Source organism: Halopenitus salinus, from assembly GCF_042662125.1.
Lineage (GTDB): Archaea > Halobacteriota > Halobacteria > Halobacteriales > Haloferacaceae > Halopenitus > Halopenitus salinus.
The window spans coordinates 54,574-108,729 of the sequence record NZ_JBHSXL010000004.1; the positions used below are offsets into that span (position 1 = coordinate 54,574).

Here is a 54,156-nt window from a genome sequence, read left to right on the forward strand (position 1 = left end):
ACGGTCCGGATCGACATCCGATCGCTGCCGCATTCGTGGGGTTGATTTATGTTCACCTCCGTACGAACCGATCCCGAACGAGGATGAAGCGTATCGACCTCCGGATCGTCCACACCGAGGAGACGATCCATCCGGTCCACGACTTCGAGGCGCGCCACGAGGACTTCCACGGCTCGGCGCTCGTCGAATGGAACCCCGGGCGCGGGGACGTCGCCACCTTCGTTCTTCGGGTCGCCGGCGATCCGGACGTCTATCGGGAGGTCCTCGAAGAACGCGAGGCGACGCGGTCGTTCACCGTCGCGCCGGTCGAGGAGGGACTGTTCTCCTGTCTGCTCACCGAGCGTCCCCCCGAACGCGACCGGACGTATCTGAACGCCTTCGGCGTCGAGGGGGTCGTCGTGCGCCTCCCGGTTCGGTACAACACCGACCGGAGCGTCGATCTCACCTTTCTCGGCGCCGGTCCGGCGATCGAGGATTCACTCGCGGCCGTCCCCGACGCGGTTTCCACCGAGGTCCGAGCAGTCACCGAATACGACGGCCGGGCCGGCGCATCCGCCGAGGGGCTCACCGAACGTCAGCGGGAGGCGGTCGAGGCCGCCCTCGCGGTGGGCTACTACGATTCGCCGCGCGGCGGCACCGTCGGCGAGGTCGCGACGCGCCTCGACGTCGCGACGAGCACCGCGGCTGAGCACCTCCGGAAGGCCGAACGGCGGACGATGCGAAAAGCGACCGACGTCCCGTGGCGTCCGATCGACGAGTGATGCCGGAACTCGGCATCGATCGACGCACGCTACCGCACCTCTCGATGACGGATCGCACGCGTTCCCGCGTTCGAGGATAATTTTAACCACCCGCCGGACGCATCGGGGATCGATGGGCGATCTCTCGGAACCGACGAAGGATCTGTCCGGCCTCTTCGATCCCTCGCGCGTGGCCGTGATCGGCGCGACGGAACGCGACGGCTCGGTCGGGCGGGCGGTGATGACCAACCTGCTCGCGGACTTCGAGGGGACGGTCGTGCCCGTCAACCCGAGTCGCGAGTCGGTGTGTGGCGAGCCGTGCGCGTCCTCGATCGGCGAGGCGGGGGACGTCGATCTGGCCGTCGTGGTCGTGCCGGCAGGTGCCGCGGTCGAGGCGGTCCGCGAGGCCGGCGAGGCGGGCGTCGAGAACGTCGTGGTCATCACGGCGGGCTTCGGCGAGGCAGGCAGCGAGGGCGCCGCCCGCGAGCGCGAGCTGGAGCGGGTCGCGAACGAGCACGGATTGAACCTCGTCGGTCCGAACTGTCTCGGGATCATAAGCACGCCCGCGGGCCTGAACGCGACGTTCGCACCCGGCAACGCACTCCCCGGATCGATCGCGTTCGCCAGCCAGTCGGGCGCCATCGTCACCGCCGTCCTCGACTGGGCGGCCCAACAGGGGATCGGCTTTTCGGACGTCGTCTCGCTCGGCAACAAGACCGTCCTCGACGAGACCGACTTCTTCGAGACGTGGGGAAACGACCCCGATACGGACGTGATCATCGGCTACCTCGAGAGCATCGACGACGGGCGCCGCTTCCTCGATCGGGTCGACGAGGTGACCCGGGAGACCCCGGTGGTCCTGCTCAAATCCGGACGCACTGAGGCGGGCGCGAAGGCGGCCTCCTCACACACCGGCGCGATCGCCGGCAGCGAGCGCGCCTACGAGGCCGGGCTCGCCCAGGCGGGCGTCCTCCGGGTCGGGTCCCTCGAGGAGCTGTTCGACGCCGCGCGCGTCCTCGCCGACCAGCCGCTGCCGGATTCCGACGGCGTCGCCGTCGTCACGAACGCCGGCGGCGCGGGCGTGCTCGCGACCGACGCCATCGGCGACACGCGGCTCTCGCGGGCGACCTTCGAGGAGGAGACCGTCGAGGCACTCGAGGAGGCGCTGCCGGCGGGCGCGAACCGGTACAACCCCGTCGACGTCATCGGCGACGCGGACGCCGAGCGGTTCGACCGGGCGCTCGAGATCGTTCTCGACGATCCGAACGTCGGTGCCGCGGCCGTCCTCTCGGCGCCGACCGCCACGGTCTCCTACGACGCGCTCGCGCGGGTGATCGCGGACCGAAGGGCCGAACACGACGAGCCGATCGTCGCCTCCCTGATGGGCGGCGATCGCGTCGCGAACGCCGAGGCGATCCTCGGGGAGGCCGGCGTCCCGAACTACTTCGACCCGGATCGGGCCGTCCGCAGCCTCGAGACGCTCGCGGACCATCGCGACGTCACGACGCGCGAGCGCTCGACCCCCACGAGCTTCGAGGTGGACCGCGAGCGGGCCGAATCGATCGTCTCGGATGCCCGCGAGCGCGGCGGCGCGACCCTCGGCGTCGAGGCGATGGACCTGCTCGAGGCCTACGGGATCGAGACGCCCGACTCGGAGATCGTCTCCGACCCCGAGGCGGCCGTCGAGGCGGTCGACCGGATCGGCGGGCCGGTCGTGATGAAGATCGTCAGCCCGGACATCCTCCACAAGACGGACATCGGCGGAGTCAAGGTCGGCGTCGAGCGCTCCGACGTCGCCGACGCCTACGAGGATCTCGTCTCGCGGGCCTACGCCTACCGGTCTGACGCGACCGTCGAGGGCGTCCAGATCCAGGAGCTGGTCGACCTCGAGGACGACGTCGAGACGATCGTCGGCGTGAATCGCGACCCGCAGTTCGGCCCGCTCGTGTTGTTCGGACTCGGCGGCGTCTTCGTGGAGGTGTTCGAGGACACCGCGGTCCGGGTCGCGCCGGTCGCCGATCGCGACGCGCGCGAGATGGTCGAGGGGATAGACGCGTATCCGCTCCTCTCGGGCGCCCGGGGAGGCGAGCCGGTGGCGATCGACGCGATCGTCGAGACGATCCAGCGGCTCTCACAGCTCGTCACCGACCACCCGGAGATCCTCGAGCTCGACGTGAACCCGCTCGTTGCGAGCCCCGACGGCGTCATCGCCCTCGACCTCCGCGCCACGCTCGAGGCGGCGGACGCGGAGTCGGATGCGGCGGGGACCGAGGCGACCACGGAGGCGGACGCAACCACGGGGACGGAAACGACCGTCGAGGGCGACGCCCGCGAGCGGGACCAGGAGACACCACAATGACATCGATACTCGTCACCGCGACCGCAGAGAGCACCGGAAAGACCGCCATCGCCCTCGGGCTCGCCGCGATCGCGCGCGACCGCGGGCTCTCGGTCGGGTACATGAAGCCGAAGGGGACCCGCCTCGAGAGCGTGGTCGGCAAGACACTCGACACCGACCCGATGTTGGCCCGCGAGATCCTCGATCTCGAGGCCGGGGTCGCCGACCTCGAGCCGATCGTCTACTCGCCCACGTTCGTCGAGGGCGCGATGCGCGGCCGCGAGGACCCCGACCGGCTCGCGGAGACGGTCCGGGATCGGTTCGATGAACTGTCGGCGGACCGGGATCTCATGGTGATCGAGGGCGGGGGACGGCTCTCGACCGGCGGCGTCATCGACCTCACCGACCCGGAGGTCGCGGACCTGCTCGACGCGCGGCTCCTGCTCGTGAGCGACCACGATCGTCCCGGCGACGTCGACGACGTGCTCGCCGCGGCGAACACGATCGGCGACCGGCTCGCCGGCGTCCTCTTCAACCGGATCGACGAGGGGACCCACGACGACGTCGAGTCGGACGTCGCGCCGTTCCTCGAGGGGCGGGGAATCCCCGTTCCCGGCGTCCTCCCACGGGTGACGGAGCTCGCGGGCACCACGGTCGGCGACTTCGCGGAGGAGCTCGGCGCCGAGGTGTTGACAGACGCGCCAACCGATGCCTACCTGGAGCGCCTCCTCGTCGGCGCGATGGGGGCCGAGGCCTCCCTGCGGTACTTCCGGCGTACGCGCAACGCGGTCGTCATCACGGGCGGGGACCGATCGGACGTCCACACGACGGCCCTCGAGGCCTCCGGCGTGCGGTGTCTCTGTCTCACCGGCGGCACGCGCCCCTCGGAGGCGGTGATCGGGCTCGCGGAGGACCGCGGGGTTCCGATCCTGCTCGTCGACGGCGACACCCGCTCTACGATCGAGCGTGCGGACGACGTGATCCGGAGCGGTCGAACCCGCGACGAGCGGACGGTCGAACGCATGCGGGAGCTGCTCGAGACGCACGCCGACGTCGACGCGCTGTTGGACGATGCCGACGACCCGCCGGAGTGACCTCCTCGGACACCTCTCGGTGACCCGCGAAACCCGAAGGCCTTTCGCGGCGTCCCGCCGCTCGAGAGCGTGACGTACCTATATATACCCCGACTGTCAAATATCGGATATGGCATCCAACGAGGTGACTCTCCGGAGCACGGTCGGCGGCTTCACGGCCGAGGGACAGCTTCACACCCTGAGCGTGTGGTTCATCCTCGCGCTCCGGCTGATGATGGGTATCGCGTTCTTCCAGAGCGGGTTCGACAAGGTCCTCTCGGGCGGGTTCAGCGCCGGCGGCTACCTGACTCAGGGAGTCCCGAGCAACGGTAGCCCGGCGGCGGACCTGTTCGTGGCCATGGGGAACACGCCGTGGTTCGTCGAGTTCGTCAACGTCGCCGTCCCGTGGGGAGAGGTCGCGATCGGCCTCGGGCTGATCTTCGGCGTGCTCACCCGATTCGCCGCCTTCTGGGGCGCCTTCATGATGCTGTTGTTCTACCTCGGCAACTGGGACATCGGTCACGGCTACATCAACGGGGACTTCGCCTACATGCTCGTGTTCCTCTCCGTGGCCGCCTTCGGCGCGGGTCGGATCCTCGGCGTCGACGCCTACATCGAGCAGTACGACGTCGGCGGCGAGCCGCTCGTCGATCGGTATCCGATCCTTCGGTACGTCCTCGGGTGAGGTGACGCCTCCACCCGAAATTCCGTGGGAGGACCCTCGAAACCATAGATTCGGGGACGGTCGTTCGATGCGGCGTGGTTCCGCCGTCATTTCAAATTTTTGAGGAGAGTTATTATGTTACATGGCAACGTATATTGAGGGGTAACCATGGCACCAACCACGGATCTCGAGGAGATGTACGAGCACATGGTGACGGCGCGTCGCTACGAGGAACGCCTCCAGGAGGAGTATCTGGAGGGAAAACAGCCGGCCTTCGACATCTCCGCCGGCCCGATCCCCGGCGAGCTCCACCTCGCGGCGGGCCACGAGGCCGCCGGCGCGGGCGTCTGTCAGCACCTCCGCGACTCCGATACGGTGACGGCGCCCCACCGACCGCACCACGTCGCGATCGCGAAGGGCGTCGACCTGAAGCGGATGACCGCCGAGATATTCGGGAGACGGACCGGACTCTCCGGCGGCAAGGGCGGGCACATGCACCTGTTCGACCCCGAGGTCAACTTCGCGTGCAGCGGGATCATCGCGCAGGGCTGTCCTCCGGCGGTCGGCGCGGGCATGGCCGCGAGGCGGCGAAACACGGACGACGTCGCGGTCGCCTTCCTCGGCGAGGGGGCGATCGACCAGGGCGGCTTCCTCGAGTCGCTCAACCTCGCGAGCGTTCGTGATCTCCCCGTCGTCTTCGTGATCGAGGACAACGACTGGGCGATAAGCATGCCCAAAGAGCGCGTCACCGACGTCGAGAACGGGGCCGAGCGAGCGGACGGGTTCGACATGCCCGGCACCCGCGTCGACGCCGACGACGCCGTCGCCGTCTACGAGGCGGCCCGCGAGGCGGTCGGACGCGCCCGCGACCGGAACGGCCCGTCGCTGCTGGAGGTTCAAGTTCACCGCCGGATGGGTCACTTCATGGGCGATCCCCAGGAGTACCGCTCCGAGCCGGACCGGGAGGCGGCGACCCAACGCGACTCGATAGAGCGGCTCGCCGCGGACCTGCGCGGACACGGCGTCGACGACGAGGAACTCGAGGCCATCCGCGAGCGCGCCCACGACCGCGTGGAGGAGGCCATCGAGTGGGCGAAGGACCAGCCGGAGCCGGCCCCGGAGGACGCTCACATGGACGCGTTCGTGAATCCCCCTTCGGGCGTGACAGACACGGAGCCCACCTTCGCGGACACGGGAGGTGAGGAGCGATGAGCGGAACCGATCCGACTCCGAGCGCCGATGCGGTGACCGACGGCGGCGAGCGACCCCTGACGATAAGCCGCGCGATGGTCGAGGCCATCGGCGACGAGATGCGCGCGGACGAGGACGTCTTCTACATGGGCGAGGACGTCGCGGACTACGGCGGCATCTTCGACAGCACCCAGGGGCTCCTTGATGAGTTCGGCCACGACCGGATCGTCGACGTGCCGATCAGCGAGACGGCCTACCTCGGCGCGGCCGTCGGCGCCGCCCAGGCCGGGATGCGCCCCATCGCCGAGCTCATGTTCGTCGACTTCTTCGGCGTCGCGATGGACCAGATCTACAACCAGATGGCGAAGAACACCTACATGAGCGGCGGGAACGTCTCCGTTCCGATGGTGCTCACGGCGGCCGTCGGCGGCACCTACAACGACGCCGCCCAGCACTCACAGACGCTCTACGGGACCTTCGCCCACCTGCCGGGCATGAAGGTCGTCGTCCCCTCGACGGCCTACGACGCCAAGGGGCTGATGCACAACGCGATCCGCGATGAGGACCCCGTCGTCTACCTCTTCCACAAGCGATTGATGGGGATCGGGTGGATGCCCGCCCCCGACGGGCCGAAGACGCACGTCCCCGAGACGGACTACACCATTCCCTTCGGCAGCGCGGACGTCAAACGCGAGGGGTCGGACGTCACCGTCGTCACCCTCGGGTTGCACGTCCACCGGGCGCTCGAGGCGGCCGAATCGCTCGCGAACGAGGGGATCGACGCCGAGGTGATCGACCTTCGAACCCTCGTTCCCCTCGACATCGAGACGGTTCGCGAGTCGGTCTCGCGGACGGGCCGGCTGGTCGTCGTCGACGAGGACTACCGCTCGTTCGGCCTCACGGGCGAGGTGATCGCCGGCGTGGCCGAGGAGGGCCTCGAGGACCTGGCGGCGGTCGAACGCGTCGCCCTGCCCGACGTTCCGATCCCCTACGCCCGGCCGATGGAGAACGAGGTCATCCCGGACGTCGAGGACGTCGAGACGGCGATCCGGTCGGCCGCGGGCGAGCGATGAGCGGGGACGACGACCGCGTTCCCGTCGACACCGCCGACGTCTGGCCCGAGGACGCGGACGCCGAGGAGGCCGTCGTCGTCAACTGGTTCGCGAGCGAGGGAAGCCGCGTCGAGGCCGGCGCGGACCTGCTCGAGTTCCAGGTCGAGAAGGTGAGCGTCGACGTCCCCGCGCCGGTCTCGGGCACGCTCGTCGAGATCGCGTTGCCGGAGGACGCCGAGTTCGAACGCGGGGCGATCGCGGCGTGGATCCGTCCGAAGTGACCACGAGCGAACACATGCCCGTTCGTTTCGGGACCTACTCCTCGACCAGCGATCCGAACAGCTGGTCCGCGTCCGCGGGCACGTCGAAGTCGTGGTAGTGTTCGCCCTTCTCCTTGCTCAAGACGTTGAGGGCCGCCGCGGCGCCGTCGCCCGCCGAGATGACCGCCTGCCACTCCTCGGCGCGCACCATCGCGCCGGTCGCGTAGGCGTCGTCGACGGACGTCTCCATCGTCACGTCGACGTCGACGACGTCCTCGTCCGTGAACGCACAGCCGAGCGACTCCGCGAGGTCGCGGTTCGCGCCGGTCGCGAGGACGACGTAGTCGGCCTCGTGTTCCTCGCCGTCGGCAGAAACGACGAACCCGTCGTCCGCCCCGGAGACGTCGGTCACCTCGCTCCCCTGGTGACGTTCGACGCCGAAGTCGTCGACCTGGTCGCGAAGCGTGTCCAGGTAGACCGACCCGTCGATCGACCCGATCCCGGGATAGTTGAACAGGTGGGCCTTGTGCATCCAGGTGTCGTCGCCGTCGAAGACCGCCGTCTCCAGGCCGTTCTTCGCGGTGAAAAGCGCCGCGGTCAGTCCCGCCGGGCCGCCGCCGATCACGAGTACGTCAGCCATGATCCATCGATCGTCGTCCGTGGCCATAAACCTCCGTGAAGCGGAATTCGGCTGCTGCGGTACTTCCGTTCGCGAACCGCGGTGAGTGATTCGTCCACGAACTGCAGTACCATTATACTGACGTGGTGCGTTATCACGGCCGTATTAATCCATGACCGGATCATTTGACCTACAGGAGGCGACGATCGCGGACGTACACGCGGCCTACGAGGCCGACGAGCTCACCTGTGTCGAGCTCGTCGATGCGTATCTCGATCGCATCGAGGCGTACGACGAGAACGGCCCGGCGCTCAACGCGATCATCAACGTCAATCCGGACGTCGGAGAGCGCGCGGCGGAACTCGATGCGGCGTTCGAGGAGAGCGGGTTCGTCGGATCGCTACACGGGATCCCGTTCGTCGTGAAGGACCAAGTCGAGACGGCGGACGTCACCACGACGTTCGGCTCCGAGGCGTTCTCCGACTATCTGCCGGCCGAGGACGCGACGCTCATCAAGCGGCTTCGGGCGGAAGGTGCCGTCATTCTGGCGAAGACGAACCTTCCGGACTGGGCGACCTCGTGGTTCGGCTACTCCTCGGCCAACGGTCGAACGAAGAACCCCTACGACCTCGAGCGGGACCCGGGCGGATCGAGCAGCGGAACCGGAGCCGCCGTCGCCGCGAACCTCGGGACCGTGGGAATCGGCGAGGACACGGGCGGGTCGATCAGGCTCCCGGCCTCGTTCAACAACCTCTTCGGGATCCGCGTGACGCCCGGCCTGCTCAGCCGAACCGGCATGTCGCCGCTCGTCGCCTCCCAGGACACGCCGGGACCGATGGCACGCTCCGCCGAGGAGCTCGCGATCGTCCTCGATGCGACGGTCGGGTACGACCCCGACGACGAGTACACGGCGGCGACGGAGCTCACGGATGATGCGGGCTCCTACGTCGACGACCTGGACCCTGACGCGCTCGATGGTGCACGCATCGGGATCCTCAGGGATGCCTTCGGCGACCCGGACGATCCCCAAAGTGGGCCCGTTACACGGCGCGTCGAGGAAGCGATCGAGGTAATGGGAGACGCCGGCGCCGACATCGTGGACCCAGTTCGCGTTCCGGACCTCGACGAGCACCTGGAGGCGACCTCGCTGTACATCCTCCAGTCGAAACGCGACCTGAACGAGTTCTTCGCCGCTCGCGAGGATGCGCCCGTCGACTCCGTCGCCGATCTCTACGAGTCGGGACAGTACCACGAGATCCTGGACCTGTTCATCGGCATCGCCGAGGACGGTCCCGACGATCCGGAATCGGACCCGGAATACTGGGAAAGCGTGGCCGCACAGCTGTCCTTCCAGCGTGACGTCCTCAACGTCTATGCCGCGAACGACCTCGACGCCCTGCTCTGTCCGGACGTGCAGGTCGTTCCGCCGAAGGCCTCGGAGATCGAGTCCGGAGAGCTCGACACGCTGACGTTCCCGACGAACACCGTCCTCGCCTCACAGTCGGGTCTGTGTGCAGTCTCCGTGCCGGCCGGACTGACGGACGACGGTCTTCCGGTCGGCGTCGAGTTCATCGGAAAACCGTACGACGAGGCGACGATACTCTCCCTGGCTCATGCCTTCGATCAGCGCAGTGAGCCGAGGCGACCACCGGAGACGGCTCCACCCCTCGAGGAGTAGCGTCGTGTGGCCGCAAGCCGCCGTCCCGTGGTGGCTTGCGCTCGACGCCCACGACCTCGGACGGCTCAAACGATCGTCGACAGCGGGGCCAGTTCGACGTCGTACGCCTCGATACGATCGTGGATGGTCTCGAGGATCTCCACCGCGTTCGGCGTATCGCCGTGGATACAGATGCTGTCGGCCGGCACGTCTATCGTCTCGCCGTTGGCGGCCTCCACTCGTCCCTCAAGGGCGATGTTCACAAAGCGGTCCGCGACGAGTTCCGGATCGAGACCCCGCTTCTCACGTTCGACGATGAGGCTGCGGTCCGCCCGATAGGTCAGGTCCACGTATCCCTCGAATACGCATCGTAGCCCCTCGATCTCCTCCGCGACTTCGTAGATGTTCATATCGGTTGCTAAGTAGATCAGGTCCGGGTCCACCTCCAGTATACCCTCCATTACGGCTCGAGCGTGTTCCCGGCTCTCGGAGAGCATCGAGTACATCGCGCCGTGGGGTTTCACGTGTTGGATCGACGATCCGTTCGCCTCGGCGAACGCCGACAGTGCACCGAGTTGATAGACGACGTACTCCCGAAGTTCCCGCGGCGTCGCGTCCATCGTTCGACGGCCGAATCCCATCTTGTCGGGTAGTCCCGGATGGACGCCGATCCCCACGTCGTGCTCAGCCGCGAGCGCTACCGTCTCGCGCATGACGTGTGGGTCTCCGGCGTGATATCCCCCCGCGATGTTGGCCGACGTGACGTACGGCATCACCTCCTCGTCGCGCCCCATCGACCAGTTTCCGAAGCTCTCGCCCATATCACAGTTGACGTCGATCCGGACCATGCTCGACCCGTGACGACCGGTGACAATGAACCTTCCCCGGTCGCGGGGAGCCGGCGTCTCGTCGACTCGGCCCGCGGTCCGGGATTTCGATCCTCCCCACCCCAGTTTATCATCTCGGACGCGCAAGGTCCACCATGGAGATCACCGTCTACGGTCCGCTTCGCGCCGCGACCGGCGGCAAGCGGGTCGACGTCGAGTTCGACGGCGGGACGGTCGCGGAGGCGCTCGAGGCGCTGATCGAGGCGTACCCTCGGACGAAGCCGCATCTCGTCGACGACGACGGGGCGTTCGAATCGAGCGTCCGCGTCTCGATCGACGGCGAGTCCGCGGCGCTCGAGGACACCTGTTCGGCGGACGCCACGATCGGCGTTCACCCGGCGATGCGCGGCGGGTGACCCCGCTTATAGGTCGTACTGCTCGCGGACGAGGTGGCCGATCCCACGGTCCTCGAGGACGTCCATGGGCGCGAGCATCGTGAGCTGGACGACGCCCGGCAGGCGACCGATCTCGACCCCGCCGGTGAACGTACACCGGGTGCGAACCTCGCCCTCGCTCATCCCGAGCAGGTCGCCCGCGCGGTCGAAGGCGTTCTGGGTGGCGTCGTTGATCGTCGCGCCCGAGCCGATCACCTGGATCGGACCCATGTCCGTCTCGACGTCCACGCCGTACTCCGCGCCGAGCGCGCGGCCGCGCTCGCGATCCTCGTCGCTGTACGGCTTCGCGATGTGCGAGAGATCCTCCTCGTTGGGCAGAAGGAGGGGACCGTCGATGTCGAGCCCCTGGATGACCTCCACCTCGAACTCCGCGTGACCGCTCACGTCCGTGGTGTGGAGGGCGAGCTCGCCGTCGCCCTGGTTGGCGTGCATGTCGCCGACGTAGATCCCGCCACCGTCGACCTTCACCGGACAGATCAGGACCGCGCCCTCGCGGACCGCGTTGACGTCCATGTGCCCGTCCGTCCGCTGTTCGAGCTCGTCCTCGTCGGCGAGCCCCCAGTCGTGGCCGGCGCCGATCAGGAACTGCCCGAAGTCGCCGGCGTTGTGGGAGTCGGGCATCTCGATCGGCGGCGTCGTCCCGATGTTCCCCACGAACGGCCGGAGGTGGCCGAGCGTGCCGGGCATCTCCGAGGGGCCGTACAGCAGGATCGGGTGCTGTCTGGAGTGTTCCGGGAGCGCGATCGCCTCGGCCGCGTTCTCCGCCAGCTCTCCGGCGGCCTCCTCGTCGACCGTGATCCCCACCTCGTAGTCGTCGTCGAAGACGGCGGTGATGCCGTACTCGAAGGCGAACGATGAGGCGTTCGCGCCGCACTCGCTACACCGGATCGACTCCTCGCCGGTCCCCTCGACGACGCTTTCGGGCCACTCCGTGCCGCACTCGGGACACTTGTGGTCGACGAACGGGTCGTCGCCGAAGGCTCCCTCGCGTTCCTCCATCGACCCGGTGCTCGTCGCGACGCTCGTCACCTCGATGTCGCGGATCGTGATGGCGATCGCGTCGCCGACCTCGGCACCCTCGACGGCGATCGGCTTCGTCACCTCGTGGCCGCCGCGGAACTTCGGCGTGATCATCGGCCCCCAGCAGGCCGGCGGCGTGTGCGTCCGGACGATCCCGCCGTCGGCGACGGTTCCGGCCCACTCCTGGTCGGGCCCGACAAGACCGAGCGTGTACTCGTCGACCTCGAGTTCGGAAGCTACCTGTTGGGACATACTACACGATCATTGATCCGAGATCGGCTTAACCCTGTCCACCGCTATCCGAACCTTTTTCTTTTTAGGCCTCCCTAAACGAATCGATGACAACGTCTCGCAGCCGGCCGTCGGACGCCGACGCGGCGAGTGATTCGGCCGACGACTCCCGGATCGACGATGCTCCCGAGTTGAACGTCTACGAAATTCACTCCGAGCGGACCGTCCTCACCGAACCGGGCAACACCGACGGGTGGATCGCGAGCGACACGACGGTCACGCCGTCGGATTGAGCGCCCGATCCCTCCGATCGAATTCCGAACCGACTTTCGAACTGCCCTCCGATCAGCGTCGAACCAGCGTGTCGTCCGCGAGGAATCTCTCGAGCGCGTGTGCGTCCTCCTCGAGCGTTTTGAGGTGTTCGCGTAGCAGCTCGCCGGTCGTTTCGTCGCCGCGTTCCTCCACCCGTTCGACGTGCTCGCGCATCCGCACCGCGAGCGTCGCGTAGCCGTCCAGATCGCGTTCGAGCGACGACCGCACGTCGTAGTGGTGGGCCGGCTCGATGTGGATGGGCGCGTGCTGTCTGATCCCCATCGGACCGCAGACCGGCACGCCGCCGAGCGCGTGGACGCGGATCGCGAAGTCGTCGGTTATCCCGCTCAGCCGGTCGGCGGCGTCCTCGAGGAAGTCGCCGACGTCGTTCGACTCCGCCCCCTCGACGAGCCAGCCGTGTTTGCGAACCTGGTTGAACAGGAGGTAGAGCCCCGACAGCTCGGCGTTCAACGCGTCGATCGACCGTTTCGCGGTCTCCCGATCGAGTCGGAGGTCGTTCTCGCCGACCGTGTCCCACTCGCGGCGGACGCGCCCCGCCTCGGGTCTCCGAAGGTGTGGTGTACTCGCCATGGTTATCCGAGTGCGCCCTCCCGGACGAGCGTGTCGTCCTCGAGCATCTGTTCGATCTCGTCGGCGTCCGCCTCGAGCTCCCGGAGGTGATCCCGGAGGCGCTCTCCGGTCCCGGAGTCTCCCAGCTCCTCCGCGAGTCCCACGTGCTCGCGCATGCTCGCGACCAGCGTCGCGTACCCCTCGAGATCACCCTCGAGCGAGGCCCGGAGGTCGTAGAGGTCCTCGGCTTCGAGGTGGACCTCGGCGTGGTCCTGGATGGTCGGCGGGGTGTTCGGCGGGACCCCGCCGAGTTCGACGATCCGAACGGCGAGGTCGTCGTTGATCGACCGGACGCGTTCGTACGCGTCCTCGAGGAACTCGGCCACCTCGTGGAACTCGGCGCCCTCGGCGGTCCAGTAGTGCTTGCGGAGGAGGTAAAACAGGTTGAACGACCCGGCGTGGTCGACGCTGAGCGCGTCGATCACCCGTTCGGCCTCCTCGCGGTCGAGCCGGAGCTCGTTGTCGCCGACGGTTCCCCACTCCTGGCGTCGCTCGCCGACGTCGGGCTCGCGGATCAGACCGATCTGTCCGTCGGTCATCGTCCTCGCATCTCAGTGGGTCGCCTCCTCGAGGACGAGCGTGTCGTCCTCGAGGAAGTGTTCGATCTCGTGGGCGCCGTCCTCGAGGTCCTCGAGAACGTCACGGAGCAGCTCGCCGGTCGCGTAGTCCCCGAGGTCCTCGGCCAGCGAGACGTGGTCGCGCACGGACTCGATGACGTCGCCGTACATCTCGAGGTCGTGTTCCATCGACGTGCGGACGTCGTAGACGTCCTCGCCCTCGAACTCGACGGGCGCGTGCGACTCGAGCGTGCTCGGCCCGCTGATCGGAACGCCGCCGAGCGCCTGGACCCGCTCTGCGATGTCGTCGGCGTTGTCCTCCGCGTCCTCCGCGGCGTCGCCGAACCAGTCGTGGAGCTGTTCGAACTCCGCGCCCTCGACGTTCCAGTGGTGCTTGCGAAGCTGGTGGTAGAGGACGTACGTCGCCGCGAGGTCGGTGTTCAACGCGTCGATCACCTGTTCGGCCTTCTCGACGTCGATCCTGACGGCGTTTTCCTCGACGGTTCCCGCCTCGCGACGGAGCGTCTCCTTGGTGCTCATACCTCCTCCTTGGTGGCCCATCCACATAAATCTTGTCAGAATACGTATAGTTTAGGCACGCCCAAAACCATCTCAACCCGGTCAGACCCGGATTCAGCGTTCTGAGCGTCGGTATTCCGCCGTTTTGGAGGCGCGATGCGAGACTCTCGATCGACCACGAAATGATACTCAAAGGACATTCAGGCGCGTTCGATCCGGTGGCGGACCGTCGCCGGCCGCTCCGTGTTCGTTCGCCCGGGACCCCCGCGAATACCCGCCGGAAGCGAAGGATACATATGGATTTAGGTGAACCTAAAACCGATGCGTTCGATCTGGCGATCGTCCGGTCCCGCGGTTGACCGAACCCTCCCGAGAACGATGGGGCGTTCGCTCCGGTCATGAGCTCGCCGGATCGATACCTGAGGGCGATCTACGCTCTCGAGCGATCACGGGAGGGGGACACACACGTCACCACGGGCGCGGTCGCGGACGTGCTGGACGTCCACCCCTCGAGCGCGACCGAGATGTTCGCCAAGCTCGACGACCGGGATCTGCTCCGGTACGAGAAGTACGAGGGCGTGCGGCTGACCGAGCGGGGTCGCGCCCGAGGTCGATCGCTTCTCGAGAACTCGTGTATCCTCCAGCGATTCCTGCGGGACGTCCTCGACGTCGAGGGATACCGCGAGGAGGCGCAGGCGATCGAGCCGGTTCTCGACCCCGAGGTCGCGGAGCGGCTGTCGACGCTCATCGATCGTCGTTCGCAGTGTCCACGCTGTTTCGACGAGGAGTCGGGTCGGTGCGGTCACATGGGGGAGTGAGGACCTCCCGGCGCGCGCCGACCGGATGCGATCTCGCCGGCGGGACAACGACTATGTCGGTCTCGGCCGCACTCGCAGGCATGCAGCCACCGCAGACGATCGCGATCGACCCGTCCGTACGCGAGTTGTTTCCTCCCGAGGTGCTCGCCGAGCGTCTCGAGGACGTTCCCGTGAGCTTCGAGACGCTCCCCGAGGACGCGGCTCCGGGCGAGTACGACGCGCTCGTCACCTTCGAGTACCGCGAGAACCTGCTGGCCGCCGACCCGGACTGGGTCCACTGCGTCCTCGCGGGCGTCGACACGTTTCCCCTCGGAGACCTCGAGGCGCGCTCGGTCGCGTTGACCAACAGCACCGGCATTCACGGCGACGCGGTGGGCGAGACCGTCCTCGGCTACATGCTGCAGTTCGCCCGGCGGCTCCACGACCACCGCGACGCCGAGGCGACGCGCGAGTGGGAGTACCCCGACTGGAACGTCCCGTTCACGCTCCGCGGCGAGACCGTCTGCGTGGTCGGGCTTGGAACCCTCGGTCGCGGCGTGGCGACCCGCGCCGACGCGATCGGCATGGACGTCGTCGGCGTGCGGCGGACGCCCGTTCCGGTCGAACACGTGGACGAGCTGTACGCCCCGGACGCGCTCGACGCGGCCGTCTCCGACGCGCGGTTCGTCGTCCTGACGGTCCCGCTCACAGAGCGAACCCGCGGGCTCGTCGGGGCCGACGAGCTTTCGGCGATGTCCGAGGACGCCTACCTCGTCAACGTCGCGCGCGGCCGGGTCGTCGACCAGGACGCGCTCGTCGAGGAACTCCGGGCGGGCGGGCTCGCCGGCGCCGCCCTCGACGTGACCGATCCCGAGCCGCTGCCCGACGATTCTCCGCTCTGGGAGATGGACGAGGTCGTCGTCACCCCCCACGCCGCCGCCGCGACGCGCGACTACGTCGACCGGGTGGCGGCCATCGTCCGCGAGAACTGCAGGCGGCTCGAGGCGGACGAGGCGCTCGCGAACCGGGTCGTCTGAGGAGTCGGAGCGTTCGCCGGTCGCATCGATGGTGCGGCGTCCCCGACCCCGCCGGCGTGTATTTTTCACCCGGGGTCGCGTAGGTTCGCCCATGAGCGACGACGTCATCGACGGCCTGCTCGACGCGGAGACGATCGCCGTGGTCGGCTGCTCGCGCTCGCCCGAGAAGGCCGCCCATCGGGTGCCGAAGTACCTCCAGGAACACGGCTACCGGATCGTGCCGATCAACCCCAACGCCGAGTCGATCCTCGGCGAGACGGCCTACGACCGGCTCACGGACGTCCCCGCGGACGTCAAGATCGACGTCGTCGACGTGTTCCGGCCGAGCGAGGACGTCCCCGCGGTGGTCGACGGCGTCCTCGCCAGGCGCGATGCCGCCGGCGACGTCGCCGGGCTCTGGCTCCAGCTCGGCATCCGCAACGACGAGGCGGCGGCGCGCGCGGAGGCGGCCGGGATCGCGGTCGTCCAGGACCGCTGTATGAAGGTCGAACACGGCCGGCTCAGGTAGGTGCACACGGACTGCTCACAGCGGTTCACACGGAGCTAACAACACCCGATTTCGTCCGGATTCCACTCACACGCATCGCCCGTGGTGAGTTCGTTCTCGTCGATGTGGGCCGAGAGACAGGCGTAGTTGCAGAAATACCGAGGCGACCCACAGTCGTCCTCACAATCGCGGACGCAGATCGGGTCGTGATCGAAGATACGCGACCCACAGTACGCACACGTCTCGTCCGCGTCCGGTGTCGTGATCGTCGTGGACATACCCGCCTCACGGGAGGGATCACCGAAAACGTTTCGTGGAGTTGCTCACCCACACCTCCGTGCAGTACCTTGTTCACGCTCCGGGCCGTATTCGAATCCGCATGCAAACGATCGACGTCGACGACCTCGATGCCGCAGAGGGCCCGCAGAACCGCGCCAGCGTCTCGGAGCCCCTCGACGCCGAGGACTTCGCGATGAACTACTACGCGCTCGATCCGGGCGAGGCGTTCACCGGCGGCCTCCACGCGCACCTCGACCAGGAGGAGACGTTCCTCGTCCTCGAGGGCGAGGCGACCTTCGAGACGGCCCCGAGTCCGACGGCCGAGACGGAGACGGTCACCGTGAGCGCGGGACAGCTGGTCCGCTTCGAGCCCGGCGAGTACCAGCAGGGGCGCAACGAGTCGGACGAGCCCCTCCGCGCGCTCGCGATGGGCACCCCACAGGAGTCGACCGACGTTCGGGTCGCCGGCCCGTGTGAGGAGTGCGGCGAGAGCGAATATCTCCGGTTCGCGATGGTCGACGGAACCCCGACGCTCGAGTGTCCCGACTGCGGTGCGGAATCGGCGATCTGACCGCAGCAAGGAGTCGCCACCGGGAAACCGCGGTCACGACGTCCACTCCTCGAAGGACCGGTAGACGCCCTTCGAGAGGTACCGCTCGGCCGAATCGGGGAACATCGTCACCACGGCGTCGTGGGGAACGTCGAGCTCGCCGCGATCGATGCGCTCCGCGACGGTCCGTGCCGCGACGCAGTTCGCCGCCGACGAGGAGGCGACGATGTGGCCCTCCTCCGCGGCGAGCCGCGACATCTCCTCGTGGGTTTCCCGGTCCGGAACCGTCTCGATGGCGTCGACCAGGTCGGGATCGAACAGGTCGTTCGTCTCGACGTCGTGAGTCCCGATCCCCTCGGTCTTGTACGCCTCGTGTTCGACCTCCTCGCCGAGGAACTCCCGGTAGGCCGACCCCTCGGGCTCGACCGCGACGACGTGGGTGTCGGGCTCGCGCTCGAGGAAGTACTCCGCGAGCCCCATGAGCGTCCCGCCGGTGCCACAGCCGATCACGATGGCGCCGACCTCGCCCGAGAGCGCGTCGTCGATCTCCGGCGCGGTCGTCTCGCGATGCGTCTCGACGTTGAGCGGGTTCGAGAACTGCTGGGGAACGGCGGCGTTGTCGAGCTCGTCCGCGAGCTCGTGGGCGCGATCGATGGCGTAGCCCATCCCCTCCTCGCTCGGCGTGTTGATCACGTCGGCCCCGAGCGCGCGCATCAGCTGCTGTTTCTCGACGGAGAAGCGCTCGGGGACGACGAAGACGGCCTGCAGGTCGAGCTGGCCGGCCGCGACCGCGATCCCGATCCCCGTGTTCCCCGCTGTCGGCTCGATCACGGTGCCGCCGGGTTCGAGGTCGCCGCGATCGAGCATCCGCTCGAGGATGTACTTCCCGATGCGGTCCTTGACGCTCGCGCCCGGGTTGAACGACTCGAGCTTCGCGTACACCGGCACCGAATCCGGGGACGCGTGGACGCGAACGAGGGGCGTCTCGCCGATCGTCTCGTTGACCGACGAGACCGGCTCGCGGCAGGGACTCATGTCCGGAGGGTCTACCCGACCCCTTGTGTAGGTTTCCATCGTTTGGAGATGGCGGGGACGGCTTCGAGGCCGGGGAAACGGAGTCCTCCTCCGAAACGGTCGTTTCGAGACGGGGAGCGATCCCCTTCCGGTCTCCGCAACGGTTAGGGTGCCGCCGGTTCGATGCCGGGACATGGTTCACTCGGACTGGGGCGACTGGCTGCCACGCGCCGTCGCGGATGCGGACCCCGAGACGGTCGCGCTCTGGTACCTCGGCTGCAACGGCTTCGCGATCAAGGGCTCCGACGGGACGGTCCTGTGGATCGATCCGTACCTGGGGACCGGCGACCCGCCGCGGACGACCCGGATGATCCCCGTTCCATTCGATCCGGCGGACGTGACCGACGCCGACGCGCTGTTCGTCACCCACGAGCACACCGACCACGTTCACGGCCCCTCGCAGGCGCCGATCCTCGCGGGCACCGACGCGGACCTCATTGGCCCGGACGACTCGCTCGCGGTCGCACGCGAGGAGAACTGGACCGACCGGTGGGACGTCTCCGACGACCAGTTCACCGAGATCGAGGAGGGGGACACCGTTCGAGTCGGCGGGTTCGCGGTCGACGTCGTCGAGGTCCACGACCCCGACGCGACCCACCCGGTCGGGTACGTGATCCGCCACGACGACGCGGCGATCTTCCACGGCGGCGATACGAAACACTCGGCGGTGCTCGAGGCCGTCGGCGAGCGATACGACGTCGATCTCGGCATCCTCGCGTTCGGCTCGGCCGGGACGATCCCCGACAAGGAGACGCGCGAGCCCGCCTACACCAAGTGGTACGCGGACGAGAACGAGGTCGTCGACGCCGCCAGGGCGATCCGTGCCGACCGCCTCCTGCCCACCCACTGGGACATGTGGAAGGGGCTCACCGCCGACCCGACCGCGCTGCACCCGCACGTGCGGAGCTTCGAGTACCCGCGGTCGCTTCGGATCGCGGAGATCGGCGATCGCGTGGATCTGTAACCGGATCGAACCCGTCACATCCGATCGCCACCCGGATCACGTCCCCTGGCTGACCGGATCGCGCGCCGCGAACGAGGGCACCGTCGAGGCGATCGATTCTCCCGCGTGATATTCGGCCCCCACGTTTTAAGAGGCTACTCGCGAACCGATGTTCCATGAGCGATTCGCAGTCGACGACGGAGCGCGTTCTCGAGGAGGACGGGATCTCGGTCCGAAAGTCGTTTTCCACCGACGAGTTCCCCGTTCCCGCGGTCACGTTCCACTTCGAGTCCACGCGGGACGAGCCGGTTCGGATCCGAGTGACCGACACGATCCCGGAGTCGTTCCCGATGGAGCGGGTCGGCTTCCACCCGGAGTTCGAGAGCGAACACTGGACGGCCTACAGCGACCACCGGGTCGAGTTCGAGCGGCTCCTCGAGCCCGGCGAGACGGTCCAAACGGTCTACGGGATCCGCGGCGACGGGATCGATCCGGAGTCGTTCCTCTCGCTGCCGTCCGTCGATCACGTCCCGGAGGGCGAGCCCATGGAGGACGTGTTGGGCGCCGACGGGACCGCTCCGGTTCGCGAGGTCATCTCGGGCGACCGGGAGTCGCTTCCGGGCATGGACTCGACGGACGAGTCACCCTCGAGCGACGGTTCGTCGACGACCGACGATTCGTCCTCATCCGACGGTTCGTCCGTAACCGACGCCGACGCGGCGACCGCCGACGGCGAGGACGACGAGACCGTCGATGCCGCGGCGGCGGACGCCGGAGACGACGAGACGTCCCCGCGGCCCGACCCGCGTCCGGTCGATTCCGCCGGGACGAGCCCCGCGGTGACGGCCGGTTCCCGCGAATCGTCGGCGGACGACGCTGACGAATCCGAGGCCGGGACGGACGAATCCGAGACCCGAACCGATGACGAGGATCTATCCGAGTCCGGATCGGTCGCGGCCGCGTTGGCGGCCGAGATCCGGGCGGGAGAGATTGACGACGCCGATCTGGAACTCCTGCGTTCGGAACTCGATCTCGATTCGGACGACGCCGACGTAGAGGTCCCCCGAAGCGTCGACGTTCGGATCAGCCGCCTCCAGTCGCGCATGGAGGACCTGGCCGCCTACTCCGACGCCCTCGAGGAGTTCATCGACGAGCAGGGCACGGCCTCGGAGGTTCTCGAGCGGGCCCAATCGCGCGTCGAGGAAGTCTCGGACCGGATGGACGACCTCGAGGGGCGAGCCGACGAGGCCGCCGACGAGCGCGCCGGGCTCGAGGACGGTCTCGCGGATCTCGAGGACGAGATCGACTCGATCGCCGACGATCTCTCCGCCGCGACGGATCGGATGGACGACGCAGAAGCGCAGCTCGCGGAGCTCGACGGGCTCGCAGAAACGGTCGAGGACCTCGAGGGAACCGTCGACGGCCTCGATACGGAGATCGGCGACGTGCGCGAGGACCTCGCGGACCTCGACTCACGGGTCCGGGACGTGGAGGACGCCGGCGACGACGTCGCGGACCTCGAGTCGGAGATCGAGCGGATCGACCGGGAGCTCGCCGAACTCGAGGAGTTCCGCGAACGCCTCAACGACGCCTTCGGGACCTAAAGCGACCCGCACTCGCCGCCTCGGGTCGGAACGCAATCCGTTTGAACCTCCAGCCCGGAGTGGCGACGATGACCACGCCGGTACCGATCGCGGTCCCCCGAAAGGGACGGCCGCTCGAGGCCGTCCTCGACCGCTTCGCGAACGTGGCCGGCCTCGAGGTGGCGACGCTCGCCGACGACGTCACCTCGACGCTCCGTTACGAGAAGGCCGTGACGAAGGGCGAACTCGCCGCCGACCGAGGACCCTACGAGCGGCTCGCCGACTACTCGACGCCCGCGGATCCCTACGCCCCCGAGTACACCCTGCTTCGTGACGATCGCGAGGGAATGCCGCGCCGGATCGTCTTCGACGCCGTCCGGGTCGACGTGGACGGGGTTCCCGTCGAGCTGATCGGTCGCGAGGAGCCGTTCCGCTCGCTTCGGACCCACGAGTTCGCGCTCGGGTTCGACTCGGCCGACCTCGTCTTGGAGGAGGTCGTCGAGCTGCGCCCGGCCGGCGTCGAGGGGCTCGCGGACGTGAACGACCGCATCGATCCCCGCGAGTCGGACGTCCGCGTGGTCACCGGCCTCGGAGACACGGTGTATCACACGCTCATGGCCACGCCGGAACTGCTGCCGGCCGGCGCCGACCTCGACCGCTCGTTCGTGACCGACTTCGGCGGCGACTTCTGCATCTCGCCGCGCTACGAGCGGCTCGTGACCGCGGTGCTCGGCACCGACGCGACCGCCGACCTCACGTTCACCTATCCCGATCCCGACCACGGCGAGGAGGAGGCCGCCATCGCCGAGACGGGCCTCGGCGTCTACCTGACCGTGACGGGGTCGACCGCGCGCGAGCACGGACTCGTTCTCGGCGAGCACCTCTTTCCGAGCGAGACCGTCCTCATGCGCAACGCCGCCGAGACCTCGGGCGCGATCGACCGCGTGCGCGACCGGCTCGTTCGCCCCGAGTCCGCCTCCGCGCTCTCCGTGTGAGGCCGGACCGCGGGGTCGACCGCCGCTACCGTGCCACGGGCGCGATCTGTGCGAACGACCACGACCACGACAACAGTCGGAGTCGCCACAACAGTTACCGTCCCGTGGCACCATCCCACACACATGAGCGACGACGACCGGTGCCTCCGGTGCGGCAACGACTTCGAGTACGACCGCGGGAGCTGTCCGAACTGCGGTTGGGACAGCGAGGCCTTCCGGGAGCGGGGCCGGTACGGTCTGGCCCGCCCCGGAACCGGCGAGTGGGATGACGACTGAACGCCTCGCCGAACCCGATCGTTCTCGACCCGATCCGACCCCGAATCACTCGGCGAGCGCCGACTGACGCGACTCGTGGAGCGCGTCACAGACGCCGCCCTGCCCGTCCATGTTCACCCGAGCCAGTCGCGCGCGCCGGTGGACGAGTTCGGCGTCGTCGGGATCGATCGCGTCCCCGTCCGGCGTCCGGAACAGCCGTTCGCTCCGCTCGAAGCGGTCCAGCGCCGCGGCCTTCTCGAGGTACCGCTCCAGCGGCTCGGCGGGAACGGTCACCTCGAAGCCCCGGTCGGGGACGGCGACCGCGATCCTGCTGTCGGCGATCTCGCGATCCAGGTCCGACCGCTCGAGGAGCGCGATCTGTTCGAGATCGAGGCCGGCGGCGAGAAGCGCCTCCGTCGCGCGGTACTGCCGGGAGAGGACCGCCTTCTCGTCGAGGGTCTCACGGAGGTCCGCGATCCCGTCCTCGGCGTCCGGGAACGCCTCCGCGAAGTCGATCCCCTCGTTGATCCCACGATTGACCTCCCGCTCGTGCATGTGTTCTCGAAGCTCGATCCGACACCGATCGACGCCCGGCAACGACTCGACGACGTCCCGGGAGTCGCCCGCCATCATCCACGCGAACGCCGGCGAACACCACGCCGTCGGCAGCGTGAAGGCGACGCGGACGGTCCCGTCCGGCTCGAACCGGATCTCGTCTATGTACTCCAGCTCGACGATCGATCGGTCGAGTTCGGGATCGGTCACCGACGCGAGCGCCTCGCGCACGCGCTCGCGGGAGGGACGATCGCCCTCCTGAGTGGCGTCGTTCTCGGATTCGGGGCTCCCGAGTGTGCCGTCCTCGGGTGCGGAGTCGTCCTCCCGCGTGGATCGCTTCGACATGATCAATCGGCCGCCGACCCGGTCTCGGCGTAGTGGGACTCCAGGCCGAACGCCTCCGTGACGCCGTCCTCGCGGAACTGCCGTTTCCGCTCCTCGATGTCGATGTCGTAGAGGTCGGCGGCGTTCTCGCCCATGATCTTCCGCATCACGTCGAGCGAGAGATCCACGCCGTACTCGTCCCGTTGGTCGTCGGTGAGCTCCGCGTTCATCACGCACTCGACGAGCCAGTCGGGGTTCCAAAGCGCGTAGTCGCTGCCGAACAGCAGCCGGTCCTCGCCGAGCCAGTAGAGGAGCTCGCCCATGATCTCTCCGAACTTCCGCGGGCGGTTCTGTGCCATCGGCGCGGCGACGGCGAGACCGCCGTAGACGTTCGGCTCCTGGGCGGCGATCCAACAGAAGTCGTCGAGCCGCGGGAGGCCGACGTGCTCGACGACGAAGTTGAGCTCGGGGAAGGACGTCGCGGCGTCGTCGACGTCGGCCACGTCGAAGGCGTCCCGGTTCAACGGACGGATGGTCGGGCCCTTGTGCGGGTGGATGTTCTCGATGCCGAGGTCCGCACACTTCTCGAGGTAGCGGAACGCCTCCTCGCTGTCGAGACGCCACCCCTTCGAGTCGCCGCGCCACTCGGCGGTGTAGAGCTTCACGCCGTCGATGTCGTACTCCTCCTTTTGTCGCTCGAGCTCGTGCAGCCCCGCCTCACCCTCGCGGGGATCGAACCGCCCGTTCGTGATGAACCGCTCGGGGTGATCGGCGGCCAACGCGGCGTTGTCGTCGACGGTGTTGAACCCCTCGTCGTAGAACTCGTGGAGGTGCGTCGGCTGGAAGATGCCCATGTCGACGGCGCCGTTGGCGAACAGGTCACGAAGCATCCGATCGCTCGAGTACTTGCGGTACTCCTCCAGGCTCCACTCGCGATCCTCGGGCGTAAAGCCCGTGTGATAGTCGTAGAAACAGCGGATGAACTCCTCGCCGCCCTCGTGGACGATGTTCTCCTCGCTCGCGTCCCAAAAGTGCACGTGGGAGTCGATGACGAACACGTCCTCTCCCTCGTCTGTCTGGTACATCTCGACGTATCATGGGTGCTGATAACACATAAACATCATCGTTTATCATTTAGTTAGCTGGCGGATCTATAGCGAACTTTTATGTAAATTCCGGGACCACCTACGGACGTCCATGGAAGCCGCGAGACTCCACGAGTACACGGAGGAGATGTCCGAGGCGCTCTCGATCGACGAGGTCGATCGTCCCGAGGTCACACGGTCGGACGACGTCGTCGTTCGGGTGCAGGGCGCCGGCTGGTGCCAGACGGACAACCACATCATCGAGGGGATGTGGACCGACTACGTCGAACAGGACCTTCCGATGACGCTCGGCCACGAGAACGCGGGCGAGGTCGTCGCGGTCGGCGAGGAGGTGCAAACCGTCTCGGTCGGCGATCCGGTCATCTGCCACCCGGTGATGACCTGCGGCGAGTGTCGACAGTGCCGGCTCGGCGAGGACATGTACTGTGAGAACCTCGCCTTCCCCGGCCTCACGACCGACGGCGGGTTCGCGGAGTATCTGCTCACGAGCGAGCGCGCGACGATCCCGCTTCCGGGCGGGGTCGAGCCGATCGACATCGCCCCCCACGCCGACGCCGGCATCACCGCCTACCACGCCGTCAAGAAGGCGGTCGACGAGTTGAATCCCGGCGATCCGGCGGTGGTCATCGGCGTCGGCGGCCTCGGTCACATCGGCCTCCAGTGTCTCGACGCGATGAGCGCAGCCGACATCATCGCGCTCGACGTCAAGGAGAGCGCGCGCGAGCTGGCCGAGGAGCTCGGCGCCCGCCACACCGTCGATCCGACGAGCGAGGACGTTCCGAGCGTGATCGACGACCTCACGGACGGCCACGGCGCCGAACAGGTTATCGACTTCGTCGGCGCAGACGCGACCACCGGTTACGCCCCCGACATCGTCGCACCCGGCGCCGATCACCACGTGGTGGGATACGGTGGGCACGTTCACGAGCCGTCACAGGCCCTCGTGGACGGAGAGTTCTCCTACCGTGGCACCCTCGTCGGGCGCTACACGGAACTGCAGGAGCTGGTGCGGCTCGTCGAGCGCGGCGACGTCGACCTCCACACCACCCGCTACGATCTCGCGGAGATCAACACGGTGGCGGAGAAGCTCGAACACGGCGAGATCGACGGCCGCGCGGTCATCACGCCCTGACCGATTCCGTATCGCTTCCCGGTCGGTTCCTGTTCCTTCCCGAACGTTTTCCGGACGCTTTCCGATCGTTCCCCGAACGCCCCCCGATCGCTCCCGTCTCCATTCCCAGGCTCCGTCGGTAACACTCGGGTCACTACCTGACACCGGCGTCCGCGAGCGCTTATGCGTCGTCCGCCACTACCGATGGATGCACACGACCCGACCGTTTCCCCATGTCGCAAAAATCAACCTACGTAGACGAGACCGAGATCGACGCATCGCTCGACGACCTACCCGACGACGACGCCATCGACGAGACGGTGGCGAACCTCGAGGCCAACGGCTTCGAAGTCGTCGTCGTCGAGAGCGCCGAGGGGGCCCTCGAGACCATCCAGTCGCACGTTCCGGCGGGTGCCTCGGTCATGAACGGCCACTCGACGACCCTCGAGGAGATCGGGTTCGACGAATACCTGAGCGAGGGCGACCACGAGTGGGAGAGCCTCCCCGACGAGATCTGGAGCATCGACGACGACGCCGAGCGGCAGGCCGCTCGCCGCGAGTCCCAGACGGCCGACTACTTCCTCGGCGGTATCAACGCGATCGCAGGGACCGGCGAGCTGGTCGCGGCCGACCGCTCGGGGAGCCGCATCGGCGCCTACCCCTTCGCTGCCGGCAACGTGGTCATCGTCAGCGGCGTGAACAAGATCGTCGACGACCTCGACGCCGCGCTCGACCGGCTCGAATCGGTCGCCTATCCCCTGGAGAACGAACGGGCGAAGGACGCCTACGGCGTGGAGAGCGCCGTCGCCAAACAGCTGATCTTCCGCCAGGAGCTCGAGGAGGGACGAACGACCGTCGTCCTCGTTCGCGAACGGCTGGGTTACTGAGACCGCGGAGCCGCATCCACGCGGATCGGTTCTGCCACCCCGGTCGTTCCTCTCTGTCGTTCCGCTCAGTCTGCCCTCTCGATCGTGTCTCTCGATCGTCCCCCTCGGTCGTCCCGTTTCGACGACTTCCGGAGGGATCGGAACTCGAGAACACGACGGGTTTCGTGATGCTTGGATACCGGATCCGGACGTCTCGACTCCGCTCTCCGGAATACTACTTTATGCCTACGGACGGACGTGTGGTGTGTAATGTCCAAGCAAGCACGTTCCTCGAAGGACGGTCCGATTCGGGGTCTGAAGCTCACTGGCTCACCACGCGAACGGGGCCTCACTCACGGGGAGGAGTTCGCGGACGAGATCGAACGGAACCTCGAGATCTACCTCGACGTGTTCGAGCACAAGGGCTCCGACGAGGAGACCGTCTACGAGCAGGCCGAGCAGTTCGTTCCCCTGATCGAGGACGAAAACGAGGCGTATGCCGAAGAGATGCGGGGCGTCGCCGAAGGCAGCGGGCTGTCGATCGAGGACGTAACGATCCTCAACGCGCGGTACGAGGTGATGTACAGCGCGTTCAAGCAGGCCGCGGACGAGATTAACGAGGGGCTCCCGGACGCGTGTACGGCCTTCGGGGTTCGGAACTCGCTTTCGGACGACGGGCACACGTACGTCGGCCAGAACTGGGATTGGATGCCGGGGTTGGAGACGTTCGTGATGGACGTCGAACTCGAGGACGGTGCCGATCACGTTGTCATGACCGAGGCCGGGATCGTCGGCGGCAAGATCGGCGTGAACGAGGCGGGTCTCGCGATGACGCTCAACGGACTCGTCACCGAACACGACGGAGAGGAACCGTTCCGGAAGCCGTACCACGTTCGGTTCCGCGAAGTACTCGCATCCGAGCGAATGGATGCCGCCATCGAATCCCTGATCGCCAGAGATAGGGCCTGTTCAGCGAACGTCATCGTCGGCCACGAGAGCGGGGAGATGATCGACCTCGAACTCTCGCCCGAGACGGCCAATTACCTCTACCCCGACGACGGTCTTCTCGTTCACACCAACCACGTCGAAGACTCCAGCTCGATGAATAGCGAGTTCGAGAGACTCATCCCCGATACGCTGTGTCGCGCGCCCAGACTCCGACGGTTGCTGACGGAGGACGCCGATAAGATCGGCGAAGGAGACATCAAGGAGGCGCTCCGGGATCACTTCGACCATCCGAACAGCATCTGCCGTCATCCCAACGAGGACGATCCCGAACTGGATCGCCTCGAGACCGGCGGCAGCTTCGTGATGGATCTCACCGAAAAGCGCCTGCTCGGAACCAACGGTCCGCCCTGTGAACACGAGTACGTCGAGTTTCAGGTCGGTAGCTCGTCCTCTCAGCCACAGGGTGCAGTCGACGGCCGCCATCCCTGATTAGGTGTGAACGTCGCACAAACCCTAAGTCCCCCTTCCGTGAATCGGGACCATGTCCACTGCGACCGCACTTCTCGGCGCCGGCGGGAAGATGGGGCTCCGTATCGTCGATCGGCTCGAAGATCACTCCGACTACGAGATGCGCTACGTCGAGCCGGCACCGGAGGGACGCGAGCGGCTCGACGATCGGGGCGTCTCGGCAGTATCACAGGAAACCGCACTGGACGGCGCCGACGTGGTGATCCTGGCCGTCCCGGATACGGTGATCGACGACGTCTGCGACGACGTCGTTCCGGAACTCGACGCCGGGACCATGGTGATCCTGCTCGATCCCGCAGCCGCCTACGCTGGTGGGCTTCCCGCGCGCGAGGACGTCTCATACTTCATTACACACCCGTGCCACCCGCCCCTGTTCAACGACGAGACGGACCCGGAGGCAAAACGGGACCTGTTCGGCGGTCAGGACCTCGCAAAACAGAACATCGTCTGTGCGCTCCACCAGGGGCCCGAATCGGACTACGATCGCGGAGAGGAGATCGCTCGCGACATCTACGCGCCCGTGATGGACGCACACCGGGTCACCACCGAACAGATGGCGTTTATGGAACCCGCTCTCGTCGAGACGGTGACCGCGACCTGTTTGTACGCGATCCGCGAAGCGATGGACTACGTCGTCGAGGAGGCGGGCATTCCGGAGGAGGCCGCACGGGACTTCGTCCTGGGCCACGTCCGGACCGAGAGCGCGGTCATCTTCGATGAGGTGGAGTATCCCCTCTCGGACGCCGCGCTCGAGGCCGTCGAGGAAGGCCGCGAGGAATTGTTCCGGGACGGCTGGAAGGAGCGCGTCTTCACGGCCGAGAGCGTCGAGGACAGCACTCGAGAGCTAACCGAGAAATGACCGCGTCGAACCGGCGGGATCCTCCGTCGGCTAACGTCGAACGATCGCCAGCCGGCTTCCCCGGCGAACGCTCCATGACGGACGTCCTTGGCGAGATACTGAATGATTGCAGCTACCCGGCCAGCTACTGTGTCGTCGACGAGATCGTCGCCAAGATCTGCCTGCCAGGGGGGTGATTTAGTATAGCGAAATATAATTTATGAGTTCGAGATCGATCGCCTCGAGAAGTCGATCGACTCCCGAGACCCCACGAGACCGAGAGGGTGTGAGGTCGCGCACAACCGATCGTCCACCGTGTCGCCCACGATTCGACGCTCGATGGATCACACGCAGTTCGATCACCTGCTGCCCGAAGCCGAATTCGAACTACCCTGGCCACGCCGATCGCGACGGCCCGTGATTCTGAAACGCGTTCCGCGGGTTCCCAACGACAGTTTGACCTCCGAGGCGATCATGCCGACGTGGAGGCGGAGAATGGCACCTGGATCGACGGTATCGCCCGTGAAGGTATCGCCGTCACTGCTGTATCACACGCCATCAATCGGCCCATCTTCCCCGAACATCACGCCCATCGACGGTTGAGGTCTCGATCGATGCACGTCTCCCGATCGTCGAGCCGATGGTACACTCGTTTACGGACGGGACATCGGATCGGCTCCGGGCGGATCAAAACGGACCCAAATGCGTGTCGAGACTGAACGAAGCGGTCGGCATCACCTCATGAGAACGTTCCCGCCATCACCACACCCCGTAGGAAGCCTTTCTCCCCTTCGGGACGCCGGACGGGACACTGCTCCACGACGGGATATCGGACGTTTCCCCCCGTGTCCTCATCGAGTATCCTCCCTCCGGCGACGATCTCCTCGATCCACTCGAACCAGGCCCAGTTTGGGGTCCAATGATTCGACACATCGGAGAACCGATCCGCGCCTCTCCAGTCGATCGAGTCGGCCGGCGAACCCGACCCGGCCTGCGGTGGTTCGAACGTGAGATCGAACGCGAGGCCAACGAGGGTTCGAACCGAAGACGAGCGCGGAATCGGAACTTGAAATCCCACCGGAACATCTCGACGATCGACATTCATCGACTTATACGGGATCGTAACACCACACTCGACTCATTTGATTATCCGAATATATCGCACTAAATAGTGCTTATCCGAGTCCATATGCACCAATGTGCGAGGAGATATGGACCTACTATTCTGGATAAGGGCTCTTATCCGTGGAAATAGGGATAGATTGATTATCCCACGGCGAGACTCGTCGAGTGACGATGAGCGAGGATCCGAACACGGATCGGACGTCGGTGCGGACCTACGTTCCGGCGTATCAAAAGGAGGAATGGTCCGAACACGCCGACGAGCTCGGAATGTCCCAAAGCGAGTTCGTCCGCACGATGGTGCAGGCGGGACGTCGCGGGTTCGACCTCGACGGGGGCGACGATCGGACCGTCGAGGAACCCGCTGATCAGCACCCTGACCCCGGGGGTGGCGACCTCGAAGACCGGATCCAAACGATCCTCGAACGGGAAGGGGTGATCTCCTGGAACGACCTCCTCGAGGAGGTCACGGGGGAGATCGAGACGCAACTCGAGGAGACGCTGGACCGGCTCCAAGACGAGGGCGCGGTTCGCTATCGCGGCCGCGAGGGAGGCTACGTGTTGATCGATGAGTAGCCAGGAGACGGAGCCGGCTCCCAAGGACCCGATCGGGTACTTCCTCGAGGACCTGACCTATCACGGAAAGACCGAACGGACGAGGGGTTCCTACGAGCGCGTTCTGCGCCGCTTCGAGGCGTTTTTGAGCGAACGAGGGACGTCCACGTCCGAAGCGTCCCATCGTGACTGTATGGCGTTCGTACACTCCCTGCGCGGCGATCTCGCGGAAAGCACCGTTGCGACGTACGCGGCGTATCTCCACCGCTATTACGCCTACATGACCCAGATAGGCGTCTTCGAGGCGAACCCGATGACGCTCGTGATGGAGGAGATGGACGAGTCGATCGACAAGGACCCGTCCCGCCGCGAGATCGACGTCTCGAGCATGCGGACCTTCGTCGCCGGCATTCGACATCCGCTCCATCGGGCCATCGTGGTTACGCTGTTGAAGACCGGCGTTCGCGTGGGCGAGTTGTGTAACCTCGATCTGCGTGACGTCGCGCTTTCGGATCCCAACGTCGAGGCCACATACGAGGTCGGAACGCGGGCGGCCCTCGATGGACGCCCCGATTCGCTGTACGTCACCGGGGATGCACGCGTCGGCCAGTCGCTAAACGGGGAAGTTCGGACCGCCGCAAACAAGCGTAAACGGGATACGGTGATACCGATCGACGACGAGTTGGCGACCGTGTTGAAGGCGTGGCTCGCGGTCCGTCCCGACGCGGTCTCGCCGGCAGAACCCCTCCTCGTCTCCACCGCCGACGGCTGGGGCGAGCGGATCGACCCCGAGTCCGTCCGTCACGTGATCGAGCAATACGCCCGCGATCACGGGTGGTACCACACCGGCGGCGGGGCGAGCGAGAACGTCACTCCCCACTACTTCCGGCACTTCTTCACCACGCATCTACGCGAGCGGACCGGGGATCGCGGCGTCGTGAAGTACCTCCGTGGCGACGTCGCCGACGACATCATCGACACCTACACCCACAACTGGGGCGACCGCGTCCGCCGGATCTACGAGGCGAACGTCTATCGACTGGTGTAGGATCGCTCGTCGAATATTTCATCGATCCCTCTCGACCTCGAGAAGTTCGAGGGCGATACGGTAGCGGATCGACGGGAGACGAATGAATCACATTTCGCTATATAGAAATGCTACTCCGGAGCCGATCGCTCGATGATCACTCGACGCGCACTCGATCGCCGATAGAGAGTCTCTCGAGGCGGTTCAGTTCCGTTCACGGAGCGTTCCGCCGGCGAGCCCGTCCCACTCGACGCGGTAACCCAAGCGTGACAGTACCGTGCTCGCGTCGTCGATGTCGACCTCCGACAGGACGGACTCGGCCTCGTTTAACGACATCCCGGACTCGATCCGATCGTCGAGGCGCTCGAGGACGTCGGGGCGCACGAGCGTTCCCCCGAGCCGCTCGTGTTCCGGAACGGAGATCCCGTCGAGCGCGTCGGTCGCGACCCCGTGTCGGGCCGCGAGGGCTTCGATCGTCGTGACGTCCTCGTCCGGGCGGAGCACGTCGGGAAGCGTGGACGCCGCCTCGGCGAGGAGCTCCGACTCGTACTCTCGGAGCACGTCGACGACGTCCTTCACCCGAACGGTCCCCGAGTAGGTCACGACCCGGTGATCGCGTGCGGCGATCTCCTCGCCGACGCCGAGCGACTCGTCGACCGCGACGATCAGCTCGACGGATTCGACCGTCTCGAGCTGAGAGAGCTTCTTCTCGACGTACTCGGGGGTCCAAAAGCCCATCACTTCGAAGAAGACGCTGAAGTCCCCGTGGTCGTACTCGAAGGCGAAATCCGGGATCATCACGCTCGTTCCCGTCTCCAGGGGCTCGGGCTCGCGAACGAGGGCCCAGTCGAGATCGAGGGATCGAAACCGTCCGGCGAAGTCGGCCTCGACGCCGCTGTCGAAGGTCGGCTCCGCGAGCGGCTCGACGCCGGGAACGGTCACGTCGCCCTCGGAAAGCGTCATCGTCCGCTCCGTGCCGCGGTCGTCGATCGTGGCCGTGAGTCGCCACTCCGGCGCCTCCGCGACGGACCGGAGCAGGCGGGCGAAGGCGGTGCCGTACCGGCGGGTGCCACGAAACAGGGAGTCGGGGCCGGTCACGACGACCTCGCGTCCCTCGTCGGTCCGTTCGATCTCGTACATCAACCCCAGCCGCTTCGTGGCGCTCACGAGCCGTTTCGGGTCGGCCGATCGGACGCGGACCTCCGTCGCATCGAACAGCGCCGTCTGGGCGAGCGAGAGGTCGTACCGCTCGAGAAGCGTCTCCACGTCCCAGCGCGGCTCGAACCCGACCATTACCTGCTCGGCCTCGCGGTCGGCGTAAAGCGACTCCTCGACCGCGGTCGGAGCGACCCCGAGTCCGTCCGCGGCGACTTCGAGGGCTCGTTCCCGCTCCTCCTCGGAGGCGACGCCGACCGATTCGGCGGCCTCGAACGCCTTTCTTCGCGCCCGCTCCGGCGGGAGCGGCGAGCGCGTCTCGAAGGTGGCCTCGCGTTCCAGGAGCGCCGCCAGCCCCCGGACGAGCTTGAAGTCGGCGGCCTCCGCCTCGAGATCCGAGAGGCCGGCCTCCAGTTCCGCGCGTCGGTCTCCGACGTGCTCGCGGAAGGTCCCGATGAGCCGCTCGGCGAGCGGTCGGTCACCCTCGTCGGTGAACGTCGGCGCGTACCCTCCGCCCGCTCGCGAAACGCGGAGGTGGTCCTTTCGAAGCACGGTCGTACCTCGGTTGCGATCCCGTAAAACCCACCGGCTGGCTCCGGTGTCGAAGCGGGGACCGCTTCGCCCCGCGGATGGGGACAAGCATTTGTATCCCCGAGCGAACCCTCGCACATGCGACGACGGGGGTTCTTGACCGCGGCGCTGTCGACCGTGGTCGCGGGCTGTCTCGGGGAACGCCCTCCCTCAGGCCCACGACATCCCCCGAGTGGCGGAACGCCGCCGGGTTCCGGCCCGGAGACCGCCACACCCTCTCCCGGATTACGACTCGCGGATCGGGACTTCTCCGAACGTGAGAACGGGGGGCTCCTCGTCGAGGCCACGATCGAGAACACGGCGTCGGAGACGCGGACCGGAACGCTCGTGGTCACGGCGACGACGCCAGAAGAGGAAGCGACGGAAACCCGGGACCTCGAGGTCGATCCCGGATCGGAGATCGATGTCGCGGTCGAGTTCGAACTCACCTACGGGGAGTTCATAAACGGCGGCAGTCTCTCGTTCGACATCGAGACGTGACTCCTCCGGCGGGTTCGAACGCCGGATCTCGTCCTCTCCTCGTTCGATCAACGCCGACGATCGGCCACCCGCTCTTCGGCGGTGTCGGCCGTCACGAGCTCGTAGAGAACGGCCCGACCGCCGTCATCTTTCGGACGGAGGATCCGCCCGAGCCGCTGGGTGAACTCGCGTTCGCTTCCCGACCCGGATAGGACGACGGCGACGTTCGCGTCCGGCACGTCGACGCCTTCGTCGAGGACGTTCGCGGCGATGATCCGCGAGTAGGTTCCCTCGCGGAACCGCTCGAGGGTCTCACGGCGCTCTTTCGTCCCAGTCTCGCTCGTGATCGCCGGCAACAGGAAGCGCTCGGACAGCCGATAGACGAGGTCCGTGTGTGCGGTGAAAACGATGACGCGGTCGTCACGATGGCGGTCCAGTATCTCCGCGAGTTCGCGTCGTTTGTTCTCCGCGTTCATCATCACCCGGCGGGCCTCCTGTTTGGCCAGCAGGGCCTCGCGTGCGCGGGGGTCCCGTCCCGATCGCATGACGAGCTTCCGGTAGTCGCTCCCGCTCGAGAGCGTGAGCCCGGAATCACGGAGATACTGGACGAACGTTCCCTGTACGTTCTCGTACCGTTCGCGCTCCTCGGGGGTCAACTCGACCTCGATCCGTCGCACGTCATAGGGGGCCAGATGCTCGCCCGCGAGGTCGTCGACAGCGACGTCGTACACCTTCGGTCCGATCAGATCCTCGACGACGCGGTGGGCATCGTCGGGTCGCTCGAAGGTGGCCGTCAGTCCCATTCGGGCGGGTGCGGCGAGGAACCGGGCGACGTCACGGTAGCCTTCCCCGCCGAGATGGTGCACCTCGTCGAAGACGACGAACCCGAAGTCGTCCCCGACGTCGTCGGCCTTGAGGTACGCCGAATCGTACGTCGAGACGGTTATCGGCTCGCGTTTCTGGGTGCCGCCGCCGAACCGACCGATGGGCATCTCGAACTCCCGTTCGAGCTCTCGGACCCACTGTTCGAGGAGGTCGATCGTCGGCACGACCACGAGCGTCGCCACGCCGAGTTCGGCCATGGCGGCGATCGCGATCACGGTCTTTCCGGCTCCGGTCGGCAGCTCGAGGACGCCGCGGTCGTCGTTTTCGTGCCACGCCTCCAGGGCCTTCCGTTGGTACTCCCGAAGCCGGTAGTCCGTCGACAGCGACAGCGCGGGCAGATCCAACACGTCGTCCACGACCGAGAGGCCGGCGACCTCGAGCGCGTTCAGGATCTCGGCGTAGCGAGCCGCCGGAGCGCGCTCCACGTCTCCTCGGTCGTCGTGTTCCACCCCGGGAAGCGGCGGCAGCGGCTCGTCGGCCTCGATCCGGATCGTCCCGTCCTCGTAGCTGAGCCGTACGGTCATCGGCGCACGCGACTCACTCGCGGACGCACATATAAAGACACACCGCCATCCAACCCCGACATCGATCACCGCTACCTCCACATCGACATCGATCGACGGCGAAGGTTCAAATCGGAGCGGGAATCATCGCCCCCGTGAAATCCCGATCGGCTCGACGCGGAACGCGGGTGTGTGGTACGGACGCGTCGAGAATTCCGGGTTCATAGCCCGTACCGCCTGTTCGCCAGCGTAAAGGGAACGGCCGTCCGATCGGTAGACATGCCGATCATCGATTCGATCGCGGTCTTCCTCGTCAGCTTGCTCGTGGGAGGCCTCTCCATCTTCGTCGCCGCGAGCATCGTGGTCGACTCGCGGAGCTACGAGCACGCGCTCGTCACCGCCGTGATCGCGGCGATCGCCCAGACGATCGCCGGCTGGTTCACCGGGATCCCGTTGGTGGGCGAGCTGTTGCCGCTTCTCGCGTGGATCGCCGTGATCAAGTGGCGATACGCCGCCTCGTGGATCAACGCCGCGATCATGGGCTTTCTCGCGTGGGCGGCGGCGATACTCGTTTTGACCGTCCTGCCGTTCGCCGGCATCGACGCCTTCGGCGTGCCGTTCACCTCGACCACCTACTTGTGAATTCCCACGAGTTGGGCATCGCGATGTCGGCGATCGAGGTGTCCCGAAACCCGTCGTCGACGCCGAATACGATTCGGAACGCGGACTCGCCTCAAAAGAGCGACTCGCTCGGGTCCAGAATTCGCGCTGGGCCCCCGACGGACCAGACGTCGGTCTCGATCCCGATCTCCGCGATCCGGGACTCCACCTCGTCGACGTACGGCTCCCGCGTGTTGACGTACACCGACGCACCGGTGTCCGTCGAGAAGTACACCGGGACGCCCTCCTCGCGGAGCTCCCGCACCGCGTTGAACACCGCGATCGTCTCCGGCTGCCAGTAGACCCAGCCGGCCGGTCCGGTCATCGTCGTCGCCGTCAGCGACAGCGAGTCGTGTTCGGCGAGTTCGAAGATCCGATCGAACGATCCCGCACGTAGCGCGTCGGTCATCTCGGCCAGCTGTCCGTGGATGTGGGCCATCCGTGCGTCGAACATGTGGCTCGCCTCCGCCTCCCGGTGGGCCTCCTCCGTCTCCTTGTAGGACGGAACGTGAGCGGCGACGATCCGGAGGTCGGATTCGGGATCGAATCCGTCCTCGCCCTCGCCGACCGGGAGCCGGCGGGCTCTGCAGTCCTCGTCGTTGAGCCCGGTCTCGAGGATGGAGTAGGCGCCGGTCACCGCGCGGGCCGCCGAGGACGATCCACGTCTGGCGACCGCGGAGATCTCCGGGCGGGACAGATCCAGGCCGGCCGCCTCCACGAGCGCGGTCGCCGCGGCCGCGAATCCCGAGGAGGACGACCCGAACCCGATGTTCGAGGGGAAGGAGTTCTCGCTTTCGAACCGAACGGCGTGGTCGAACCCGGCCAAGGCCCGAACGCGATCCACGACCGCCTCGACTCGTTCTCCCGCACGCCCCTCGACGACGTCGTCGTCGATCCGAAAGACGTCCTCGCTGCCGTCCGGTTCCCACTCGACGGTGGTCGTGGTGGCCGTCGGCGCCGTACAGAGGCTGATGGAGTCGTGATACGGCAGCCGCCGTTCCTCGTCGCGCATGCCGTGGTACTTGACGAGTCCCTGGATCGGATGCGCCCGTGCCGTGGCCTTCATACCGGGTATGTTCGGGCAACGCGGGATTAGCGTTGCGAATGACTGGCGTGGAGGTACCGACATGGCGATCCGGACCCATGACAAGAGTTTTGCCGACCGTGCGCGGATCGGATCGGTATGGCCGAGTACACCGTCGAGTTCGTCGGGACCGGCGAGACGATCGAGGTGTCCGACACGCAGACGATCCTCAACGCCTGCCTGGAGGAGGGCATCGCCCAGGAGTACTCCTGTCGGGTCGGGATGTGTCTGGCCTGTTCGGCCGAGATCGTCGACGGCGAGGTGACTCAACCGGCCGCGCGTGGCCTCACCGACGAGGAGGCCGAGCGGTACGCGTTGACCTGCATGGCGCGCCCGAAATCCGACCTCCGGCTCGATCGGGGCGTCTATCCGCCGAGCATCGAGGGCGCAACGTCACAGGGAGGACCGTCCGCAGCAGACGACTGACCCGACGGATTCAAGACGGTTCCAACCGGCGGGATAGACGATGCGTCAGGACCACCTCATCACCGCGACCCAACTCTCGCGGGCGGACATCGAGGCGGTGCTCGACCGGGCGCGAACGATCGACGACTCGCCGTCGACGTTCGCGGACCGGTATTCGGAGTCCGTGCTCGCGCTGTGTTTCTTCGAGCCGAGCACGCGCACGAAGATGAGCTTCGAGACGGCGGCAAAGCGGCTCGGCGCGGATACGATCGACATGGGATCGATCGAGTCGTCGTCGGTGAAGAAGGGCGAGTCGCTCGCCGACACCGCCCGGGTGATCGAGGGGTATGCCGACGCGATCGCGTTGCGCCACCCGAGCGAGGGCTCCGCGAAGATGGTCTCGGAGTTCGTCGACGTGCCGGTCATAAACGCCGGCGACGGCGCGGGCCAACATCCCTCCCAGACGCTCCTCGATCTGTACACGATCCGGGAGCGACACGGCCTCGACGACCTCACGATCGGCGTCATGGGCGACCTCAAGTACGGTCGGACGGTCCACTCGTTGTCGGCGGCGTTGACGAACTTCGACGCCACACAGCACTTCATCAGCCCCGAGTCGCTTCGGCTCCCGCGATCGGTCCGGTTCGATCTCCACGAGTCGGGTGCACGAGTCCGCGAACACACCGAGCTTGAGGGAGTCCTTCCCGAACTCGACGTCCTGTACGTCACCCGGATCCAGCGCGAACGATTCCCCGACGAGAACGAGTACCGATCGGTCGCCGGCCAGTATCAGATCGACGCCGAAACGCTCTCGTCCGCCCGCGAGGACCTGACGATCATGCACCCGCTTCCCCGCGTCGACGAGATCGCCCCGGAGATCGACGAGACGGACCACGCCCGCTACTTCGAGCAGGCGCACAACGGAGTCCCCGTTCGGATGGCGCTTTTGGACGCCCTTCTCGGGGGGACGGACCGATGAGCGCCGATCCCACCGACCACGAACTCCGCGTCTCGAAGATCCGAAACGGGACCGTGATCGACCACATCACGGGCGGACAGGCACTCAACGTCCTCGCCATCCTCGGGATCGATGGCTCGGAGGGGTTCGGCGTCTCCATCGGGATGAACGTCACCTCGGACCGTCTCGGTCAAAAGGACATCCTCAAAGTCGAGGGCCGCGAGCTGAGCCAGTCTGAGGTCGACGTGCTCTCGCTCATCGCCCCGGAGGCGACGATCAACATCGTCCGCGAGTACGACGTCGTCGAGAAGAACCGCGTGGAACGACCGTCGGAGGTCGTCGGCGTGCTCTCGTGTCCGAACCGGAACTGCATCTCGAACGATTCGGAACCGGTCGCGACCCGATTCGAGGTGCTCGAGGACGGGGTCCGCTGTGACTACTGCTCCGAGATCATCCGCGATCGGATCGCCGAACACATCGACGTTTGAACCCGGAATTGCGATCGTGGTCGAGGAATCGACACGAAACCTTCCCGGTAGTTTTTAGCCGCTCCCCGACCGAGGGACGACCATGAGCTCGAAAGCAAAACTGGTGGTCGCACTGGTCCTCGTAGCAGTCGTGTACTTCCTCGTCTCCGGCGACAAGGAGCCGGTCGAGGTCGAGTAGCGCGATCCAAACCCGGAACAGGACGGCCGAGTTCGTGCGGACCCACCGACTTCCGCACGAAACGCCGAGATGACGCGGGCTCGTCCGCGAACGTCCTTTTTAACACCGCTCGTCGAGTACCCACGGACATGTACGGTATCGTCACGCGAAACGCCGACGACGTCTCGATGGACCAGTTCGATCGCGGCTTCTACGAGGTGAAGGACGTCACCGGCCGCGCGTCCGAACCGATCGACGACGCCGTGAACATGGTCTCGTGTTTCGGCGACAACGCGGCAGCCGGCGAGAATCCGGATCTGGTCCCCGTCAACGACCGCGGCCAGCCCGCGACCCGCGATCGGACCCACTTCGATTGGGCCTACATCTGCCCGACCCATCCCGATTACCGCGAGGGGCTGTTGGAGATAATCGAGGACTGTGGCGAGCGTCATCCCGACGTGCGGCTCGACGACGTCGGGTTCCCACGGGAAGGCTACTGCCAGTGTGACCGCTGTGAGCGGAACTTCGCCGACAGCGATCACGAACGGTGGGAGGATTGGCGAGCCGAGGTGATAACGGAGTTCGTCGCCGACGCGAGCGAGCGGATTCCCGGCCGGACGTACCTCACGCTGTATCCGGACCCGCATCCCGGACACCTGTATGCGCGTTCGGGGCTGGATCTCGACGCGCTCGTCGAGTACGTCGACGAGTTCGTCGTTCCCCTCTACGACGTCGAGTACGGTACCACCTACTGGCTCGAAACGATCGCACGCGGGTTCCGATCGCGACTGGGCGGCGATTACGACGTCCACGGAGCTCCGCCGCAAACGCCCTTCTCGGTCGAGCTGTACGCGGTCGACGTCGACGTCGACGCGCTCGTTCACGCCACCGAGGTCGCCGAGGTCTACACGAAGGACGTGCTCTTCGGTTACGACGCCTCGAATGCGGCCGCCGCCCTCAGACGCCGGGACGCCGACTCGCGAGACGGCGAGGTCCATCGCCCCGATCCCGACGACTCCTGAACAGCCGGTCGGCTACCGCCTGAACGGGCGGTTTTCGAGCCCTCACTCGAGCCGTGCGAGGAGGTTGAGTACGTAGATCGTTCGAAGCATGCGTGCGGACTGGCCAGCCTTGAACGTGAGCTCGTCGGTGCCCATGACGTGTGAGAGCACGTCGCGCGAGGCGTGGTCCGGGGCCGCGGAGATTCCGGTTCCGTTCTCCTCGGCCCACCGCATCATCCGGAGGTCGGATTTGCTGTCGCCCATCACGAGCACGAACGGGTCGTCGATCCCGAGCACGTCGAGGGCGGCCGTGATGCCCTCGACCTTGTTGAGCTCGAGCGAGCTGATCTCGGCGGCGTCGGCGTGGTAGTAGCCGACGTCGACCCTCTCGAGGAGGTCCGAGATCGGACCGGGGATCGATTCGACATCGCGGTCGCTCGTCTCGCCCGCGGCCTCGAGAACCTCGCTGATCTCGGGATCGAGGTGGCCGTAGTGTGCGCGCGCCCACTGGCTGCCGACGTTGGTATCGGCGTCGTCGTCGGCACCATCCGTGGAGTCGGCATCGATCCCCACATCTTCGATCTCGCCATCGGCGCCGGATCGGACGTCGACGACGGCCTCCCCGAGGAGGTCGATCAGGTGGATCAGCCCGCGGTCGATGACGGTCTCGGCGTCCGCGCTCCCCGTCTCGAAGTTCGGCTTGAGCGTCACGTTGAACTCGTTGCCCTGGAGGTGACAGCCGCGCCGGACCGCCTCGGGCGCCTCGGAGAGAATTCGCGTTCGGACCGACTCGAAGACGGAGCGAACGTCGTCGTCGAGGGACTCGTAGAGGAGCCGTTTGGTCCGCGAGCCGTGTCCGGGCGTGAACACGCCGTTTCCGGCCTCGTAGACGATGGAGAGGGTCCCGGAGTGGACGAGCTCGTTTCCGAGTCCCTGGATCATGAACCCCTTTACGTTCTCGAGAGTCTGTCCGGTACAGATGACGATCGGTACGCCCCGCTCGTGGAACTCCGTGAGCAGATAGAGCGTCTCGCGTGGGATCTCGTTGTCCGTCCCGCCGGCCGATCGAAGGGTCTCGTCGACGTCGAGGACGAGCGCGTTGACCGCACGTCCGTATCGATTCAGGAGATCGAGGCCCGAGAACGCGGTCTCGCGGTCGGCGTAGGCGGCGATCTCCGCGAAGGTGGCGCCCGCCGGGAACGCCTCGCGGATCGCGGACTTCCGTCGGTCGAGCTCGTCGCTGGCCTCCTCCCAGTGTTCGAGCGCGACGCGGGAGTCGACGGGCGGAAACAGATCGACGAAGAACTGGTACTCGCGTAACGTCTCCGTATCGAACTCCTCGTAGAGGCGATACAGGAGGTCGTACCGTTCCATACGCTCGGGTCTCGCTCCGGGGTTAAGAACGTACCCAACCGCGAAGCGGCGCCGCGATCGCCGCCCGCTCCGGCCGGGGCGGGCAGACGGATTCACGAAGCCCCCAGCGAAATCGCCTCACTCGCGCGCTCGCAGCCACTCGAGGGCGTCCTCGAGGTCGGTCTCCGGCGGCGAGCAGGCGAACCCGTGGCAGGCGTATACGGTCGTTTCGCCGCTCCTCGCGTCGCGGCCGGCCCAGACGGGCGGGACCTCCGTGAGTCCGAGGCGCTCCGTCCACTCGTCGAGGCGATCGTCGTCGCTCGGACGGGGCGCCACCGTCGCGTTCGGGAGATACGTTTCGGAGAGCGTCTCCCACCACCCCGTCGGCAGCTCCGGGCCGACGATCACGAGCTCCGTTCCGCCGCGCTCCAGGCGGTCCGCGAGGAGGGCCAACGAGACGTGTTCGAGCGGGCTCGCCTCGATCCGGTCGGCGTGCGTCTCGACCACTCGTTCGGCGATCCGGCGGTACGGACGGCCGGAATCGCCGCCGACGAAGCCGTCCAGATCCGCGAGCAGGCCTGCGGCGATCCCGACGCTCGAGGGGAGCGAACGGTCGGTCAAATCGCGCGGGCGGACCGAGAGACGGCTCCCCGCCGTTCCGTCCTCGGGCTGTGCCGGCGTCGTGTATATCGTCCCGGCGTCCTCGTCGTAGAAGGCGTCGACGACGCGGTCGGCCAGTTCGATCGCGAACGCCAGGTGGTCGATCTCCCCGGTGACCTGGTAGGTGTCGAACGCGCCGCGAGCCAGGTACGCGTAGTCCCCGAGGTAGCCGGGTCCCTGGCGGTCGCCGTCGATGATGCGCCGGTCGAGTCGGCCCTCCTCGGCGTCCCAGAGGTGTTCTCGGAGGAAGGCGAGCGTCGACTCCGCCCGGTCGGCGAGCGACGGATCGAGGACCCGTGCGCCGGCCGCGAACGCGGAGATCATCCGTCCGTTCCAGCCGGCGATGACCTTCTCGTCGCGTGCGGGGCGAGGGCGTTCCTCGCGGGCCTCGTAGAGCGCCACGCGTGCGTCCATCAGCCGTTCGCCGACGGAACTCCGATCGAGGTCGTACTCCGCCGCGATGTCGTCGATCGACGCCGCGAGCGTCGGGACGGTCGTGCCGCCCTCGAAGTTGCCGCCCGGGGAGATTCCGTAGCGATCGCGAGCCAGGGAGGCGGCGGGCTCCTCGAGGACAGCGTCGACCTCCTCGGGCGTCCAGGTGTAGAAGGCGCCCTCCTCGGGGTCACCGCTCGTGGACGGGCGCGACTCCGGGGGAACGCTTCGGGCGTCGAGCGTGCCGTAGAAACCGCCGTCCCCGTCCGACAGCTCCCGCTCGACGAACGCGAAGGTCTCGCGAGCGATCCGGGCGTATCGCGGATCGCCGGTCTGCTGGTGGGCCCGCAGGTAGACGCGCGGGAGCTCCGCGTTGTCGTAGAGCATCTTCTCGAAGTGCGGGACCGTCCAGGACCGATCGGTCGCGTATCGGTGGAATCCCCCGCCGATCTGGTCGTACACGCCCCCGGCGGCCATCGCGTCGAGCGTTCCGGTCATCGCCTCCGCGAACGCGTCACGGCCGGAGACCGCGTACGCACGCGAGAGCAGTTCGATCCGCCCCGGCTGCGGGAACTTCGGGCCGCTCGATCCGAACCCGCCGTGTTCCTCGTCGTATCCACGCACCGCCGCGGCCGCGCCCTCCTCGAGGATCGCTTCGCCCGGCGACTCGCCCGGCTGGTCGGGCACGGACTCGACGCGGTCGCGCGCCGCGGCCCGCCACTGCTCGGCGCGTGACTCCATCTCCGCGCGCTGGTCTGGGTCGCTCCAGGAGTCGGCGATGCGTTCACAGAGCTGTGTGAATCCCGGCCGGCCGCGGGTCGGCTCCGGCGGGAAGTAGGTGCCGACGTAGAAGGGGTCGCCCTCCGGGGTACACCACGCCGAAAGCGGCCACCCGCCGCCCCCGGTGACGAGCTGGCAGATCGTCATGAACACCGAGTCGACGTCGGGCCGCTCCTCCCGGTCGACCTTGACGGGGACGAACGACTCGTTGAGCAGTTCGGCGACGTCGGGATCCGAGAAGCTCTCCTCCTCCATCACGTGACACCAGTGGCACGCCGAGTAGCCGATGGAGACGAACACCGGCACGTCGTGATCGTCCGCGATCTCGAAGGCCCGGTCGTCCCACGGCTGCCAGTTGATGGGGTTGTCCGCGTGCTGGCGCAGGTACGGACTCGCCTCCGCCGTCAGCCGGTTTCGATCGGTCGGAGTGGTCATGGACGGAGTTGTGCCTCGACGGGGAAAAGCCGTCCTACAGAGGTCCGCGAAGGGAATCCACGGCTTCAGCCGCACGAGGAGATACACGTTGACGGGGTCTCCGATATCCCCACATCCGTGGATCGTCGTGCGGTTTTCAAGGACAAGGTTTACACTACCGTGAGCAAACTTCCCGCGTATGACCGAGACCGTCCTGCTGGTCGGCGGCGGCGGCCGCGAGCACGCGATCGCGCGTGCCCTCGTGGACGACTGTGATCTGTACGCGTGTGCGGCGAACGAGAACCCCGGCATCGTCCGGGCCGCGGCCGGCTTCGAGTCGATCGACGAGACGGACGCGGACGCCATCGTGGAGTACGCGGAGTCCGTGGACGCCGATGCCGCGATCGTCGGCCCCGAGTCGGGCCTGGAAGCGGGCGTCTCCGACGCGCTCGACGCCGCGGGAGTCTACACCTTCGGCCCGCGCGCCGAGGAGGCCCGGATCGAGACGGACAAGGCCTACCAGCGGCGGTTCATGCGCGAGAACGACGTTCCCGGCTGTCCGGACTTCGAGACCTTCGAGGACATGGAGGCGGCCTGCCGATACATCGACGACTACGACGGCGACCTCGCGGTCAAGCCGGCCGGACTAACCGGCGGCAAGGGCGTGAAGGTGATCGGCGACCAGGTCACGGACGAGGAGGCGAAGACGTACCTCCGCGAGTCGGACTACGACCGGGTCGTCCTGGAGGAGCGGCTCGTCGGCGAGGAGTTCACGATCCAGGCGTTCGTCGCGAACGGCGAGGTGCGGACCACGCCCGCGGTCCAGGACCACAAGCGCGCCTACGAGGGCGACGAGGGGCCGAACACCGGCGGGATGGGGTCCTACTCGGATACGGGGTTCTCGCTGCCGTTCATGGACGACGGCGACTACGAGGACGCCGTCTCCATCATCGAGGCGGTCGTCGACGCCCTGCCGGAATACAAGGGCGTCCTCTACGGGCAGTTCATGCTCACCGCCGAGGGTCCGAGGGTCGTCGAGTTCAACGCCCGCTTCGGCGACCCCGAGGCGATGAACACGCTTCCCGTCCTCGAGACGCCGTTCCTCGAGGTCATCACCGCCGCGCGGGACGGCGAGCCGCTCCCGGAACTCGAGTTCACCGGGGAGGCCACCGTCTGCAAGTACGCGGTTCCGGCCGGCTATCCGACCGACCCCGACTCGGGCGCGCGGATCGACGTGGACGAGGAGAGCGTCGGGGACGCGTTGTTGTTCTACGCGAGCGTCGACGCCCGCGAGGACGGCATCTACACGACGACCTCGCGGGCCTTCGCCGTCGTCGGCCTCGGGGACTCCATCTCCGCCGCGGAGAGCGCCGCCGAGGACGCGCTCGCGGCCGCCGGCGACCGCGTTCGGATCCGCCACGACATCGGAACGCGCGACCTCGTCCAACGCCGGATCGACCACATGGAAACGCTTCGCGGGTGAGACGGTCCAGAGAGTCCGGCTGCCGGTGACGGCGGGTACGGTTGATCCGACCGGGGTCCGAGGCCAGGACGCGCAACAAGTTTCATTATAGTGGTGAGTGTCGAGTGAAACGGTATGGCAAACGATTCGAAATATCGCCAGCTCGTCGCGGACATGATGGGCGGCATCGGATGGCGCGATCTACGCGAGACGGATCAGCGTCGCGCGCCGGACCGCGACGTGGAGATCACGGACATCAAGACGGCGGTCGTGGAGGGGAACTTCCCGTGGGTGCTCGTGAAGGTCGAGACCGACGCCGACGTGTACGGGTTGGGTGAGGCGTTCCCCGGCCCGGCCGGCGAGCACGTGGAGTTCCTCAAGCCCGGTCTCGTCGGCCAGAACCCGCTCGACATCGATCGCCTCACCGAGCACATGACCCAGCTGCTTTCGGGCCTGGGCGGGTCGACCGGATACTCCCAGGCGGCGGTCTCGGGGATCGAGATCGCGCTTTGGGACATCGCGGGGAAGCTCACGGGACTGCCGGTCTACCAGCTGCTCGGCGGGAAGTACCGCGACGAGGTCCAGATCTACGCCGACTGCCACGCCGGCGAGAACCTGGCGGAGGCCACCTCACAGGACCCCCGCGACGTGTACTCGCCGGAGTCGTACGCCGAGGCGGCACGCGAGGTCATCGACGAGGGCTTCGGGGCGTTGAAGTTCGACCTCGACGTGAAGATCGAGGACGCAGACACCGCGACGCGGCGACTGTCGCGTCCGGCCATCCAGCACAAGGTCGACATCGTTCGCGCCGTCCGCGAGGAGATCGGCTACGAGCCGACGCTCGGGTTCGACCTCCACTGGAACTTCTCGGTGGAGACCGCGACCAAGATCGCACGGGAGGTCGAGGAGTACGATCTCGACTGGATCGAGGACCCGGTGCCGCCGGAGAGCGCCGAGACCCACCGCAAGGTGTCCGAAAGCACGTCGACGCCCATCCTCGCCGGGGAGAACCTCACCCGTGTCGAGGACTTCCTCCCGTTTTTTTCGGAGCAGGCCCTCGACGTCGCCGCGCCGGACATTCAAAAGTGCGGCGGGCTGCTCGAGTTCCGGAAGATCGCGACCGTGGCCGACGCCTTCGACGTGCCCATCGCGCCACACAACATCTCGAGTCCGATCGGCACGATGGCGAGCGTCCACGTCTGTGCCACCGTCCCCAACGCGTTCGCGCTGGAGTGGCACGCGCGTGAGGTGCCGTGGTGGGACGACATGCACACCGAGAACGCGGACCTCATCCAGGACGGCGCGATAGACGTGCCGGAGGAACCCGGACTCGGAGTCACGCTCGATCCCGACACGGTCGAAGCCCACCTCGCGCCCGGCGAGGAGCTGTTCGAGCTGTAGCGGCTGTTCGAGCTGTATCGTCCGCTCCCTACAGCCGAACGCCCTCGACGGCGACTTCTTCACGTTCGGCAGGTTACCACTCTCGTCCGGTTCCGGACTTCACCGATCGACTTCAAGCGCCCGTCGTCCCGAGACTCCCACCATCAAAACAACTATGTCCGAATGTAGGCAACGCGTCACCAGTGACAGAGATTGACATTCACACGGACGACGGTAAGATCGAGGCACTCCGTCGGATGTTGCTCGTGAGGGAGTTCGAAGACACCGTCCAGGACCGGTTCGCGGACGGCGAGATCCCCGGGTTCGTACACCTCTCGCAGGGCCAGGAGGCCGTCGCGGTGGGCGTCTGCGGGACGCTCACCGTCGACGACTACATCACCAGTACACACCGGGCCCACGGTCACAGCATCGCGAAGGGGCTCGACCCCGACCGTGCACTGGCCGAACTGTACGCGAAGGAGACGGGCTACTGCGACGGAAAGGGCGGCTCGATGCACGTGGCGTCCCTCGACGAGGGGATGCTCGGCGCACAACCCATCGTCGGGGCGAGCGCCCCGCTGGCCGTCGGCGCCGGCCTCACCGCCCAGTACGAGGACGCGGACTGGATCGCCGTCGCGTTCGTCGGCGACGGCGCCACCGCCGCCGGACAGGTCCACGAGGCGTTCAACCTGGCGGCCACCTGGGGCCTGCCGGTCGTGTTCGTCATCGAGAACAACCGCTACTCGGAGGGGATGCGGTTCGACGAACAGCACAACGTCGACGACCTCGTCGACATGGCCGCGAGCTACGGCGTCCCGGGCGAGGTCGTCGACGGACAGGACGTCGAGGCGGTCCACGACGAGATGGCCGAGGCCAAAGAGCGGGCCCTCGACGACGGACCCACCCTGATCGAGGCGAAGACATACCGTTACCGTGGGCACTTCGAGGGCGACCCGCAGCCCTATCGGACCGAGGAGGAGGTCGAGGAGTGGAAGGAAAACCGCGATCCCATCCGGAACTACACGGAGGAGCTCCTCGAGGAGGAAATCCTCTCCGAAGCCGACCACGAGGCGCTCCGCAGCGAGGTCGAGGCGGTCATGGAGGAGGCGGTGACGTTCGCCAGGGAGAGCGAGGAGGCCCCTCCGAGCGCGGCGTACGACGACGTCTTCGTCGAGGACGCGCCCGACGTCGAGGCCCACAGAAGTAGACTGGCGCGCGAGGAATCGAGCTGGGGGACGTACTGATGGTGCAGGCCGACGCGTGCGATGGCGACGCCGACAGGATGACCATCCGTGAGGCCATCCGCGAGGGGCTTCGCGAGGAGATGCAGCGCGACGAGTACGTGATGCTGTACGGACAGGACGAGCGCGACGGCGAGTCCTTCGAGGTCACGGCTGGACTCCACGACGAGTTCGGCGATCGACGCGTGAGGAACACGCCCATCAGCGAGGCTGCGCAGGTCGGGGCCGCCGTGGGTGCGGCGGCGACTGGCCTTCGACCGGTCGTCGAACTCAGCTTCTCGGACTTCATCGGCGTCTGCTTCGACCAGATCATGAACCAGGTCGGCAAGACCCGATACATGTTCGGCGGGGAAAGCGAGGTGCCGCTCGTCCTTCGCGCGACCGAGGGGGGAACCCTCGGTGCCGCCGCCCAGCACTCCGGGACCGTCCACACGCTCGTCTCACACCTGCCCGGGATCAAGGTCGTCGCTCCCGCGACGCCGGCGGCGTCGAAGGGACTCATCAAGGAGAGCGTCCGGTCGGACGACCCGGTGATGTTCTTCGAGAACAAGGCCATCTACGGCGAACGTGGCGAGGTCCGGACCGGCGACCGAACGGTCCCGCTCGGCGAGGCGAGCGTGGAGCGGGCGGGCGACGACGTCACGGTCGTTGCCACCCAGCGGCTGTTCGGCGAGGCGATGGCCGTCGCCGACGACCTCGCGGGCACCGCGGAGTTGGAGGTCATCGATCCGCGGTCGCTGTACCCGCTCGACGCCGAGACGATTCTCGACAGCGTGGCGAAAACCGGCCGTCTCGTCGTCGCCGACGAGAGCCCGATGTCGTACGGATTTCACGCCGAGGTGATGGCTCGGGTGATCGAGGACGGCTTCTTCTCGCTCGACGCGCCGCCACAGCGCGTCGGGGTCGCGGACACGCCCGTCCCGTTCGCACCGGACCTCGAAGCCGAGGTGCTGCCGAGCGCTCCCGACGTCGAACGGGCGGTCCATCGCGTCCTCTGAGTCACCACTCGAGTCGGACCACTCACACACGTCGGCCACACACGTCTCGTTCGGGGTCCGGTAGTCCCATCGTAACTATAGGCATTCGCCGCGTCGTCTCGTCCGATCAGACATGACAACGGAAGAAAAAGAACCGGGGATCCGGACGGGACGTGACGGGGCGAACGACGGACGGGACGACGGCATCGTCGGGGCGGTCGAAACGGCGATCCGATATCCCACGGAGAGCGACGACGTCGCGATGATCGTCGTCATCGGCGGCCTGCTCTCGTTATTCTCGTTTCTCGTCGTCCCGATCTTCCTCCTTTCAGGCTACCTCGTTCGAGTCCTTGACCGGACGGCCGACGGCGACGACGTTCCGCCGGCCTTCGAGGAGTGGGGGGAGCTGGCGATCACCGGCGTGAAGGCGGCCGTGATCGGGTTCGTCTACGCCCTCCTTCCCGCCATCGTTGGCGGCGGCGTCGTCCTCCTCGGGGGCGTCGGAATCGGTCTCGGAGGGGACGGACCGTTGGCCGGCATCGGCGTCCTTGGCGTGATCCTCGGCGGGCTCCTGTGGGGTGGCCTCGCGTTGCTCGTCTCCTACCTGCTTCCGGCGGCGCTGGCCAACTTCGCACGAACGGAGTCCATCGGGGCCGGGTTCGACTTCGGGACGCTGTCTACGATCTGGACGTCCCGACCGTACGCCCTCGCGTGGGTGACGATGATCCTGGTGTTTTTGATCGGCGGACTGGTCGTCGGGGTCCTCAACGTGGTTCCGATCCTCGGAACGATCGCCGGGGCGTTCGTCGGGTTCTACTTCGCGGTCGCCGCGTACTCGGTCATCGGCCGCGCCTGGGCGGACTTCCCGGTCGCCGCTCACGACGGTCGGTGAGGTGCGGTGAATCGGTGACCTTCGAGCGCCGACGTACGGCGACGTCGCGATCGCAGTTCCCGGGGGCACGGACCCACCCCATCCCTCAAGAGACATGCCTCGCCACAGGCGTGGCAGTGGTACCGCCGGTAGGCGAGATACCAGCGATTATCCACGGAAATCCCCTCCGTTTGCGGAGGTTATTGCACGACGTGACGGGGGCGCAACTCGTGACGAGTTGGGATCCAATTTTAGAGCCCTTCCGCAAACACGCGATTCTCCGTAAATCGGCGAGTAAGAGGTCTCTAAAAGGTATTTGAGTTTAGCCGCGAATCGTGTCGTGACAGGATGGGCGCTGCAGGATTTGAACCCGCGGCAGCTTGGTCCGAAGCCAAGTACTCTGTCCAGGCTGAGCTAAGCGCCCTCGATACCTGGGTAGTCCGGTCGGGTGTTTAAGTCCCGCGATCCGGATCGCGATCGGGAACCGCCATCCCTTTTAAGCCGTCGCGGTCTCGTGGTGACGTATGTCGATGGGCCGGACCGCACGGGGTGCACTCGAGTTGACGCGGCCCCTCAACGCGGTTTCCGCCGGCGTCCTCACGTTCACGGGCGCGTACGTCGCCGGCGGCGAGGTGCTTGCCGGGGACGCGCCCGCCGTCGCGGCCGCCGTGTGCGCGACCGTTCTCGCCACGGGCGCCGGGAACGCCGTGAACGACTACTTCGACCGGGAGATCGACCGAGTCAACAGACCGGATCGGCCGATCCCACGCGGCGCGATCTCGGCGAGGGGCGCGCTCGCGTTCGCCATCGTCCTGTTCGGTGGCGCGATCGGAGCCGCGCTCCTCCTGCCGCCCGCAGCCATCGGGATCGCCGTGTTCAACCTCGCGTTGCTGCTCGCGTACACGGAACTGTTCAAGGGGCTTCCGGGCGTGGGAAACGTCGTCGTCGGGTTTCTCACCGGCTCCACGTTCCTCTTCGGCGGCGCGGCCGTTGGGTCCCCGTTCGGGGCCGGCGTGCTCTTCGTGCTGGCGGCGGTCGCGACGATCACGAGGGAGATCATAAAGGACGTGGAGGACGTCGCCGGCGATCGCGAGGAGGGACTCAACACGCTCCCGATCGTGATCGGCGAGCGGAACGCGACGTGGATCGGGATCGCCATCCTCGCGACGGCGGTGGCGGCGAGCGCGCTCCCGTTTTTCCGCGGCGACTTCGGGACGGCGTACCTCCTCGTCATCGTCCCGGCCGATCTCGTGATGCTCGCCGCGGCCGTACGGTCGCTTCGGGACCCGGCGAGCGCACAGCGGCGGCTGAAGGCGGGGATGCTTCTCGCGGTGGTGGCGTTCATCGCCGGGCGGGCGGCGCCGTTCGGATGAGGACCGTCGACGTCCGTCCGATGGAGCCCGCCCCGCCGGCGCCCGGCGGATTCGTCTGACGGTGATCAAAAAGAATATTATCCGCACGACTCATCCTACTGACACCTGATGAACCCCGGCAGGACGGTGCGCCGATCGATCGCATGCCCGCGGCTCGAAGCGGGAGACGCGGGGCCCACAGATGTATGACCTCCGTCCACACCTCGACGCCGAGGTGGATCCGGGAACGAACCTCCTCGTGAGCGGTCCGGCGATGACCGGAAAACGAAGCCTCGTGCTCGACGTTCTCGCGGAGGGGACGCGGGGCGGCGACTCCTCCATCATCGTGACGACGAAGGACGGCGCGGATCGCGTCCTGAAGGATTACCGAAAGCGGATCGACTACGAGGACCGGCCGGTGGCGGTCGTCGACTGCGTCTCCCGCCAGCAGGGAGTCGACGACGTCCGCGACGACGACCGGATCAAGTACGCCTCCTCGCCGGTCGACATGACCGGGATCGGGATCAAGCTCTCGGAGTTCCTGGAGGCATTCTACACCGACCGCGGGATCGAGCGCAACCGGATCATGGTCCACTCGTTGTCGACGCTTCTCATGTACGCGGAGCTGCAGACGGTGTTCCGGTTTCTCCACGTCTTCACCGGCCGGGTGCAGAGCGTCGACGGGCTCGGGCTCTTTTGTATCGACTCGACGGCCCACGACGACCAGACGATGAACACGCTCAAACAGCTGTTCGACGGGATCATCACCACGAACGAGGACGCGGAACCGACCGTTCGGCTCGCGCGGTGAGGATCGCACACGTCGTCGCGACTCGTCGCCGTGAAGCGTACGGCCCGTCCGCCGCAAGTACCAGACACGGAGACACGACCGCATGAACACGACCGCATGAAGCCCTGCATGGTCGGGATGGCCACGCTTTTATCGACCAGCGTCGATCCACGTGGTATGTCTACCCACGACTCCGACCTCGACGGGGAGGTTCGAGAGGAGGGATCGCAACTGCTTCCCTTCGATCTGGTTCGACCCGACCGGTTGCGCTGGGAGTGGGGATCACGCGTGATCGACGACGAGGAGACCACCCTCCAGGGCGTCTGGAGACACGACGGAAGTTCGTGGGATCTCTCCGTCTTCCGGGTGACGGAGGGGACGGTCGTCGTTCGAGTCCGGACGCCTGCAGGACGCGAGCGGTTCTACGGAACCCTGCGATCGGAGGCTCGTTCGGCGCTCTCGAAGCTGGAGGCGGCGGCGTCCTGGCGGCGAACGGCGTAATTCGGGACCGGGATTGGGACCGAATCCGCAAGAAAGGGCTACAGGCGGTCGTCCTCGATGCTTCCTGGGTCCTGGGCGGTGTCGAACATGTTGTTCTCCGCGCTCTCCATCATCTCGTCGCGCGGCTCGTCGTCGACGATGCTGACGTTGTAGGCCTCGATTCCCGAGGAGATGAGCTCCTCGGCCGCTTGTTCCTCGCTCACGAACTCCTGTTCGGCCAGCTGTTGGAACTCGGAGTAGACGTCGTCGGAGAGGGACAACTCGAAGGTGGGCATGGTCGGATCTATCCCGTGCCTCCTTTTAAGCTCTTGGCTCGCCGCCGATATCGCGGGAACTCCCGCACTCAGAGATCCGACCAGGCGCCCCAAAACCGCTGGAGTGCGGTGAGGTGACCGACGACGGCGAACAGGGCGAGGAGCGCGCCGACGATCCCGACGTCGGCGACGATCGATCCGGAGTGGAGAGCGGCGAGGGCGCCCGTGATCCCGACGAGCGCGAGCCGGTCCGCTCGACCGAGCAGTCCACCGTACTCGCGGCCGAGCCCGACCGCCTGGATCTGCGTCCCGAGGTAGGAGGTCATCAACACGCCGGTGACGGCGGCGAGACCGAGCCCGTACCGTCCGATCCCGGCCGCGAGCCCCGCGAGGATCGCGATGTCGGCGTAGCGGTCGAGGACGTGGTCGAGCAGGTCGCCGCCGGAGGACTCGATGCCCTGCTCTCGCGCCAGCGCGCCGTCGACGAGATCGAGCCAGCCGTTCGCGAAGACGAGAAGCGCGCCGGCGAGGTACCCGGCCGTCGTCGCGAGCGAGAAGGCCAGACCGGCCGCGATCGCGGCGAAAAAGGCGATCACGCTCACCCAGTCGGGAGTCAGTCCGACCCGGTCCGCGGCGGTCACCCAGGGGCCGAGCAGTCGGTCCGCGAGGGGCCGCAGTCGGTCGAGCGTCATCGGTCTCCTCCCGACGTCATCGGTCTCCTCCCGACGTCATCGGCCTTTCCCCCCATCTACAGGTACCCGGTGAAGTCGACGGTCCCGACGCTCGGGTCGCGGTCCCCGTCGAGAACTCGTTCGATCTCGGCCGCGACGGCGTCGGGGTCGCGGTCGGTCGTGTCGATCTCGTAGACGTGCTCGCGGCCGAACCGCTCGACCGCCTCCGAGAGGATCACGTCGAGGGCCTCGCTTTCGGCGTTCTCGTGCGCCGTCGCCTCCGGCTCTCCGCGTTCGAGGAGTCGGTCCTCGAGGACTTCGGGCGCACACCGAAGCACGACGACGCGATCGGCCTCGAAGTGGTGCGCGAGGTGTGACTCCAGGATCCCGTCCCAGTCACCGAGCCGGTCGGAGATCGCCTCGAGGTCCGCGACGAGCGACCCGCGGTCCTCGTCGCGTTCGGTCCAGAGGTCCGCCTCGGACTCGATCAGCTCGTTGAGGTGGATGACGTTCATGTCCTCCCCGGACTCTCGAGATCCGTCCTCGTCCGCGAGTCGCTCCGTCGCCGACGTCTTTCCGGTTCCGGGTGTTCCGGTGACGGCCACGCGCATCAGGCGTCCACCTCGGGTTCGATCCGCTCGAGGACGCCGTTTATCCGCTCTGCGGCGGTCCGCGTCTCCTCGCGCGTCCCGGTCGTGATCCTGATGCAGTCCGGCAGTCCGAAGGAGGTGCAATCGCGGACGATGACGCCCTCCTCCTGGAGAGCTTCGGTCACCCGATCGGCGTCGCCAACCGCCGCGAGAACGAAGTTGCCGGCGGACTCGAAGGTCGGCGCGTCGAGGGTCTCCCGGAGGTACTCGCGTCCCCACCGGGCCGACTCGATCGATCGCTCGAGGTGATCGTCGTCGTCGAGCGCCGCCAGTGCGGCTCGACAGGCCAACTCGCTCGCCGCGAAGGGCGTGTTGACCCGGGCGTACGCGTCGGCCCAGGCTTCGGGGACGAGCGCGTATCCCACGCGCAGACCCGCGAGCCCGTAGGCCTTCGAGAACGTCCGGAGCACGGCGACGTCGTCGCGGTCGTCGAGCAGCGAGACAGCCGAGGTCAGCTCCGCGAACTCGCCGTAGGCCTCGTCGACGACGACGAGCGTCTCCTCGGCCGTCGCGTCGGCGAGCAGGCGAACCTCCTCGATCGACATCGTCGAGCCGGTGGGATTGTGCGGGGAGGTGACGTAGATGATCCGCTCGCCCTCGTAGACGTCGAGGACGGTCTCCGCGGTCTGTGTGAACGAATCGCTCCGGTCCAGGGAGTACGTCGAGACCTCTCCGTGGTGGTACTTCGCGGACATGCCGTAGTAGGCGAACCCGGGTTCGGGCACGAGCACCCGGTCGCCCGGCTCGAGCATCGCCCGCGAGAGGTAGTCGATCGAGCCGTCGGCGCCCGCGGACACCCAGACCTGCTCCTCGCTCACGTCCCACCGGTCGGCGAGACGGGCACGCAGGTCCGCGTGTGAGGATTTGGGATAGACACGTATCGCCTCCGCGTGCTCG

General features: G+C 67.0%; 57 protein-coding genes and 1 tRNA gene (1 of these 58 only partly in view). 38 read left to right on the plus strand and 20 right to left on the minus strand.

The features are described from left to right. The first annotated feature begins 83 nt into the window (after window positions 1-83). The 7 genes from ACFQE9_RS05475 to ACFQE9_RS05505 all read left to right on the plus strand — a co-directional run bounded on the left by ACFQE9_RS05475 (window position 84) and on the right by ACFQE9_RS05505 (window position 7,339). Window positions 84-761 (plus strand): helix-turn-helix domain-containing protein, encoded by a 678-nt coding sequence (locus ACFQE9_RS05475; protein WP_379741530.1) that lies wholly within the window; start codon window positions 84-86, stop codon window positions 759-761. 112 nt (window positions 762-873) lie between these two features. Beyond that, window positions 874-3,099, plus strand: a complete 2,226-nt coding sequence (locus ACFQE9_RS05480; protein ID WP_379741534.1) for an acetate--CoA ligase family protein — start codon at window positions 874-876, stop codon at window positions 3,097-3,099. Further along, window positions 3,096-4,172 carry an AAA family ATPase gene (locus ACFQE9_RS05485; RefSeq protein WP_379741537.1) on the plus strand — a complete coding sequence of 359 codons (1,077 nt, stop codon included), beginning with the start codon at window positions 3,096-3,098 and terminating at the stop codon, window positions 4,170-4,172. Before ACFQE9_RS05480 ends, ACFQE9_RS05485 begins: the two co-directional genes overlap by 4 nt. Window positions 4,173-4,281: 109 nt before the next feature. Next, complete coding sequence (locus ACFQE9_RS05490) at window positions 4,282-4,836, plus strand: DoxX family protein (RefSeq protein ID WP_379741540.1); 555 nt, start codon at window positions 4,282-4,284, stop codon at window positions 4,834-4,836. 174 nt (window positions 4,837-5,010) lie between these two features. Continuing rightward, window positions 5,011-6,027, plus strand: coding sequence for a thiamine pyrophosphate-dependent dehydrogenase E1 component subunit alpha (locus ACFQE9_RS05495; RefSeq protein WP_379741809.1), 1,017 nt, complete (start codon window positions 5,011-5,013; stop codon window positions 6,025-6,027). Beyond that, a complete protein-coding gene (locus tag ACFQE9_RS05500) occupies window positions 6,024-7,079 on the plus strand; it encodes an alpha-ketoacid dehydrogenase subunit beta (RefSeq protein ID WP_379741543.1) in 1,056 nt (351 codons plus the stop codon). The genes ACFQE9_RS05495 and ACFQE9_RS05500 overlap by 4 nt, the downstream gene beginning before the upstream one ends. After that, window positions 7,076-7,339 carry a lipoyl domain-containing protein gene (locus ACFQE9_RS05505; protein ID WP_379741546.1) on the plus strand — a complete coding sequence of 88 codons (264 nt, stop codon included), beginning with the start codon at window positions 7,076-7,078 and terminating at the stop codon, window positions 7,337-7,339. The genes ACFQE9_RS05500 and ACFQE9_RS05505 overlap by 4 nt, the downstream gene beginning before the upstream one ends. Window positions 7,340-7,373: 34 nt before the next feature. On the opposite strand, the gene ACFQE9_RS05510 is transcribed toward ACFQE9_RS05505, so the two are convergent. Beyond that, the gene (locus tag ACFQE9_RS05510) at window positions 7,374-7,958 is read right to left on the minus strand and encodes an NAD(P)/FAD-dependent oxidoreductase (RefSeq protein ID WP_379741549.1); all 585 of its coding nucleotides are present in this window, start codon (window positions 7,956-7,958) and stop codon (window positions 7,374-7,376) included. 151 nt (window positions 7,959-8,109) lie between these two features. Here ACFQE9_RS05510 and ACFQE9_RS05515 point away from each other — a divergent pair, with 151 nt between their 5' ends. Beyond that, window positions 8,110-9,615 (plus strand): amidase, encoded by a 1,506-nt coding sequence (locus ACFQE9_RS05515; RefSeq protein ID WP_379741552.1) that lies wholly within the window; start codon window positions 8,110-8,112, stop codon window positions 9,613-9,615. 65 nt (window positions 9,616-9,680) lie between these two features. On the opposite strand, the gene ACFQE9_RS05520 is transcribed toward ACFQE9_RS05515, so the two are convergent. After that, on the minus strand, window positions 9,681-10,442 hold the full coding sequence (locus ACFQE9_RS05520; protein WP_379741555.1) for a LamB/YcsF family protein: 762 nt from the start codon (window positions 10,440-10,442) through the stop codon (window positions 9,681-9,683). Window positions 10,443-10,576: 134 nt separating this feature from the next. Here ACFQE9_RS05520 and ACFQE9_RS05525 point away from each other — a divergent pair, with 134 nt between their 5' ends. Then, the gene (locus tag ACFQE9_RS05525; RefSeq protein ID WP_379741558.1) at window positions 10,577-10,837 is read left to right on the plus strand and encodes a ubiquitin-like small modifier protein 1; all 261 of its coding nucleotides are present in this window, start codon (window positions 10,577-10,579) and stop codon (window positions 10,835-10,837) included. Window positions 10,838-10,843: 6 nt separating this feature from the next. On the opposite strand, the gene ACFQE9_RS05530 is transcribed toward ACFQE9_RS05525, so the two are convergent. Continuing rightward, the gene (locus tag ACFQE9_RS05530) at window positions 10,844-12,148 is read right to left on the minus strand and encodes an acetamidase/formamidase family protein (RefSeq protein ID WP_379741561.1); all 1,305 of its coding nucleotides are present in this window, start codon (window positions 12,146-12,148) and stop codon (window positions 10,844-10,846) included. A gap of 86 nt (window positions 12,149-12,234) precedes the next feature. Here ACFQE9_RS05530 and ACFQE9_RS05535 point away from each other — a divergent pair, with 86 nt between their 5' ends. Next, window positions 12,235-12,420: a hypothetical protein gene (locus ACFQE9_RS05535; protein WP_379741564.1), complete on the plus strand. Its 186-nt coding sequence runs from the start codon at window positions 12,235-12,237 to the stop codon at window positions 12,418-12,420. 52 nt (window positions 12,421-12,472) lie between these two features. Here the strand turns inward: ACFQE9_RS05535 and dpsA (ACFQE9_RS05540) are convergent, their stop codons facing one another. The 3 genes from dpsA (ACFQE9_RS05540) to dpsA (ACFQE9_RS05550) are packed head-to-tail and all read right to left on the minus strand — an operon-like array spanning window position 12,473 to window position 14,166. Further along, the gene (gene dpsA / locus ACFQE9_RS05540; RefSeq protein WP_379741567.1) at window positions 12,473-13,030 is read right to left on the minus strand and encodes a DNA starvation/stationary phase protection protein DpsA; all 558 of its coding nucleotides are present in this window, start codon (window positions 13,028-13,030) and stop codon (window positions 12,473-12,475) included. A gap of 2 nt (window positions 13,031-13,032) precedes the next feature. After that, entirely contained in the window at window positions 13,033-13,608 is a 576-nt protein-coding gene (gene dpsA, locus ACFQE9_RS05545; RefSeq protein WP_379741570.1) for a DNA starvation/stationary phase protection protein DpsA, read from the minus strand. Between the two features lie 12 nt (window positions 13,609-13,620). Then, window positions 13,621-14,166, minus strand: coding sequence for a DNA starvation/stationary phase protection protein DpsA (gene dpsA, locus ACFQE9_RS05550; RefSeq protein ID WP_379741573.1), 546 nt, complete (start codon window positions 14,164-14,166; stop codon window positions 13,621-13,623). A 377-nt stretch (window positions 14,167-14,543) separates the two neighbouring features. Between dpsA (ACFQE9_RS05550) and ACFQE9_RS05555 the strand changes: the two genes are divergently transcribed. The 3 genes from ACFQE9_RS05555 (at window position 14,544) to ACFQE9_RS05565 (ending at window position 16,487) form a co-directional block, all read left to right on the plus strand. Then, window positions 14,544-14,963: a metal-dependent transcriptional regulator gene (locus tag ACFQE9_RS05555; RefSeq protein WP_379741576.1), complete on the plus strand. Its 420-nt coding sequence runs from the start codon at window positions 14,544-14,546 to the stop codon at window positions 14,961-14,963. Window positions 14,964-15,043: 80 nt separating this feature from the next. Next, window positions 15,044-15,979, plus strand: a complete 936-nt coding sequence (gene ddh / locus ACFQE9_RS05560; RefSeq protein WP_379741579.1) for a D-2-hydroxyacid dehydrogenase — start codon at window positions 15,044-15,046, stop codon at window positions 15,977-15,979. A gap of 91 nt (window positions 15,980-16,070) precedes the next feature. Continuing rightward, window positions 16,071-16,487, plus strand: coding sequence for a CoA-binding protein (locus tag ACFQE9_RS05565; RefSeq protein ID WP_379741581.1), 417 nt, complete (start codon window positions 16,071-16,073; stop codon window positions 16,485-16,487). Between the two features lie 35 nt (window positions 16,488-16,522). Here the strand turns inward: ACFQE9_RS05565 and ACFQE9_RS05570 are convergent, their stop codons facing one another. Next, the gene (locus ACFQE9_RS05570) at window positions 16,523-16,744 is read right to left on the minus strand and encodes a hypothetical protein (protein WP_379741584.1); all 222 of its coding nucleotides are present in this window, start codon (window positions 16,742-16,744) and stop codon (window positions 16,523-16,525) included. 101 nt (window positions 16,745-16,845) lie between these two features. Between ACFQE9_RS05570 and ACFQE9_RS05575 the strand changes: the two genes are divergently transcribed. Next, window positions 16,846-17,316: a cupin domain-containing protein gene (locus tag ACFQE9_RS05575; RefSeq protein ID WP_379741587.1), complete on the plus strand. Its 471-nt coding sequence runs from the start codon at window positions 16,846-16,848 to the stop codon at window positions 17,314-17,316. 33 nt (window positions 17,317-17,349) lie between these two features. Here ACFQE9_RS05575 and ACFQE9_RS05580 read toward each other — a convergent pair whose 3' ends face one another. After that, entirely contained in the window at window positions 17,350-18,330 is a 981-nt protein-coding gene (locus tag ACFQE9_RS05580; RefSeq protein WP_379741590.1) for a PLP-dependent cysteine synthase family protein, read from the minus strand. A 172-nt stretch (window positions 18,331-18,502) separates the two neighbouring features. On the opposite strand from ACFQE9_RS05580, the gene ACFQE9_RS05585 reads away from it, so the two are divergent. From ACFQE9_RS05585 to ACFQE9_RS05600, 4 genes are all read left to right on the plus strand, one after another. Next, window positions 18,503-19,333: an MBL fold metallo-hydrolase gene (locus ACFQE9_RS05585; RefSeq protein WP_379741593.1), complete on the plus strand. Its 831-nt coding sequence runs from the start codon at window positions 18,503-18,505 to the stop codon at window positions 19,331-19,333. A gap of 155 nt (window positions 19,334-19,488) precedes the next feature. Next, window positions 19,489-20,916 (plus strand): hypothetical protein, encoded by a 1,428-nt coding sequence (locus ACFQE9_RS05590; RefSeq protein ID WP_379741596.1) that lies wholly within the window; start codon window positions 19,489-19,491, stop codon window positions 20,914-20,916. Window positions 20,917-20,984: 68 nt separating this feature from the next. Next, window positions 20,985-21,890 (plus strand): hypothetical protein, encoded by a 906-nt coding sequence (locus ACFQE9_RS05595; protein ID WP_379741599.1) that lies wholly within the window; start codon window positions 20,985-20,987, stop codon window positions 21,888-21,890. 123 nt (window positions 21,891-22,013) lie between these two features. Further along, a complete protein-coding gene (locus ACFQE9_RS05600; RefSeq protein ID WP_379741602.1) occupies window positions 22,014-22,166 on the plus strand; it encodes a hypothetical protein in 153 nt (50 codons plus the stop codon). Between the two features lie 45 nt (window positions 22,167-22,211). On the opposite strand, the gene ACFQE9_RS05605 is transcribed toward ACFQE9_RS05600, so the two are convergent. Together ACFQE9_RS05605 and ACFQE9_RS05610 are read right to left on the minus strand one after the other, a co-directional pair. Continuing rightward, entirely contained in the window at window positions 22,212-23,045 is an 834-nt protein-coding gene (locus ACFQE9_RS05605; protein ID WP_379741605.1) for a metal-sulfur cluster assembly factor, read from the minus strand. 2 nt (window positions 23,046-23,047) lie between these two features. Next, window positions 23,048-24,109, minus strand: coding sequence for an amidohydrolase family protein (locus ACFQE9_RS05610; RefSeq protein WP_379741608.1), 1,062 nt, complete (start codon window positions 24,107-24,109; stop codon window positions 23,048-23,050). A gap of 112 nt (window positions 24,110-24,221) precedes the next feature. On the opposite strand from ACFQE9_RS05610, the gene ACFQE9_RS05615 reads away from it, so the two are divergent. The 6 genes from ACFQE9_RS05615 to ACFQE9_RS05640 all read left to right on the plus strand — a co-directional run bounded on the left by ACFQE9_RS05615 (window position 24,222) and on the right by ACFQE9_RS05640 (window position 31,146). Further along, entirely contained in the window at window positions 24,222-25,262 is a 1,041-nt protein-coding gene (locus tag ACFQE9_RS05615) for an NAD(P)-dependent alcohol dehydrogenase (RefSeq protein ID WP_379741611.1), read from the plus strand. A gap of 212 nt (window positions 25,263-25,474) precedes the next feature. Beyond that, the gene (locus ACFQE9_RS05620; RefSeq protein WP_379741613.1) at window positions 25,475-26,128 is read left to right on the plus strand and encodes a lactate utilization protein; all 654 of its coding nucleotides are present in this window, start codon (window positions 25,475-25,477) and stop codon (window positions 26,126-26,128) included. Window positions 26,129-26,377: 249 nt separating this feature from the next. Beyond that, window positions 26,378-27,544 carry a C45 family autoproteolytic acyltransferase/hydolase gene (locus tag ACFQE9_RS05625; protein WP_379741616.1) on the plus strand — a complete coding sequence of 389 codons (1,167 nt, stop codon included), beginning with the start codon at window positions 26,378-26,380 and terminating at the stop codon, window positions 27,542-27,544. A 52-nt stretch (window positions 27,545-27,596) separates the two neighbouring features. Beyond that, window positions 27,597-28,442 (plus strand): phosphogluconate dehydrogenase C-terminal domain-containing protein, encoded by an 846-nt coding sequence (locus ACFQE9_RS05630; RefSeq protein ID WP_379741619.1) that lies wholly within the window; start codon window positions 27,597-27,599, stop codon window positions 28,440-28,442. A gap of 1,275 nt (window positions 28,443-29,717) precedes the next feature. Next, window positions 29,718-30,119 carry a DUF5805 domain-containing protein gene (locus ACFQE9_RS05635; protein ID WP_379741622.1) on the plus strand — a complete coding sequence of 134 codons (402 nt, stop codon included), beginning with the start codon at window positions 29,718-29,720 and terminating at the stop codon, window positions 30,117-30,119. Further along, window positions 30,112-31,146 (plus strand): tyrosine-type recombinase/integrase, encoded by a 1,035-nt coding sequence (locus tag ACFQE9_RS05640; protein ID WP_379741625.1) that lies wholly within the window; start codon window positions 30,112-30,114, stop codon window positions 31,144-31,146. The genes ACFQE9_RS05635 and ACFQE9_RS05640 overlap by 8 nt, the downstream gene beginning before the upstream one ends. Window positions 31,147-31,329: 183 nt before the next feature. On the opposite strand, the gene ACFQE9_RS05645 is transcribed toward ACFQE9_RS05640, so the two are convergent. Then, window positions 31,330-32,832: a DUF790 family protein gene (locus ACFQE9_RS05645; protein ID WP_379741628.1), complete on the minus strand. Its 1,503-nt coding sequence runs from the start codon at window positions 32,830-32,832 to the stop codon at window positions 31,330-31,332. 117 nt (window positions 32,833-32,949) lie between these two features. Here ACFQE9_RS05645 and ACFQE9_RS05650 point away from each other — a divergent pair, with 117 nt between their 5' ends. Beyond that, on the plus strand, window positions 32,950-33,351 hold the full coding sequence (locus ACFQE9_RS05650) for a hypothetical protein (RefSeq protein WP_379741631.1): 402 nt from the start codon (window positions 32,950-32,952) through the stop codon (window positions 33,349-33,351). A 47-nt stretch (window positions 33,352-33,398) separates the two neighbouring features. Here ACFQE9_RS05650 and ACFQE9_RS05655 read toward each other — a convergent pair whose 3' ends face one another. After that, window positions 33,399-34,739 carry a DEAD/DEAH box helicase family protein gene (locus tag ACFQE9_RS05655; RefSeq protein WP_379741634.1) on the minus strand — a complete coding sequence of 447 codons (1,341 nt, stop codon included), beginning with the start codon at window positions 34,737-34,739 and terminating at the stop codon, window positions 33,399-33,401. A gap of 258 nt (window positions 34,740-34,997) precedes the next feature. On the opposite strand from ACFQE9_RS05655, the gene ACFQE9_RS05660 reads away from it, so the two are divergent. After that, window positions 34,998-35,360 carry a hypothetical protein gene (locus ACFQE9_RS05660; RefSeq protein ID WP_379741637.1) on the plus strand — a complete coding sequence of 121 codons (363 nt, stop codon included), beginning with the start codon at window positions 34,998-35,000 and terminating at the stop codon, window positions 35,358-35,360. Window positions 35,361-35,451: 91 nt separating this feature from the next. On the opposite strand, the gene mvaD is transcribed toward ACFQE9_RS05660, so the two are convergent. Beyond that, window positions 35,452-36,444, minus strand: coding sequence for a phosphomevalonate decarboxylase MvaD (mvaD, locus tag ACFQE9_RS05665; RefSeq protein ID WP_379741640.1), 993 nt, complete (start codon window positions 36,442-36,444; stop codon window positions 35,452-35,454). Between the two features lie 117 nt (window positions 36,445-36,561). On the opposite strand from mvaD, the gene ACFQE9_RS05670 reads away from it, so the two are divergent. The 4 genes from ACFQE9_RS05670 to ACFQE9_RS05685 all read left to right on the plus strand — a co-directional run bounded on the left by ACFQE9_RS05670 (window position 36,562) and on the right by ACFQE9_RS05685 (window position 39,492). Then, entirely contained in the window at window positions 36,562-36,888 is a 327-nt protein-coding gene (locus ACFQE9_RS05670) for a 2Fe-2S iron-sulfur cluster-binding protein (protein ID WP_379741643.1), read from the plus strand. 40 nt (window positions 36,889-36,928) lie between these two features. Next, window positions 36,929-37,846 carry an aspartate carbamoyltransferase gene (pyrB, locus tag ACFQE9_RS05675; protein WP_379741646.1) on the plus strand — a complete coding sequence of 306 codons (918 nt, stop codon included), beginning with the start codon at window positions 36,929-36,931 and terminating at the stop codon, window positions 37,844-37,846. Continuing rightward, window positions 37,843-38,313 (plus strand): aspartate carbamoyltransferase regulatory subunit, encoded by a 471-nt coding sequence (gene pyrI, locus ACFQE9_RS05680; RefSeq protein ID WP_379741649.1) that lies wholly within the window; start codon window positions 37,843-37,845, stop codon window positions 38,311-38,313. Before pyrB ends, pyrI begins: the two co-directional genes overlap by 4 nt. Before the next feature lie 306 nt (window positions 38,314-38,619). Further along, a complete protein-coding gene (locus ACFQE9_RS05685; protein ID WP_379741652.1) occupies window positions 38,620-39,492 on the plus strand; it encodes a glycoside hydrolase family protein in 873 nt (290 codons plus the stop codon). 42 nt (window positions 39,493-39,534) lie between these two features. Here ACFQE9_RS05685 and ACFQE9_RS05690 read toward each other — a convergent pair whose 3' ends face one another. Then, window positions 39,535-40,845, minus strand: coding sequence for an HAD family hydrolase (locus ACFQE9_RS05690; RefSeq protein ID WP_379741656.1), 1,311 nt, complete (start codon window positions 40,843-40,845; stop codon window positions 39,535-39,537). Between the two features lie 117 nt (window positions 40,846-40,962). Next, complete coding sequence (locus tag ACFQE9_RS05695) at window positions 40,963-43,131, minus strand: thioredoxin domain-containing protein (RefSeq protein WP_379741659.1); 2,169 nt, start codon at window positions 43,129-43,131, stop codon at window positions 40,963-40,965. A 178-nt stretch (window positions 43,132-43,309) separates the two neighbouring features. Between ACFQE9_RS05695 and purD the strand changes: the two genes are divergently transcribed. The 5 genes from purD to ACFQE9_RS05720 all read left to right on the plus strand — a co-directional run bounded on the left by purD (window position 43,310) and on the right by ACFQE9_RS05720 (window position 49,062). Further along, window positions 43,310-44,593 carry a phosphoribosylamine--glycine ligase gene (purD, locus tag ACFQE9_RS05700; RefSeq protein ID WP_379741662.1) on the plus strand — a complete coding sequence of 428 codons (1,284 nt, stop codon included), beginning with the start codon at window positions 43,310-43,312 and terminating at the stop codon, window positions 44,591-44,593. 114 nt (window positions 44,594-44,707) lie between these two features. After that, window positions 44,708-45,973, plus strand: coding sequence for a mandelate racemase/muconate lactonizing enzyme family protein (locus ACFQE9_RS05705; protein ID WP_379741665.1), 1,266 nt, complete (start codon window positions 44,708-44,710; stop codon window positions 45,971-45,973). Window positions 45,974-46,155: 182 nt separating this feature from the next. Continuing rightward, window positions 46,156-47,196: a thiamine pyrophosphate-dependent dehydrogenase E1 component subunit alpha gene (locus ACFQE9_RS05710; RefSeq protein WP_379741668.1), complete on the plus strand. Its 1,041-nt coding sequence runs from the start codon at window positions 46,156-46,158 to the stop codon at window positions 47,194-47,196. After that, window positions 47,196-48,191 carry an alpha-ketoacid dehydrogenase subunit beta gene (locus ACFQE9_RS05715; RefSeq protein ID WP_379741671.1) on the plus strand — a complete coding sequence of 332 codons (996 nt, stop codon included), beginning with the start codon at window positions 47,196-47,198 and terminating at the stop codon, window positions 48,189-48,191. The genes ACFQE9_RS05710 and ACFQE9_RS05715 overlap by 1 nt, the downstream gene beginning before the upstream one ends. Window positions 48,192-48,303: 112 nt before the next feature. Beyond that, a complete protein-coding gene (locus ACFQE9_RS05720; RefSeq protein WP_379741674.1) occupies window positions 48,304-49,062 on the plus strand; it encodes a DUF4013 domain-containing protein in 759 nt (252 codons plus the stop codon). Between the two features lie 328 nt (window positions 49,063-49,390). Here the strand turns inward: ACFQE9_RS05720 and ACFQE9_RS05725 are convergent. Continuing rightward, a tRNA-Arg gene (locus tag ACFQE9_RS05725) sits at window positions 49,391-49,465 on the minus strand. Between the two features lie 100 nt (window positions 49,466-49,565). Between ACFQE9_RS05725 and ACFQE9_RS05730 the strand changes: the two genes are divergently transcribed. The 3 genes from ACFQE9_RS05730 to ACFQE9_RS05740 all read left to right on the plus strand — a co-directional run bounded on the left by ACFQE9_RS05730 (window position 49,566) and on the right by ACFQE9_RS05740 (window position 51,684). Continuing rightward, window positions 49,566-50,414: a geranylgeranylglycerol-phosphate geranylgeranyltransferase gene (locus ACFQE9_RS05730; protein ID WP_379741676.1), complete on the plus strand. Its 849-nt coding sequence runs from the start codon at window positions 49,566-49,568 to the stop codon at window positions 50,412-50,414. Between the two features lie 181 nt (window positions 50,415-50,595). Further along, complete coding sequence (locus ACFQE9_RS05735) at window positions 50,596-51,204, plus strand: RAD55 family ATPase (protein WP_379741679.1); 609 nt, start codon at window positions 50,596-50,598, stop codon at window positions 51,202-51,204. 156 nt (window positions 51,205-51,360) lie between these two features. Further along, window positions 51,361-51,684 carry a hypothetical protein gene (locus tag ACFQE9_RS05740; RefSeq protein ID WP_379741682.1) on the plus strand — a complete coding sequence of 108 codons (324 nt, stop codon included), beginning with the start codon at window positions 51,361-51,363 and terminating at the stop codon, window positions 51,682-51,684. A gap of 38 nt (window positions 51,685-51,722) precedes the next feature. On the opposite strand, the gene ACFQE9_RS05745 is transcribed toward ACFQE9_RS05740, so the two are convergent. From ACFQE9_RS05745 to hisC, 4 genes are all read right to left on the minus strand, one after another. After that, complete coding sequence (locus ACFQE9_RS05745; protein ID WP_379741685.1) at window positions 51,723-51,959, minus strand: DUF7120 family protein; 237 nt, start codon at window positions 51,957-51,959, stop codon at window positions 51,723-51,725. A gap of 68 nt (window positions 51,960-52,027) precedes the next feature. Beyond that, window positions 52,028-52,630 carry a CDP-alcohol phosphatidyltransferase family protein gene (locus ACFQE9_RS05750; RefSeq protein WP_379741688.1) on the minus strand — a complete coding sequence of 201 codons (603 nt, stop codon included), beginning with the start codon at window positions 52,628-52,630 and terminating at the stop codon, window positions 52,028-52,030. A 56-nt stretch (window positions 52,631-52,686) separates the two neighbouring features. Further along, window positions 52,687-53,220 carry an adenylate kinase family protein gene (locus ACFQE9_RS05755; RefSeq protein WP_379741691.1) on the minus strand — a complete coding sequence of 178 codons (534 nt, stop codon included), beginning with the start codon at window positions 53,218-53,220 and terminating at the stop codon, window positions 52,687-52,689. Continuing rightward, window positions 53,220-54,156, minus strand: the 3' portion of a protein-coding gene (gene hisC, locus ACFQE9_RS05760; protein WP_379741694.1) for a histidinol-phosphate transaminase. It continues 158 nt past the right edge of the window; only the last 937 of its 1,095 coding nucleotides appear in the window; the start codon falls outside the window, past its right edge; it ends in the stop codon at window positions 53,220-53,222. Before hisC ends, ACFQE9_RS05755 begins: the two co-directional genes overlap by 1 nt.

Excerpts from the sequence above, each read along its gene's own strand:
- ACFQE9_RS05505 (WP_379741546.1), top strand. The coding sequence starts at position 7,076 with ATGAGCGGGGACGACGACCGCGTTCCCGTCGACACCGCCGACGTCTGG.
- ACFQE9_RS05565 (WP_379741581.1), top strand. The coding sequence starts at position 16,071 with ATGAGCGACGACGTCATCGACGGCCTGCTCGACGCGGAGACGATCGCC.
- ACFQE9_RS05535 (WP_379741564.1), top strand. The coding sequence starts at position 12,235 with ATGACAACGTCTCGCAGCCGGCCGTCGGACGCCGACGCGGCGAGTGAT.
- ACFQE9_RS05585 (WP_379741593.1), top strand. The coding sequence starts at position 18,503 with ATGGTTCACTCGGACTGGGGCGACTGGCTGCCACGCGCCGTCGCGGAT.
- ACFQE9_RS05640 (WP_379741625.1), top strand. The coding sequence starts at position 30,112 with ATGAGTAGCCAGGAGACGGAGCCGGCTCCCAAGGACCCGATCGGGTAC.
- ACFQE9_RS05530 (WP_379741561.1), bottom strand. The coding sequence starts at position 12,148 with ATGTCCCAACAGGTAGCTTCCGAACTCGAGGTCGACGAGTACACGCTC.
- ACFQE9_RS05575 (WP_379741587.1), top strand. The coding sequence starts at position 16,846 with ATGCAAACGATCGACGTCGACGACCTCGATGCCGCAGAGGGCCCGCAG.
- dpsA (WP_379741567.1), bottom strand. The coding sequence starts at position 13,030 with ATGGCGAGTACACCACACCTTCGGAGACCCGAGGCGGGGCGCGTCCGC.
- ACFQE9_RS05655 (WP_379741634.1), bottom strand. The coding sequence starts at position 34,739 with ATGACCGTACGGCTCAGCTACGAGGACGGGACGATCCGGATCGAGGCC.
- purD (WP_379741662.1), top strand. The coding sequence starts at position 43,310 with ATGACCGAGACCGTCCTGCTGGTCGGCGGCGGCGGCCGCGAGCACGCG.
- ACFQE9_RS05580 (WP_379741590.1), bottom strand. The coding sequence starts at position 18,330 with ATGAGTCCCTGCCGCGAGCCGGTCTCGTCGGTCAACGAGACGATCGGC.
- ACFQE9_RS05490 (WP_379741540.1), top strand. The coding sequence starts at position 4,282 with ATGGCATCCAACGAGGTGACTCTCCGGAGCACGGTCGGCGGCTTCACG.
- ACFQE9_RS05705 (WP_379741665.1), top strand. The coding sequence starts at position 44,708 with ATGGCAAACGATTCGAAATATCGCCAGCTCGTCGCGGACATGATGGGC.
- ACFQE9_RS05600 (WP_379741602.1), top strand. The coding sequence starts at position 22,014 with ATGAGCGACGACGACCGGTGCCTCCGGTGCGGCAACGACTTCGAGTAC.
- ACFQE9_RS05720 (WP_379741674.1), top strand. The coding sequence starts at position 48,304 with ATGACAACGGAAGAAAAAGAACCGGGGATCCGGACGGGACGTGACGGG.
- ACFQE9_RS05570 (WP_379741584.1), bottom strand. The coding sequence starts at position 16,744 with ATGTCCACGACGATCACGACACCGGACGCGGACGAGACGTGTGCGTAC.
- ACFQE9_RS05745 (WP_379741685.1), bottom strand. The coding sequence starts at position 51,959 with ATGCCCACCTTCGAGTTGTCCCTCTCCGACGACGTCTACTCCGAGTTC.
- ACFQE9_RS05740 (WP_379741682.1), top strand. The coding sequence starts at position 51,361 with ATGTCTACCCACGACTCCGACCTCGACGGGGAGGTTCGAGAGGAGGGA.
- ACFQE9_RS05635 (WP_379741622.1), top strand. The coding sequence starts at position 29,718 with ATGAGCGAGGATCCGAACACGGATCGGACGTCGGTGCGGACCTACGTT.
- ACFQE9_RS05495 (WP_379741809.1), top strand. The coding sequence starts at position 5,011 with ATGTACGAGCACATGGTGACGGCGCGTCGCTACGAGGAACGCCTCCAG.
- pyrI (WP_379741649.1), top strand. The coding sequence starts at position 37,843 with ATGAGCGCCGATCCCACCGACCACGAACTCCGCGTCTCGAAGATCCGA.
- ACFQE9_RS05660 (WP_379741637.1), top strand. The coding sequence starts at position 34,998 with ATGCCGATCATCGATTCGATCGCGGTCTTCCTCGTCAGCTTGCTCGTG.
- ACFQE9_RS05690 (WP_379741656.1), bottom strand. The coding sequence starts at position 40,845 with ATGGAACGGTACGACCTCCTGTATCGCCTCTACGAGGAGTTCGATACG.
- ACFQE9_RS05695 (WP_379741659.1), bottom strand. The coding sequence starts at position 43,131 with ATGACCACTCCGACCGATCGAAACCGGCTGACGGCGGAGGCGAGTCCG.
- ACFQE9_RS05735 (WP_379741679.1), top strand. The coding sequence starts at position 50,596 with ATGTATGACCTCCGTCCACACCTCGACGCCGAGGTGGATCCGGGAACG.
- ACFQE9_RS05605 (WP_379741605.1), bottom strand. The coding sequence starts at position 23,045 with ATGTCGAAGCGATCCACGCGGGAGGACGACTCCGCACCCGAGGACGGC.
- dpsA (WP_379741570.1), bottom strand. The coding sequence starts at position 13,608 with ATGACCGACGGACAGATCGGTCTGATCCGCGAGCCCGACGTCGGCGAG.
- dpsA (WP_379741573.1), bottom strand. The coding sequence starts at position 14,166 with ATGAGCACCAAGGAGACGCTCCGTCGCGAGGCGGGAACCGTCGAGGAA.
- ACFQE9_RS05650 (WP_379741631.1), top strand. The coding sequence starts at position 32,950 with ATGCGACGACGGGGGTTCTTGACCGCGGCGCTGTCGACCGTGGTCGCG.
- ACFQE9_RS05480 (WP_379741534.1), top strand. The coding sequence starts at position 874 with ATGGGCGATCTCTCGGAACCGACGAAGGATCTGTCCGGCCTCTTCGAT.
- ACFQE9_RS05525 (WP_379741558.1), top strand. The coding sequence starts at position 10,577 with ATGGAGATCACCGTCTACGGTCCGCTTCGCGCCGCGACCGGCGGCAAG.
- mvaD (WP_379741640.1), bottom strand. The coding sequence starts at position 36,444 with ATGAAGGCCACGGCACGGGCGCATCCGATCCAGGGACTCGTCAAGTAC.
- ACFQE9_RS05555 (WP_379741576.1), top strand. The coding sequence starts at position 14,544 with ATGAGCTCGCCGGATCGATACCTGAGGGCGATCTACGCTCTCGAGCGA.
- ACFQE9_RS05670 (WP_379741643.1), top strand. The coding sequence starts at position 36,562 with ATGGCCGAGTACACCGTCGAGTTCGTCGGGACCGGCGAGACGATCGAG.
- pyrB (WP_379741646.1), top strand. The coding sequence starts at position 36,929 with ATGCGTCAGGACCACCTCATCACCGCGACCCAACTCTCGCGGGCGGAC.
- ACFQE9_RS05685 (WP_379741652.1), top strand. The coding sequence starts at position 38,620 with ATGTACGGTATCGTCACGCGAAACGCCGACGACGTCTCGATGGACCAG.
- ACFQE9_RS05610 (WP_379741608.1), bottom strand. The coding sequence starts at position 24,109 with ATGTACCAGACAGACGAGGGAGAGGACGTGTTCGTCATCGACTCCCAC.
- ACFQE9_RS05715 (WP_379741671.1), top strand. The coding sequence starts at position 47,196 with ATGGTGCAGGCCGACGCGTGCGATGGCGACGCCGACAGGATGACCATC.
- ACFQE9_RS05750 (WP_379741688.1), bottom strand. The coding sequence starts at position 52,630 with ATGACGCTCGACCGACTGCGGCCCCTCGCGGACCGACTGCTCGGCCCC.
- ACFQE9_RS05615 (WP_379741611.1), top strand. The coding sequence starts at position 24,222 with ATGGAAGCCGCGAGACTCCACGAGTACACGGAGGAGATGTCCGAGGCG.
- ddh (WP_379741579.1), top strand. The coding sequence starts at position 15,044 with ATGCAGCCACCGCAGACGATCGCGATCGACCCGTCCGTACGCGAGTTG.
- ACFQE9_RS05590 (WP_379741596.1), top strand. The coding sequence starts at position 19,489 with ATGAGCGATTCGCAGTCGACGACGGAGCGCGTTCTCGAGGAGGACGGG.
- ACFQE9_RS05485 (WP_379741537.1), top strand. The coding sequence starts at position 3,096 with ATGACATCGATACTCGTCACCGCGACCGCAGAGAGCACCGGAAAGACC.
- ACFQE9_RS05500 (WP_379741543.1), top strand. The coding sequence starts at position 6,024 with ATGAGCGGAACCGATCCGACTCCGAGCGCCGATGCGGTGACCGACGGC.
- ACFQE9_RS05510 (WP_379741549.1), bottom strand. The coding sequence starts at position 7,958 with ATGGCTGACGTACTCGTGATCGGCGGCGGCCCGGCGGGACTGACCGCG.
- ACFQE9_RS05515 (WP_379741552.1), top strand. The coding sequence starts at position 8,110 with ATGACCGGATCATTTGACCTACAGGAGGCGACGATCGCGGACGTACAC.
- ACFQE9_RS05595 (WP_379741599.1), top strand. The coding sequence starts at position 20,985 with ATGACCACGCCGGTACCGATCGCGGTCCCCCGAAAGGGACGGCCGCTC.
- ACFQE9_RS05620 (WP_379741613.1), top strand. The coding sequence starts at position 25,475 with ATGTCGCAAAAATCAACCTACGTAGACGAGACCGAGATCGACGCATCG.
- ACFQE9_RS05730 (WP_379741676.1), top strand. The coding sequence starts at position 49,566 with ATGTCGATGGGCCGGACCGCACGGGGTGCACTCGAGTTGACGCGGCCC.
- ACFQE9_RS05630 (WP_379741619.1), top strand. The coding sequence starts at position 27,597 with ATGTCCACTGCGACCGCACTTCTCGGCGCCGGCGGGAAGATGGGGCTC.
- ACFQE9_RS05475 (WP_379741530.1), top strand. The coding sequence starts at position 84 with ATGAAGCGTATCGACCTCCGGATCGTCCACACCGAGGAGACGATCCAT.
- ACFQE9_RS05625 (WP_379741616.1), top strand. The coding sequence starts at position 26,378 with ATGTCCAAGCAAGCACGTTCCTCGAAGGACGGTCCGATTCGGGGTCTG.
- ACFQE9_RS05755 (WP_379741691.1), bottom strand. The coding sequence starts at position 53,220 with ATGCGCGTGGCCGTCACCGGAACACCCGGAACCGGAAAGACGTCGGCG.
- ACFQE9_RS05520 (WP_379741555.1), bottom strand. The coding sequence starts at position 10,442 with ATGGTCCGGATCGACGTCAACTGTGATATGGGCGAGAGCTTCGGAAAC.